The sequence below is a fragment of the Vibrio cholerae genome, assembly GCF_008369605.1.
In the GTDB taxonomy this organism is placed as follows: Bacteria; Pseudomonadota; Gammaproteobacteria; order Enterobacterales; family Vibrionaceae; genus Vibrio; species Vibrio cholerae.
Map to the genome: position 1 here is coordinate 934,217 of NZ_CP043554.1, position 57,671 is coordinate 991,887.

48 protein-coding genes, 1 tRNA gene and 1 pseudogene (2 of these 50 running past the window's edge) are annotated in these 57,671 nt (G+C 45.8%); 34 read left to right on the forward strand and 16 right to left on the reverse strand.

Translation table 11 applies throughout. The annotated features are described in order from the left end of the window. Nucleotides 1–231 carry the 5' end (the start) of an L-tyrosine/L-tryptophan isonitrile synthase family protein gene (locus F0316_RS04485; protein WP_148527238.1) on the reverse strand. 1,596 nt of this gene lie to the left of the window's left edge, so only the first 231 of its 1,827 coding nucleotides appear in the window; its start codon is at nt 229–231; the stop codon falls past the left edge of the window. A gap of 358 nt (nt 232–589) precedes the next feature. Between F0316_RS04485 and F0316_RS04495 the strand changes: the two genes are divergently transcribed. Continuing rightward, nucleotides 590–1,480, forward strand: a complete 891-nt coding sequence (locus F0316_RS04495) for a LysR family transcriptional regulator (RefSeq protein ID WP_000931266.1) — start codon at nt 590–592, stop codon at nt 1,478–1,480. Nucleotides 1,481–1,610: 130 nt separating this feature from the next. Here F0316_RS04495 and F0316_RS04500 read toward each other — a convergent pair whose 3' ends face one another. The 3 genes from F0316_RS04500 to folD form a co-directional block, all read right to left on the reverse strand. Beyond that, nucleotides 1,611–3,074 (reverse strand): FAD-binding protein, encoded by a 1,464-nt coding sequence (locus F0316_RS04500; protein ID WP_148527236.1) that lies wholly within the window; start codon nt 3,072–3,074, stop codon nt 1,611–1,613. Then, nucleotides 3,059–3,907 (reverse strand): TauD/TfdA dioxygenase family protein, encoded by an 849-nt coding sequence (locus tag F0316_RS04505; protein ID WP_001146419.1) that lies wholly within the window; start codon nt 3,905–3,907, stop codon nt 3,059–3,061. The genes F0316_RS04500 and F0316_RS04505 overlap by 16 nt, the downstream gene beginning before the upstream one ends. Nucleotides 3,908–4,215: 308 nt before the next feature. Next, complete coding sequence (gene folD, locus F0316_RS04510; RefSeq protein WP_000126770.1) at nt 4,216–5,076, reverse strand: bifunctional methylenetetrahydrofolate dehydrogenase/methenyltetrahydrofolate cyclohydrolase FolD; 861 nt, start codon at nt 5,074–5,076, stop codon at nt 4,216–4,218. A gap of 201 nt (nt 5,077–5,277) precedes the next feature. Between folD and F0316_RS04515 the strand changes: the two genes are divergently transcribed. From F0316_RS04515 to F0316_RS04530, 3 genes are all read left to right on the forward strand, one after another. Further along, nucleotides 5,278–5,354, forward strand: a tRNA-Arg gene (locus F0316_RS04515). 351 nt (nt 5,355–5,705) lie between these two features. Next, nucleotides 5,706–7,001 carry an OpgC domain-containing protein gene (locus tag F0316_RS04525; protein ID WP_001961589.1) on the forward strand — a complete coding sequence of 432 codons (1,296 nt, stop codon included), beginning with the start codon at nt 5,706–5,708 and terminating at the stop codon, nt 6,999–7,001. Nucleotides 7,002–7,313: 312 nt separating this feature from the next. Then, complete coding sequence (locus tag F0316_RS04530) at nt 7,314–7,976, forward strand: HAD-IB family hydrolase (protein WP_000042818.1); 663 nt, start codon at nt 7,314–7,316, stop codon at nt 7,974–7,976. A 46-nt stretch (nt 7,977–8,022) separates the two neighbouring features. On the opposite strand, the gene F0316_RS04535 is transcribed toward F0316_RS04530, so the two are convergent. The 7 genes from F0316_RS04535 to F0316_RS04565 all read right to left on the reverse strand — a co-directional run bounded on the left by F0316_RS04535 (nt 8,023) and on the right by F0316_RS04565 (nt 14,319). Then, the gene (locus F0316_RS04535) at nt 8,023–8,643 is read right to left on the reverse strand and encodes a LysE family translocator (protein ID WP_001090433.1); all 621 of its coding nucleotides are present in this window, start codon (nt 8,641–8,643) and stop codon (nt 8,023–8,025) included. 293 nt (nt 8,644–8,936) lie between these two features. Then, a complete protein-coding gene (locus tag F0316_RS04540) occupies nt 8,937–9,386 on the reverse strand; it encodes an acyl-CoA thioesterase (RefSeq protein ID WP_033928671.1) in 450 nt (149 codons plus the stop codon). A gap of 89 nt (nt 9,387–9,475) precedes the next feature. After that, on the reverse strand, nt 9,476–10,147 hold the full coding sequence (locus tag F0316_RS04545; protein WP_149560243.1) for a lysophospholipid acyltransferase family protein: 672 nt from the start codon (nt 10,145–10,147) through the stop codon (nt 9,476–9,478). Nucleotides 10,148–10,154: 7 nt separating this feature from the next. After that, nucleotides 10,155–11,087, reverse strand: a complete 933-nt coding sequence (locus F0316_RS04550) for a phosphatidate cytidylyltransferase (protein ID WP_000932195.1) — start codon at nt 11,085–11,087, stop codon at nt 10,155–10,157. Between the two features lie 2 nt (nt 11,088–11,089). Continuing rightward, nucleotides 11,090–11,848, reverse strand: coding sequence for a CDP-alcohol phosphatidyltransferase family protein (locus F0316_RS04555; RefSeq protein WP_001905158.1), 759 nt, complete (start codon nt 11,846–11,848; stop codon nt 11,090–11,092). 78 nt (nt 11,849–11,926) lie between these two features. Next, nucleotides 11,927–13,759 (reverse strand): putative bifunctional diguanylate cyclase/phosphodiesterase, encoded by a 1,833-nt coding sequence (locus F0316_RS04560; RefSeq protein ID WP_002053107.1) that lies wholly within the window; start codon nt 13,757–13,759, stop codon nt 11,927–11,929. 98 nt (nt 13,760–13,857) lie between these two features. Beyond that, the gene (locus tag F0316_RS04565) at nt 13,858–14,319 is read right to left on the reverse strand and encodes an oxidoreductase (RefSeq protein WP_000646483.1); all 462 of its coding nucleotides are present in this window, start codon (nt 14,317–14,319) and stop codon (nt 13,858–13,860) included. Between the two features lie 568 nt (nt 14,320–14,887). Between F0316_RS04565 and F0316_RS04575 the strand changes: the two genes are divergently transcribed. The 4 genes from F0316_RS04575 (at nt 14,888) to F0316_RS04590 (ending at nt 19,682) form a co-directional block, all read left to right on the forward strand. Beyond that, a complete protein-coding gene (locus tag F0316_RS04575; RefSeq protein WP_172625961.1) occupies nt 14,888–16,357 on the forward strand; it encodes a protein adenylyltransferase SelO in 1,470 nt (489 codons plus the stop codon). Nucleotides 16,358–16,588: 231 nt separating this feature from the next. Continuing rightward, nucleotides 16,589–17,587 (forward strand): TRAP transporter solute-binding subunit DctP, encoded by a 999-nt coding sequence (gene dctP / locus F0316_RS04580; protein ID WP_000476112.1) that lies wholly within the window; start codon nt 16,589–16,591, stop codon nt 17,585–17,587. 67 nt (nt 17,588–17,654) lie between these two features. Beyond that, nucleotides 17,655–18,317 (forward strand): TRAP transporter small permease, encoded by a 663-nt coding sequence (locus F0316_RS04585; RefSeq protein WP_000438261.1) that lies wholly within the window; start codon nt 17,655–17,657, stop codon nt 18,315–18,317. Nucleotides 18,318–18,320: 3 nt separating this feature from the next. Further along, nucleotides 18,321–19,682, forward strand: a complete 1,362-nt coding sequence (locus tag F0316_RS04590) for a TRAP transporter large permease (RefSeq protein ID WP_000257380.1) — start codon at nt 18,321–18,323, stop codon at nt 19,680–19,682. Nucleotides 19,683–19,797: 115 nt separating this feature from the next. Here the strand turns inward: F0316_RS04590 and F0316_RS04595 are convergent, their stop codons facing one another. Both F0316_RS04595 and F0316_RS04600 read right to left on the reverse strand, forming a co-directional pair. Then, the gene (locus tag F0316_RS04595) at nt 19,798–21,138 is read right to left on the reverse strand and encodes a sigma-54-dependent transcriptional regulator (RefSeq protein WP_059260453.1); all 1,341 of its coding nucleotides are present in this window, start codon (nt 21,136–21,138) and stop codon (nt 19,798–19,800) included. A gap of 2 nt (nt 21,139–21,140) precedes the next feature. Then, nucleotides 21,141–22,934, reverse strand: a complete 1,794-nt coding sequence (locus F0316_RS04600; protein WP_114794186.1) for a sensor histidine kinase — start codon at nt 22,932–22,934, stop codon at nt 21,141–21,143. On the opposite strand from F0316_RS04600, the gene F0316_RS19840 reads away from it, so the two are divergent. The 22 genes and pseudogenes from F0316_RS19840 (at nt 22,924) to F0316_RS04710 (ending at nt 49,470) form a co-directional block, all read left to right on the forward strand. Next, the gene (locus F0316_RS19840) at nt 22,924–23,142 is read left to right on the forward strand and encodes a hypothetical protein (RefSeq protein WP_001881672.1); all 219 of its coding nucleotides are present in this window, start codon (nt 22,924–22,926) and stop codon (nt 23,140–23,142) included. The genes F0316_RS04600 and F0316_RS19840 overlap by 11 nt on opposite strands. 290 nt (nt 23,143–23,432) lie before the next feature. After that, nucleotides 23,433–24,734 (forward strand): trigger factor, encoded by a 1,302-nt coding sequence (tig, locus tag F0316_RS04610; RefSeq protein ID WP_001198441.1) that lies wholly within the window; start codon nt 23,433–23,435, stop codon nt 24,732–24,734. A 105-nt stretch (nt 24,735–24,839) separates the two neighbouring features. Then, nucleotides 24,840–25,466 carry an ATP-dependent Clp endopeptidase proteolytic subunit ClpP gene (clpP, locus tag F0316_RS04615; RefSeq protein WP_000121678.1) on the forward strand — a complete coding sequence of 209 codons (627 nt, stop codon included), beginning with the start codon at nt 24,840–24,842 and terminating at the stop codon, nt 25,464–25,466. Nucleotides 25,467–25,545: 79 nt separating this feature from the next. Further along, nucleotides 25,546–26,826 carry an ATP-dependent protease ATP-binding subunit ClpX gene (clpX, locus tag F0316_RS04620; RefSeq protein WP_002044302.1) on the forward strand — a complete coding sequence of 427 codons (1,281 nt, stop codon included), beginning with the start codon at nt 25,546–25,548 and terminating at the stop codon, nt 26,824–26,826. Nucleotides 26,827–26,948: 122 nt separating this feature from the next. Continuing rightward, a complete protein-coding gene (lon, locus tag F0316_RS04625) occupies nt 26,949–29,309 on the forward strand; it encodes an endopeptidase La (RefSeq protein ID WP_001047611.1) in 2,361 nt (786 codons plus the stop codon). Nucleotides 29,310–29,492: 183 nt separating this feature from the next. Next, nucleotides 29,493–29,765 carry an HU family DNA-binding protein gene (locus F0316_RS04630; protein WP_001044516.1) on the forward strand — a complete coding sequence of 91 codons (273 nt, stop codon included), beginning with the start codon at nt 29,493–29,495 and terminating at the stop codon, nt 29,763–29,765. A 152-nt stretch (nt 29,766–29,917) separates the two neighbouring features. Beyond that, nucleotides 29,918–31,777 carry a peptidylprolyl isomerase gene (ppiD, locus tag F0316_RS04635; RefSeq protein ID WP_148520228.1) on the forward strand — a complete coding sequence of 620 codons (1,860 nt, stop codon included), beginning with the start codon at nt 29,918–29,920 and terminating at the stop codon, nt 31,775–31,777. 134 nt (nt 31,778–31,911) lie between these two features. Further along, nucleotides 31,912–32,223, forward strand: a complete 312-nt coding sequence (locus tag F0316_RS04640; RefSeq protein WP_001166105.1) for a ComEA family DNA-binding protein — start codon at nt 31,912–31,914, stop codon at nt 32,221–32,223. A 182-nt stretch (nt 32,224–32,405) separates the two neighbouring features. Continuing rightward, nucleotides 32,406–33,083, forward strand: a complete 678-nt coding sequence (cmk, locus tag F0316_RS04645) for a (d)CMP kinase (RefSeq protein ID WP_000094752.1) — start codon at nt 32,406–32,408, stop codon at nt 33,081–33,083. A 108-nt stretch (nt 33,084–33,191) separates the two neighbouring features. Beyond that, nucleotides 33,192–34,862, forward strand: a complete 1,671-nt coding sequence (gene rpsA / locus F0316_RS04650) for a 30S ribosomal protein S1 (protein ID WP_000140318.1) — start codon at nt 33,192–33,194, stop codon at nt 34,860–34,862. Nucleotides 34,863–35,028: 166 nt separating this feature from the next. Continuing rightward, complete coding sequence (tnpA, locus tag F0316_RS04655) at nt 35,029–35,466, forward strand: IS200/IS605-like element IS1004 family transposase (RefSeq protein WP_142740806.1); 438 nt, start codon at nt 35,029–35,031, stop codon at nt 35,464–35,466. Nucleotides 35,467–35,772: 306 nt separating this feature from the next. Further along, nucleotides 35,773–36,051, forward strand: coding sequence for an integration host factor subunit beta (gene ihfB, locus F0316_RS04660; RefSeq protein ID WP_000167341.1), 279 nt, complete (start codon nt 35,773–35,775; stop codon nt 36,049–36,051). A 138-nt stretch (nt 36,052–36,189) separates the two neighbouring features. Continuing rightward, nucleotides 36,190–36,471: a LapA family protein gene (locus F0316_RS04665; RefSeq protein ID WP_000691492.1), complete on the forward strand. Its 282-nt coding sequence runs from the start codon at nt 36,190–36,192 to the stop codon at nt 36,469–36,471. An 11-nt stretch (nt 36,472–36,482) separates the two neighbouring features. Beyond that, nucleotides 36,483–37,652 (forward strand): lipopolysaccharide assembly protein LapB, encoded by a 1,170-nt coding sequence (gene lapB / locus F0316_RS04670; protein ID WP_000889971.1) that lies wholly within the window; start codon nt 36,483–36,485, stop codon nt 37,650–37,652. 72 nt (nt 37,653–37,724) lie between these two features. Further along, complete coding sequence (pyrF, locus tag F0316_RS04675) at nt 37,725–38,423, forward strand: orotidine-5'-phosphate decarboxylase (RefSeq protein ID WP_000999556.1); 699 nt, start codon at nt 37,725–37,727, stop codon at nt 38,421–38,423. 424 nt (nt 38,424–38,847) lie between these two features. Beyond that, nucleotides 38,848–39,870 carry an ABC transporter permease gene (locus tag F0316_RS04680; protein ID WP_001908563.1) on the forward strand — a complete coding sequence of 341 codons (1,023 nt, stop codon included), beginning with the start codon at nt 38,848–38,850 and terminating at the stop codon, nt 39,868–39,870. Beyond that, nucleotides 39,870–40,913 carry an ABC transporter permease gene (locus F0316_RS04685; protein WP_000628718.1) on the forward strand — a complete coding sequence of 348 codons (1,044 nt, stop codon included), beginning with the start codon at nt 39,870–39,872 and terminating at the stop codon, nt 40,911–40,913. Before F0316_RS04680 ends, F0316_RS04685 begins: the two co-directional genes overlap by 1 nt. 26 nt (nt 40,914–40,939) lie before the next feature. Next, nucleotides 40,940–41,863: pseudogene (locus F0316_RS04690) on the forward strand (ABC transporter substrate-binding protein); the annotation flags it as partial. Nucleotides 41,864–43,027: 1,164 nt separating this feature from the next. Continuing rightward, nucleotides 43,028–43,885, forward strand: a complete 858-nt coding sequence (locus tag F0316_RS04695) for an ABC transporter ATP-binding protein (protein ID WP_149560246.1) — start codon at nt 43,028–43,030, stop codon at nt 43,883–43,885. 2 nt (nt 43,886–43,887) lie between these two features. Further along, entirely contained in the window at nt 43,888–44,709 is an 822-nt protein-coding gene (locus F0316_RS04700; protein ID WP_001182758.1) for an ABC transporter ATP-binding protein, read from the forward strand. A gap of 192 nt (nt 44,710–44,901) precedes the next feature. Next, nucleotides 44,902–45,762, forward strand: coding sequence for a membrane protein (locus F0316_RS04705; protein WP_001908559.1), 861 nt, complete (start codon nt 44,902–44,904; stop codon nt 45,760–45,762). 24 nt (nt 45,763–45,786) lie between these two features. Next, the gene (locus F0316_RS04710) at nt 45,787–49,470 is read left to right on the forward strand and encodes a zinc-dependent metalloprotease (protein WP_095466800.1); all 3,684 of its coding nucleotides are present in this window, start codon (nt 45,787–45,789) and stop codon (nt 49,468–49,470) included. Between the two features lie 53 nt (nt 49,471–49,523). On the opposite strand, the gene miaE is transcribed toward F0316_RS04710, so the two are convergent. After that, nucleotides 49,524–50,300: a tRNA isopentenyl-2-thiomethyl-A-37 hydroxylase MiaE gene (gene miaE / locus F0316_RS04715; protein WP_000581752.1), complete on the reverse strand. Its 777-nt coding sequence runs from the start codon at nt 50,298–50,300 to the stop codon at nt 49,524–49,526. Between the two features lie 67 nt (nt 50,301–50,367). Beyond that, nucleotides 50,368–51,132 carry a hypothetical protein gene (locus tag F0316_RS04720; RefSeq protein WP_001020612.1) on the reverse strand — a complete coding sequence of 255 codons (765 nt, stop codon included), beginning with the start codon at nt 51,130–51,132 and terminating at the stop codon, nt 50,368–50,370. Between the two features lie 288 nt (nt 51,133–51,420). Here F0316_RS04720 and cysB point away from each other — a divergent pair, with 288 nt between their 5' ends. Both cysB and F0316_RS04730 read left to right on the forward strand, forming a co-directional pair. Next, entirely contained in the window at nt 51,421–52,395 is a 975-nt protein-coding gene (cysB, locus tag F0316_RS04725) for an HTH-type transcriptional regulator CysB (RefSeq protein WP_000776223.1), read from the forward strand. Nucleotides 52,396–52,456: 61 nt separating this feature from the next. After that, complete coding sequence (locus F0316_RS04730; protein ID WP_149560247.1) at nt 52,457–53,653, forward strand: methyltransferase; 1,197 nt, start codon at nt 52,457–52,459, stop codon at nt 53,651–53,653. 42 nt (nt 53,654–53,695) lie between these two features. Here the strand turns inward: F0316_RS04730 and ald are convergent, their stop codons facing one another. Next, nucleotides 53,696–54,820, reverse strand: coding sequence for an alanine dehydrogenase (gene ald / locus F0316_RS04735; protein WP_149560248.1), 1,125 nt, complete (start codon nt 54,818–54,820; stop codon nt 53,696–53,698). Nucleotides 54,821–54,976: 156 nt separating this feature from the next. Between ald and lrp the strand changes: the two genes are divergently transcribed. Together lrp and ftsK are read left to right on the forward strand one after the other, a co-directional pair. Beyond that, nucleotides 54,977–55,471: a leucine-responsive transcriptional regulator Lrp gene (gene lrp, locus F0316_RS04740; RefSeq protein ID WP_000228497.1), complete on the forward strand. Its 495-nt coding sequence runs from the start codon at nt 54,977–54,979 to the stop codon at nt 55,469–55,471. Nucleotides 55,472–55,648: 177 nt separating this feature from the next. After that, on the forward strand, nt 55,649–57,671 hold the 5' portion of the coding sequence (gene ftsK / locus F0316_RS04745) for a DNA translocase FtsK (RefSeq protein ID WP_057562758.1). The gene runs 854 nt beyond the window's last position; the window shows 2,023 of its 2,877 coding nt (coding positions 1–2,023); its start codon is at nt 55,649–55,651; its stop codon lies beyond the right edge, outside the window.

Below are 57,671 nucleotides of genomic sequence, written 5' to 3' on the forward strand. Positions count from 1 at the left end.
GACATATTCACCGAGATCGGGTGTATGGCTAAGTACTTTATCTAAGTTATTTGTTTTACAGGGGAAAGCGGGGAGGAGTAATTTAATTTTCTCTTGGCTATTTACAAATCTACGAATTTGACTTTTTAAGTGAGCAAGCCCGTTGTAACTGGCATTGCATTGTGCAATCAGTTGATTTAGAAGAATAAATGAGATCTTCTCCACATGGGTTTCTTGTTGAGCATCGAGCATAAATTTTCCTCATTCGTTGGATTGGTTGAATGCAATTCAACATATTCAATACGGTCGTTTTCTTGTTGAGTAATTTGTGCACAAATGAGAATGACATCTTGGCTCATTATTGAACCATTCATCAATAATTGGATAACGTATCTACTCATCTCACCGTACATCTACTCTAGGTGAATTAATTCCGCACATAGGAATTGGAATTAATGCCACAAATTAAAAAAATCGTTTGGTTATATGAAATCTGCTTGAAACCAATAAAAATTACTCATCTCTAACAGGCGGAATTATTATTTCTGCTATTCCTTGTACTGACTAGATAATGAAAATAGAACCCAAAGTTACTAATAAAGGAACAGTCATGCTAAATGAGTTAAAACGCATAGTGATATTCAATAAAGTGGTTGAGTGTGGTTCTTTTACTTGTGCTGCAGAAGCATTAGGTATGACCAAATCTAAGGTCAGTGAACAGATCACCGCTTTAGAAAAAACAGTGAATGTGCGCTTGCTAAACCGAACTACCCGTAAAATCAGTTTAACCACAGAGGGGGACACATTTTATCAACGCAGCCACGGATTATTGAATATTGCGGAGGAGGCGCTTTGCTCCGTTAACCACTTAGCGTCAGAAGTGTCCGGAACGATCCGCATTGGTACCACTATTGATGTCGGCACTTTTTTGCTCAACCCGCTACTGGCTGAGTTTTATAAGCAGTACCCTAAGGTGAATTTCGATATTCAGCTCGATGATGGACTGCAAGATTTGGTGGATTCTAATCTGGATATGGTGATCCGAATTGGTGAGCTGACGTCATCCTCTTTAGTTGGCCGTGTTATAGCGCCTTTTGAGTTAGGTATTTATGCCAGTCAAACCTATTTAGAGAACGCGCCGCCGATCCATACGATTCAGGATTTAGAGCAGCACGATTGGGTCTATCTCACACGCTTAAATCTGCCTAACCAAACCCTAACTTTAACCAATCAAGAGGGCGTACAACATCAGGTCAAATTCCATAGCAAACACAGCAGTAATTCTCCGCTTGGCGTCATGACCATGGTGCAAAATGGTTTGGGTGTGGGATCGATTGCCAGTTTTTTGATTGATAAGTTGCCTGATGCATCGCTGGTGCGATTGTTTCCGGACTTCTATCAGATCAGTACTACCATGAATATTCTTTACCCCAGTCGTAAAAATTTGCCGCCAAGGGTGCGTTTATTTATCGATTATCTGGTGGGAACATTGTGTGGTTAATGGAGAGTGTTTAAACAGGTAGAGCCAACGCGCAATGAGCCGCATGGGTGTGTCGATGGCTTCTAGTGCCGGGGAAAGTCACCAAGCCCGTTTAGGGCTTGATGAAGATCGAGTGAACGCAGGTATTGAACTAGTGAGATAAGTTGAATTCTGTCAACACACCTTCTGCCAACACACTGTGAACCTGATGCAGTGGAGTGACCCATTCGATGTAAGCATCAGGGCGAACCAATACCGCTTGTCCTGGATAAGGTGCGTGACGTGTCCAGTGTTGAGCATTTTCGGATTGGGTACCGATGCGGATCACATGTACATGCGGCGGCACGTCAACCACGCATTCGTCATCACTAAACAAGAACAGTGTCCATCTTGAGTAGTCAAGCAGTGAGTACAAACGAGTGATCTCAGTACCTTGATTGAGCACGAAATCCCACATTCGAGTGCCAGCTAAGCCTTCTTCGTAGTAGCGAATGCCCATTCCCGTGATATTACCTGAACGCTTTTCAACTATTTTTACGTAGTCTTGCGCATGGGTGTTGGTGGCTGAAAACTTCGTTGAGCGTACCAGTTCACCGGAGCTGTCTATCACGCTCTGCGCCACTGGTTGACGTTCAGCGTGATAACTTTTCAATAAAGCAGGAGAGGCTTGACCTTTAATCACCATACTTAGTTTCCAGATCAGGTTAAATGCGTCAGCAACCCCAGTATTTAATCCTTGTCCACCGTTGACTGAGTGTACGTGACAGGCATCCCCTGCAAGGAAAACCCGGTCATCGACGCTGTAATGTTCTGCTACCGATTCTTTCACGGCAAATTGCGAGAACCAGACCACTTCCTTAAAACCCAATTGATGAGGTGCCATTGCCCGGTTAATTTTGGCGATAGCCTGCTCTAAGGTGAAATCGTGCGTATCCATACGGACATAGAAGCGATCGATTTCACCTTCGCGAGGGATCCATGCCACATCTGAGGTTTCTGCTTGGAACACAATAATTTCAGGGACTTTAGGAAAGTCACTGTCAATCACACCATCAATCACCGCCCAGATAATTTCGGGGCGCACAATGTGAAAAGGCACACTAAAATGACGACGCACAAAAGATTGAGACCCATCCGCACCAATCACAAAGCGCGATTGAATACGCTCACCATTGCTGAGATGAGTTAGGCAGCCTGCTTGATTGAGCTCGATATTGTCGACGCTTGTGTTGCGCCAAACGGGGGCATTCGCTTCAAGTAATTTCTTGTCCAATAGATGCTCAACAAACGATTGACCTAACATCAAAAAGTGTTTGTGCAAGCAGCCTTCCAAGGCTTCCCACCAGCTCGATTGGCGCGAGATAAAATGGCCATTAGCCCAAACCGAGCTGGTATTACACGGCTTGCCTAAAGGGTAAAGATCATCAAAAAGCTTCGCGACTTCGAGCAGTTGTAAGGTGCGGGCATTTAACGCATCGGCGCGTCCGACTTGAAGTGGTTCGGCTGACTTATCAATGATCAGCGCGTTTAAACCGCAGCGCTGTGCTAAGTAGGCACTCATTAACCCAACTGGGCCTGCGCCGATAATGACGATGTCGGTTATTTTTGTGGACATTGGTACGACTCCAAGCTTGGATTGTTATAAGGAGGATTACTTAACACTTGCACACGACGAATGTGACGCGGCGTGTGAGAGGTAAAGCCTTCACGGCCATGGAGTAAGGAGAAGTTATCGGTGATCACTATGTCACCCGTTTGCCACTCATGAGCGTAGAAGTTACGTGGGTCGTACAGTGCACGGCGTAAACTTTTGTGAAACTCGATCGCTTGCTCAGGGGTAATTCCAGACAGTGATACATCAGGTGGATTGAGCAGGTCGCCATTTTCTTCAAAATGCGGCTCGTTGTAGCGTATTACTTGATAGTCTCGGTATGGATGCTGCATCACAATCGGGGAGACGGTTTTACTGTGGTAAAACTCCATTTTACGCTGGTAGTGTCCGGTGACTTGCTGCCAAAGCTCAAGATCTGGCTGAGGGGCGTGCTGTAAAGCCAGCATGGTATGACTGAAGGTCGTACGCCCACCATGCCCCGGTAAAGGAGCCTTTACACACTGAAAGATTTGGTATTCAGGGACTTGTGGGCGATACATGCCATCCCAATGCATGGGCATGTAGCTGCTGTCAAAAATGTGATCGCCAGGATCCTCTTTTTGTACCAGATCTAATACGCGCCCAAACGGCCAAACACTCACTTCTCCCCAGCGTTCGCAGTAGTCCGCAAACTGCTCCGAATGTTCAAAGGTTTCAAAACCACGCAGTAACACAAGTTGTTCACGCAAAAAGAGTTCGCGTAACTCATCAATATCTAACTCATTGACATGAATCGGAGCATGTTTCGGTTCTACGATCACTCCAAACGGTTGCAGAGCAGTAATTTTGTACGGCATATCAATGGCCTCCAAAATGGGCTTAGGTTTTTCCTTTATCTAGTCCGATTATTTGTACAACCGCTGGAATTGACTAGATAACAAAAGAAGAACCGAGAGTTACCGATACGGGAACAGTCTCTGCGTTATTGAGAGAGAAGGGAATACCTATTTAGAAAGAGGGGGGAGTATAAAGCGCAAACAGAACGAAAGAGGTCAATCCATGCATGGTATTGACCTCTTACTGCTTCTCAGGTGTTAGCACAAGGCGTTAACACAAGGTGAGTGTGAATACCGCGACGCTTTGGCGTTGCAGATAGCCACTGTGGCTAACCTTGAGTGTGGAACTGCTCACACGCCATCATAGTGTTTTCAATCAAGCTTGCGACGGTCATAGGTCCTACACCACCGGGTACTGGAGTGATAAAACTTGCACGCGTACGGGCAACATCGTATTCCACATCGCCAACCAGCTTACCAGTATCTAAGCGGTTAATGCCAACATCGACCACAACTGCACCTTCTTTAATCCATGCTCCCGGAATAAAGTTAGGTTTACCGACCGCGACCACCAAGATATCCGCTTGGCGAATATGGCCTTCGAGATCTTGAGTAAAGCGATGGCAAGTGGTGGTGGTACAGCCTGCCAAGAGTAGCTCTAACGTCATCGGACGACCGACAATGTTGGAAGCTCCCACAATCACCGCGTGTTTGCCGCGTAGTGGAATATTGTAGCGTTCAAGCAGAGTAATAATGCCTTTGGGTGTGCAAGAGCGCAGTTTCGGAATGCGCTGCGCCAAGCGACCGACGTTGTAAGGGTGGAATCCATCCACATCTTTCTCTGGGTGAATACTCTCCAACACTTTGGTCGTATCCATACCCGCAGGTAACGGCAGTTGTACCAAAATGCCATCGATTTGCGGATCGTTATTGAGTTCTTCAACCAGTGACAGCAAGGCTTCTTCGCTAGCGGTGGCGGGTAAATCGAAAGATTTGGAGACAAAACCGACTTCTTCACAGGCACGGCGTTTACTGCCGACATACACTTGTGAAGCAGGATCTTCGCCCACCAACACAACCGCCAGTCCTGGGGCTCGTAACCCAGCTTGAACACGAGCTTTAACACGGGCTGCCACTTCTGAGCGCACCGTTTGCGAAATCAGCGTTCCATCAATATTTTGAGCAGTCATGACTTTCCTTACAGGTTTGGAGCGAAAATTTTTGCGCGCATTGTCGCAGATATTTTTGATAACATCCACGGGCAAACGTTTGCTTTGTTCTGTTTTTCGGCAGTTGAGATGAGATCGGTAAAATATTGCTCATTCGAAACAGAAAGTTAGATAAAGGCGTTGATCTAGCCCGTTTAACTCGTATAATCCTCACCCTGTAGCGCGCCCTTAGCTCAGTTGGATAGAGCACGTGCCTTCTAAGCATGTGGTCACAGGTTCGAATCCTGTAGGGCGTGCCATTATTTCAGACCCCAGCAAAGCTCATTTGCTGGGGTTTTTTATTGTTATCCTCAAATCACTGTTTTGAGCGGTGACGGTTTTAAATTTTGTTGCGTTGGGTAGTTGAGAAGTGGCGATTTTGCATCGGTATCATCGACAAGCTGTGCGACCTCTCGGTTTTTTTTATGCCCCCTATTTACAAAGCCATCAGGTGGTGCAAGGATCCGCGTGCTCAGGGAAAGGTAAGTCCAAACTAGATATCACCATCCTGCCGTATTACCCAATATATTCAACCGCTTATCCGCATTTTTAGTCGACTTGGTATTTTTGTGACTACCAATTTATTGGACTGAAAACGCAGGGAGATACCCATGAAACGCATCCCCGCATTGGACAGTATCCGAGGATTATTGTTGGTGCTGATCACCTTCAACCATCTTATCTGGTACAGCGGCGGTACAACCATACTGCAAATGATTACTCATGAACCTGTCGGCGTGTTTGGTGCCGCGGAAGGTTTCATCTTCATGTCTGGACTACTGGCTGGTATGGTCTATAGCCGCCGTGAATACACTGACCGTCAAGCGGCTGGGAAAGTGTGGAATCGTGCGTTCATTATCTACAAATACCACATTGCAGGACTCTTTATTGCCATGCTGTGGTTTTGGCTGGGCAGCCACTATTTTGCTGAACAAGTCACCGTGTTTGGTGGCAGCTTTAGTAATCTGCCTACTATGCCTTTTATGACCATGTTGATGAGCTTCCTGCTGCTCAATAAACCCGCCTATCTGGAAATTTTGCCACTCTATATCATGTATATGTTGCTGTTTCCTTTGGCTCTGTACGGGTTTCGTCGCGGTTATCTTAAATGGGTACTTGCGCTGAGCGTGCTGATTTGGGCAAGTAGTGGTTGGATTCAAGGCGCTATGCTTTTGCCACTCTTTAAGTGGCTTTCTGCAGAATACATTCCTGAGCTCGGTTACTTTGACCCTTTTGCTTGGCAACTGCTGTTTTTCTTTGGTGGTGCATTAGGTTATTGCAAGCGTCAAGGCGAGTTGGCGTGGTTCCACCCTAAATTGGTTTGGTTATGTGCGGCGATAGCTTTGGTTATCTTTATGGCTTACCGCGATCTTTTAACGCCATTGGGTATTACTAAGCAGATGGTGTATGCGGCATCCAGTAAGCCAGAGCTTGGCTGGTTGCGTGTACTGAGTTTGAGTGTATGGATCTACTTAATCTCTGTTGTGATCCGCTTTTTCCCAACGGCATTAGTGTATGAGCCGCTGAGCTATCTCGGCCGCCATTCATTACAAGTTTTTACTTGGCAAACCGTACTGATTTTTATCACTGCACCTTGGCTTCTGACCACACGCGACTCGGTTTGGCATACAGCGATCATTCTGCTGCTCTGTACAACATTGTGGATTCCCGCTTGGCTACAGACACAGCGTAAAGAAAAGCCAATCAATTTGTCATCTGCGGTGGTGGCTTGCCTTTCACTGGTTTTAGTGATGACGACGAATTTTACAAGCTTCCCTCAACCACCCAAAAGTGACATTGTGGCGAGCAGTGATGAGGTCGTCACCGATGCTTTACCTAGCAGTGAGATTTCTAATCATGAGCTGCTGAGTGAACCGATGAACAGTGATGAGACACCCGTGAACTGAGCCAGAATAAACTGTCCCGTGTATGTTATGCCGATGCCGTTTTTAGCTGCATCGGCTAACGCAGTTGTCGGTATACCTGCGTACTTTTTCTGACTACCTTCCTCGCCGGATAATTCTTTATATAGCCATCAAGACCTTACTGAGGTAGACCGTTTTGATGCCGAAGCTTAAGACCAGCTTTGGTAACTCACGAGGTATTTCAAATCGCGGCTACGTCTATTGGACAGCCTATCAACCGTCACATTCTCGCGTTACAGTGAGTTTTTATCATTCACGATTTTTTGAAGCCAGTACAACCTGTGAGAGCCTGAAATGAGCAAGCCCCTTTATGTGTTTGATTTGGATGACACCCTGATTGATGGGGACTGCGCGATGATTTGGAATGCGTTTCTTGCCGAGAAAGGCATTGCGACGGAGCGCAATTTTGTGGAAGAAGATCGAAGACGCATGGCGCTGTACGCGCAAGGCAAGATGGATATGGCGGAATACATTGCTTTTGCGATGAGACCGTTAACCCAAGTGCCAAGTACAACCGTGCAAGATTGGGTGGAAGAGTGCGTGTCACGCTGGATTGTTCCAAAACAATTTGCCCAAGCTCGTGAGTTGATTGCGCAGTTAAAGCAGCAAGGTAATACCTGCTTAATTATTTCCGCTTCTGTTTCGTTTTTAGTGAAAACCGTCGCTCAACGTTTCGGAATTGAACACGCGTTAGGGATTGATCTTGTGAGCCAAAACGGTTGCTACAGCGGTAACATCGAGGGCGTTGCTAGCTACCGAGAAGGTAAAGTGCTGCGTTTACAACAATGGTTAGCGGAGCAGAATGAAACCTATCACGACGTTCATTTTTATACCGACTCCATCAATGATCTGCCGTTATGTCAGCATGCCGATTTCGCGTATGTGGTCAATCCTTGCCCGCGCTTGAAAGCTCAGGCTGAGCAGCATGGTTGGCCCATATTATCTTGGGCGGTGTAAGTGTTTGGCCATCCATCCGTGTTACGGTGGGCGGATGGCCAATTCGCTAACTAAAGTAGAGCCAGATACCCACCCCAGCCATTAGCGAACCTGCAATCCGATTGAGTAAACGGACATGGTGAGCTTGGCTTAATAAGCGCTTTAACCCTTTTCCACCCGTGGCATACAAACTCATGCTGATAAATTCGGAAAGCAGAATAATGGCAACCAATACAGTCAGTTGTGGAGCAAGGCTTAACGATTGATCAATAAAAGGGGGCAGCAGAGATACCATAAACGCCCAGCCTTTAGGGTTAGCAATTGCGGTCACAAAACCTTGTACTAATAGACCCCAGTCACTGCCTTGGTACGTGTTTTCTTGCTCGATATTGATCGCCAGCTTGCCCCGTGAACGCCACATTTGCACACCTAAATACACCAAATAGCTTGCCCCCACGATTTTAAACAGAGTGAAAATATCTGGATAACGCAGCATGACCGCCGCAATGCCTACCACTGCGGAGACCGCGACCAAAGCCACACCCAGTAGCTCGCCTACCATCATCCATAGTGTTCTTCGATAGCCAACGCTCATGCCCAGAGTGAGGGCCAAGGTCATATTCATACCTGGGGTAATCGAAACAAAAAAGAAGGTGGGAATAAAGAGTCCCAAAAGTGCCGTATTCATCCATTCTCTCCCTAGCCTGAGGATTATCGTGTTAGTTCCATTAACAACAACTCCACAATATAGGCCGATTGGGAAATGCGCAATCTTCAATTGAATGAGGCACTTTGAAGGATGCAGAATGTAACGTAATGACTTGGGTTGGTGAGCAACTATTTGAAAATAGCGGAGGGTTGGGTACGTCGTATCGGACACTGCTGTTTTGCAGATAGTCACCAAGCGGGTTTGATCGGTTGGTGACCGTGCCCTTATCACCTGAAGTGGTAACGCGCTTTCACCTCAATCACAGGGTTTGTCTATGCATTGTTTATAGAGACTGATTCACCTTGCAGAGTGTGAATGGCTTCAAGCACTGTAGGCGGTAGCAAGGCTTTCTCACCCGTTTTAAAGTTAAACATCACAACCGTAGCGCTACCGACGGTAGTCACTTTACCAAGTTTTTGGCTCACCACTTGGTATTCCATGCTAAAGCGATCTGCTTGAACAGAGGTAATGCGTGAACCAATCAGCAGCGTATCGGGAAAAGTGACCGGAATTTTATAACGTGCTTGTGTCTCCGATAACACAGGGCCAATTTGGGTGCGTTGTAACTCTTCCATCAGCTTAAGATGAGCGAAGTAATCAATTCGCGCGGTTTCAAAGTAGCGAAAGTAGACCACATTATTGACGTGTTGCAGCGCATCCATCTCTCCCCATGCGACCACGATTTTCGTGACCACAGGGAAATCTTTTAAAAGCGATTCCATGCCTTTTTACTCGTGTTGTGATTAGAACAAATATTCTAACGGTAAATGGCAATTGTAAGCTTGAGCTTGTTAGCAAAACGTTAAATTTCTCAGCTGTCGAGGGTTTCGCTATCCAGGGTCGCTTGGGTTTGAGTGATACAGTGAGTCGCCAACTGCTGGTAATTTTTTTGCATGACCTGAACGAAATGTTCTGCATCACTAAAACCGGTTAACGGTTCACCGATCACCACATCGCAATTGAAAGGTACGAACATCGCTGTACCTTTGGGTAGCGCGCGCCCTAAACCACGCATGACCACAGGTAATACCGCACGCTCAGGGTGATTTTTAACTAAATGATAAATGCCTTTTTTCAAACCACTCATTATTTCCGGCTCACCACGACTCCCTTCTGGGAAAATAATCAGAATATCGCCTTGATCTAAAGCTTCATGGCAAGCTTGCAGTACCGCGTCACGTTCACTGCTGGAGGGGAAGCGACGGATCGGAATGATGCCAATAATATTCAGAGATAACCAAGCCACAAAGGGATTCACCAGAAAGTAATCCGCGGCAGCGACAGGGCGCACTCGGTGAATTAAATGCAGCGGAAACAGAGCCATGAGTACGAGTGTATCTAAATGACTATTGTGATTGGCGGCAATCACCATTGGACCTTGAGTAGGGAGATTTTGGCGCTGCAAAATATTGAGTCCTAACCCAATAAAAACTAAGGGTTTAACGATCAATAGGAAAAACAGCACTTTCAGAATACGCGCCATATGATCCTCAGTAATAGAGATAATAGAGGTAGTGGAAAAACAGCGGAGCAGTAAACATCAAGCTATCGACCCTGTCCAGAATGCCCCCGTGGCCCGGAATAAACTGGCTGGTGTCTTTGATACGCAAATCGCGCTTGACTGAAGAAATCACCAAATCGCCAATAAATCCACTCAAGGCAATGATGACTCCGCCGACCAACCCTTGCGCTGCGGTCAGTGGCGTTAAATAAGGCGCTGCAAAGTATGAAACGGTAACCACGGTCAATGTGCCGCCGATAAAGCCTTGCCAAGTTTTATTCGGGCTGACTTTCGGAACGATCTTATGTTTACCAAAACTTTTTCCCCACACGTATTGTGCAACATCATTGAACTGAGTCATTACCAATAAAAACAGCAACATACCCAGTGAACCTGCATCTGGGTTTAAGCTTGGTAACACCAATAGGTAGGCCATATGGCTGATACAAAATACGGTCAACATCATTGCCCAGTGAATAATGCCTGCCGAGCGAATAAAACCTTTAGTATCTCCAATCAGCACCATCACCATAGGCAGGTATAGGAATACATAGACTGGAATAAAGATAATGAACATGCCGTACCAGCCGATGGAGAGCCAGTAGTACTGAAATGGAATGGACAAATAAGCCCAGAAAATCACTCGGCGATCGGTCATTCGTGTGGGCACAATCGAGAGAAACTCTTTCAGTGCCATGAAACTGAGGAAACCTACAAAAAAGAGCGTGTAGTTGAGTGGAAGCTGCAATACGACAAACACAATCGCAACCATCCACCACCATGAACGAATACGCAGCTTTAATTCGAGATAATCGCGTTCAGGATAGCGGCGAGACAGCCACAAATAACAGAGTGTACCTACCACTAAAATGGCCAAAATCACCAACATCAAGTGCAGTGAGTGTTGAGGAATGTTGAGCATGACTAGTTACCTTGATGATCGGACGAGGATGCACGCGCCGCATGGAATTGATAAATGTGCTGTAAGCGTCGCCAAACCGTGAGTACCAGCCCAATCAGCATGACGATTAAGGTGAGATCCATGTTGTATGCGAAAAAGGTTGGGAGCTCATCGAACAGTGAAAGTGCCGCGATAAAGAGCAAACTGAGGGTAAGCAGCGCCATGCGATGCTGTTTAGCCATCGGGCCTTGAAAATCAGCTTCACCGCCCATGCTGACTCCCAATACACGAATATAGGCGGTCAGCACCGCAAGAAGCGCACAAAGCCATGCCAAGGTCATTCCCAGCGCAGAAGTCGTGACAAAACCTGCACCAAGAATCAACAAAGGGTCGGCGATCCGATCCGGTACATCATTAAACAATTCGCCAGCAGGGGTCTTCTTGCCGCCTTCTACGGCAACCATGCCATCAAACAAGTTACACAGTAAACGCGCTTGAATCGATAAGGCCGCCAGAATGAGCCAAAGCGGGGCAGGATAGTAGTGATATACGGCCAAAATGGCACAGCCAAGCAGCGCAAAGGCAATACTCATGAGTGAAATTTGGTTAGGGGTGATCTGCTTTTGGCTCAACCAAACGGCGATACGTTTGGTGAAGTTCAGATCTCTGACCGCAAGTGGGCGGCGATTTTTCTCTTCAGATTGTGTCTTGTCCATATAACCTCTTGTTGCCACATAGAAAGAGTGGCTAGCAATAGGCGATGTGGTACCACCAATCCGCACTGAAAAGAAGTCATACCAAGTAGGGTTACCTGTTTTTTGGCACGCGTCTCAATCTTGTTGCATGGTATTGCTAATGCATTACTCATTAATTTGCGCGGATAACGAGGTATTCTCTGAGGAAAAGTAGTGATCGCAAAAAGTGGCGAACTCGGTTTTAGTGATAGGACGAGAGAAATAGTAGCCTTGAAATTCATCTACCCCCAATTGTTTGAGCTGCTCTAATTGCGCCAACTGTTCGATTCCCTCGGCCACCACCTGCATCCCCAGTTGATGGGAGAGATTAACGATTGAAGCAATAAAAATCGCTTGTTGCTGGTTTTGATTCATATTGTCGACAAAGGATTTATCTATCTTCAATTTACTGAATTTAAGGTGGTTGAGTTGGTAGAGCGAAGACCATCCGGTTCCGAAATCATCGAGTGCAAAGCGAACTTTCATTTTTTCTAGTGACTCGATGATGGCGAGACTTTGCGGAAAATCATCAATGGTCATGGTTTCAGTGAGTTCTAATATGATCGCATTGAGGAAATTCTCATGATGGCCAAAAATCGTGGTAACGAGTGCTGGCAAGGTTTCATCAAACAGAGAGTTGGAAAGGTTGATCGAGACATCTAATCGGCGGTTGTAAGGTTTCCAATCATTTTGTAGTGCCAAATAGACCTGCTGCATGATCCATGCCCCGAGCTTTTTACCAAGTCCATACTCTTCGGCAATCTCGATCAGATATTGCGGATTGATATAACCAAACTCACTGTGCTGCCAACGGATCAGCGCCTCACATCCTAGTCGGTCAGGATTGCGCGACAAGATAGGTTGATAGGATAAATACAAGCTCGATTGGTTTGGGTCTAACAGCAACTGCTGTAGCTGCTCGGCGAGGATACGCTTCTTGTTGTAAGCACTTTCAATGTCGCGCGTATAGTACACCACCTGACCTTCAGGTGCTTTTTTGGCGATATTGAGCGCTAAATCCGCATTGTTTAATAAACTGCTCGCTCGTAATTTTGAGCTGCTCTCAGTGAAGTCTTGGGTTTGGCAGGTCACAACGCCCATCGCGACACTCAAACGTTTGGTCGGATCATTCTCTTGTACTAATTTGGTCAAGTCATTCCACAAGTTACGGATAAAAAAGTCGGCATTTCCGGTACAAGGATGCAGTAAAACGGCAAATTCATCAGCACCAATCCGGGCGCATTGATAAGCAAATGAGCGACAGCGTTGGGTAAGTAATTCCGCAATGTTAATCAGCAACTGGTCGCCAAAAGCGTAACCCATCGTATCATTCAACTCTTTGAATCGATTAAGATCGAACAGGATAAGCGCGATAGGTTCTTGTTGATTTCGGCGTCTTTTCTTTAGTTTTTTAACGATAAAGTTACGGTTTTTTAGCCGAGTGAGTGGGTCATGCCATGCGAGAAATTGTTGATAATCTGCAGAACGATAAGTCATATAGGAAAGCAAGATTAACATCAGCAGAATCGCTGCGAAGAAATAGAGTAACTGCTGTTTGTTCTCGTTAATCATACGGATATTGCTGTTGGCACTTTCACCCGTAAAATTGACAATCGCTAAATTGCGGATTTGGGCATTGTAGGGCTCGAGGAGCTGCAGCAATTCTTGCAGTACGGGTTGATCACCTCGACTTACTGCCAGTTCATAGCGTTTGAGTTGAGTGAACACCTCTTGAATGATGGCTTGCGCATCGTGTTGTTGTCGGAGTTCTTGGGTTTCTTTACTGGTTAGAAAGAGATCGAAACGATTCCACAAAATATCGTAATTAAGACTCATCGCTTGATGATTTTCACGGCTGCCATTTAATAAGTAAGTCTCCAATCTATGAGTAAAATTGAGCGTCTCTACTTCCAATTGCGCCAAAGACCAAGCCGCCAGTTGGGTGTACTTGGTGAGCATATTATAAGTATTAGTAAAGCGAACCATGGCCCAGATTGACAGCAAGACCATGACGAATACTAGCGTGAAAAATGCAAGTAGAGACTTCTTCATCGTCGTTAAGGAGTGATGATTTCTATACTGCTGATCTGCCAAACCATACGGCTGTGCAGTATTTCATTATCTAACTCGCCACTACTACTGAGTGGATAGATTGACCAAATTGGTCCACGGTCACGGATCTGCATCGGTTTGCCATTATTTTGAATCGCGAAAACAGGGTTGTACTTCTCAATATCAGAATAAGGGATTTCGGCCCAATATTTGTTTAGGGCAATTACTTTAAGGTCGGCTTGTTTTACTCCCATCCAAGCTAATAATGCCTGAGCAGAAATGCCTTTAAACTCCGTATTACCTTGTGTCCACGGCGTTTCGGTGACGATAGTTAAATCACTGCGGGCTAACAGTTCTTGATAAGTGGCCGAAACGGTTTGCCCTTGATGGGTTATCGTGAGGATCGGTTCTTGTGCAAACAATTTGCTGCTGATTAACGCCAACAGCGTCAATAACATGGCCTTCATTGTTCTCATTGGTTGTCCCTTTATCGTGAGTGAGGTTTATATAGGTATAGGTAGCCCATTTCACGCGTGCAAGGTCGATCTTTAGTTTGAGACTAAAGTCGATTTCGCTCATCCCTTGGAAGAACTGGCGGCATCCCACTTTTGTCACAAAAAATTAACGTCTCAATCTCTTGCTGATTTTTCAAAGTTTCACCATATTGTCATTACCGTGTCATAAACATAAAGGTGAGGAGATCGATATGGAACACGTTGAAATGGTGCAACCTAGTGCGCTAGGTGTTGTGGGTCGTACGCTGGTGTTTTCCTTATTGGCATTAGGCTTCACCTTTATGCTGTTATAGCAACACCTAAGATTCACCAAAGCCGAAGCAGATTGCTTCGGCTTTTTTATCCGCGGGTTTTTATCCACTTGAGCTGCCTTCTAACACCTTTGGTAAGCATAGGAAGAAAGGGGACGTTGAGCGAGAGGTTCGGGTTATCTTTCTCCACAACGTCAGCACAATAAAACCTAGTGAAAAGGTCAAGTATTTGCTACGGTGCGAGCAAACCATTGATCGCGAGTCTAGTTATGTCAGTGTGGAATGCTGTTCATCTTAGCCGACGTTTTGCGGCGTTACCCCAAGCTTTTTATACCTCAGTTCATCCTCAGCCTTTGCAAAATGTACGTTGGGGTATGTGGAATACTCGTTTGGCGCGACAATTTGGTTTGCCTGAAGCACCGAATGATGAGTTATTGTTATCGCTGTCAGGGCAGCAGCTACCTGCTGATTTTTCTCCCGTCGCGATGAAATACGCAGGACATCAATTTGGTGTCTATAACCCCGAACTCGGTGATGGGCGCGGATTGCTGTTGGCCGAAATGGCGACCAAGCAGGGCGAAGTGTTTGATATTCACCTCAAGGGAGCAGGGCTTACGCCTTATTCACGGATGGGTGATGGTCGTGCGGTGCTGCGCTCATCCATTCGTGAATATTTGTGCAGTGAAGCGATGGCAGGACTCGGCATTGCCACGACCCGCGCATTAGCGCTAATGAGTAGTGAAACGCCAGTTTATCGAGAGCGTGAAGAGCGCGGCGCACTCTTGGTGCGTTTAGCCCATACCCATGTGCGGTTTGGCCATTTCGAGCATTTCTTTTACACCGATCAGCATGCGAACCTGAAATTACTGGCGGATAAAGTCATCGAATGGCATTTCCCAGATTGCGTGCAAACATCGAAACCTTATGCGGCTTGGTTTTCGCAAGTGGTTGAGCGCACTGCACTGATGATTGCGCAGTGGCAAGCGTACGGCTTTAACCACGGGGTGATGAATACCGATAATATGTCGATTCTCGGGGAAACCTTTGATTATGGTCCCTTTGCCTTTTTGGATGACTACGATCCGAACTTCATCTGTAATCACTCGGATTATCAGGGACGATATGCCTTTGATCAGCAGCCACGCATTGGCCTTTGGAACCTCTCCGCATTAGCGCATGCGCTGTCACCTTTGATCGACAAAGATGATTTAGAAGCCGCACTGGGGAGTTATTCTGAACGCCTCAATCTGCATTTTAGCCGCTTGATGCGCGCGAAACTCGGTTTAGCGACTCAGCAAGAGGGGGATGGTGAGCTGTTTGCTGATTTCTTCGCGCTACTGGCCAACAATCACACCGATTACACGCGCTTTTTACGCGAGCTCTCCTGTCTGGATCGGCAAGGAAACGAGGCGGTGATCGATTTGGTGTTAGATCGCGAAGCGGCTAAGACCTGGTTAACCCGTTATCTTGAGCGCGCTGCTCGTGAGTTAGGTCAAGAGGAGCGACCCATCAGCACCCGTGAGCGCTGCCAAGCCATGCGCCAAGTGAACCCGAAATACATCTTGCGTAACTACCTTGCGCAGCAAGCAATTGAGTTTGCTGAACGAGGCGATTTTGAGGAAATGCAACGCTTAGCCACTGTGTTGGCTAGCCCTTATGCCGAGCATCCCGAGTTTGAACGTTACGCAAAGTTACCGCCAGAATGGGGGAAAAAACTGGAGATCAGTTGTTCTTCCTAAGGCCGGTTATGTATGGGTTGAAAGTGACCCATTACTGAAATTGGATGGGTGGATTTCCACCCATTTTTTATGGCAGAAACCTCGAACACAAGAGAGGAATGCCATCACTGGTTTTACAAGTTACTGATTTTAAATAAATGTTAGTTTTGTGTAATGAATGGCGCGCAAGTTGCTTTGGTATGGGTACGCAGTCCAATGATGGGCTGAAAAATCCAACCAAGGAGAATAAGAATGTTCAAGCCGCTTACCCTAATTGCCGCTTCTATCCTCGCTGTCACAAGCTTTAATGCTGCCGCTAATTGTGACCCAGGCGAAATCGTGATCAAGTTCAGCCATGTGACCAATACCGACAAGCACCCGAAAGGGATTGCGGCATCACTGCTGGAAAAACGCGTCAACGAAGAGATGAACGGTAAAGCCTGTATGCAGGTCTTCCCTAACTCAACGCTGTACGATGATGACAAAGTGTTAGAAGCCCTGCTCAACGGCGATGTACAACTGGCGGCACCTTCGCTGTCTAAATTTGAAAAATTCACCAAAAAGTACCGTATTTTTGACCTGCCTTTCCTTTTTGAAGATGTGGATGCCGTTGACCGTTTCCAAAGTTCCGCCAAGGGCGAAGAACTGAAAAATGCCATGACTCGCCGTGGTGTAAAAGGCTTGGAATTCTGGCACAACGGGATGAAGCAGATCTCTGCCAACAAGCCAATTCTGGTGCCTGCGGATGCCAAAGGGTTGAAATTCCGTGTACAAGCCTCCGATGTGTTGGTGGCTCAGTTTGAGCAGATCGGTGCTAACCCACAGAAAATGTCGTTTGCGGAAACCTACGGCGGTTTACAGACCAAAGTCATTGATGGACAAGAAAATACTTGGTCAAACATCTACGGACAAAAGTACTTTGAAGTACAAGATGGCACCACCGAAACCAACCACGGCATTCTGGATTACCTCGTGGTGACCTCAAGTAAATGGTGGGATGGTTTACCTGCAGATGTTCGTGATCAGTTTGCCAAGATCCTCAATGAAGTCACGATTGAGCGAAACGCAGAATCCAACAAAGTGGAAGAGCTCAATAAGCAGTACATCATTGAAGCGGGCGGTGTCGTACGCACTCTGACTCCAGAGCAGCGTCAGCAATGGGTCGATGCACTCAAACCGGTATGGCAGAAGTTTGAGAAAGACATCGGTGCTGATCTGATTGAAGCCGCTCTGGCAGCTAACCAGAAGTAACCTTTATTTGGCCCCATCACGGTGGGGCCGTTTGTCTGTTCGTCACACTATTAGAGCGATGTATCACATGGAACAGTCATGGTTTTCGAGAGTCGGCCAGTTTACCGACTCGATTGAAGAATTTCTGATCGCATTTTTTATGGGCGCGATGACGCTACTGACCTTTGCAAACGTCATCATGCGTTATCTATTCAACGACAACATTCTCTGGGCGCTTGAGGGAACAGTATTTATGTTCGCTTGGATGGTGCTTGTCGGGGCGTCATTTGGGGTAAAACGCCACTTTCATATTGGTGTCGATGTGCTGATCAATATCGCACCAGCACGATTGCGTAAGCTGTATGCATTGGTTGCTGTGGCCTGCTGTTTGGCATTTTCAATCCTCTTACTGATCGGTTCTTGGAACTACTGGTATCCCTTTATTACTGAACGTGCTTGGTACGAAACCGACGATATTCCTATGCCTGATATGCTGCAGTTCCTCGCTGATTGGGTTAACGAAGGCGAGCGCTATGAAAAGCTGCCGCGGTTTATCCCTTATGCCGCTCTGCCGATAGGTATGGCGCTGCTGACTTTCCGGTTTCTGCAGATCGCTTGGCAAATTCTCACTGGCAAACTGGATCGCATGATTGCCGGTCATGAAGCCGAAGAAGATTTAGAAGCACTGAAAGCGGAGCTTTCAGAAGCGGGTGAGGCAATGATGCCTAAGACTCAAGGCAAGGAGAAGTAAGCCATGGCCGTTGCACTGTTATTTATTCTGGTTATCGGCATGATGATTGTTGGCGTGCCGATTGCTATATCGCTGGGCTTATCCAGTATTTTGTTCCTATTGTGGCACTCGGATGCCTCTTTAGCTTCGGTTGCTCAAACCCTGTTTAACGCGTTTGCTGGTCACTACACTTTATTGGCGATCCCGTTTTTTATTCTCGCCTCAACGTTTATGTCTACTGGCGGAGTGGCTAAACGGATCATCCGTTTTGCGATTGCTATGGTTGGCTGGTTCCGCGGCGGTTTAGCGATTGCTTCTGTGGTCGCGTGCATGATGTTTGCGGCGCTCTCGGGCTCATCTCCGGCAACGGTGGTTGCCATCGGCAGTATCGTGATTGCGGGCATGGTCAAAAACGGCTACAGCAAAGAGTTTGCGGCGGGGGTGATTTGTAACGCAGGAACCTTGGGTATTTTGATCCCCCCTTCGATTGTGATGGTGGTGTACTCAGCGGCGACCAACGTTTCGGTTGGCCGTATGTTCTTAGGTGGTGTTGTCCCAGGCTTATTGGCAGGTTTAATGTTGATCATCGCGATTTACATTACCGCGCGGATAAAAAATCTACCCAAGCAGCCCTTTGTTGGCTGGAAAGAAGCGCTGAAAGCAGCCAAAGAAGCAAGCTGGGGCTTATTGCTGGTGGTGATTATTCTCGGTGGGATCTACGGTGGGATCTTTACCCCAACAGAAGCGGCAGCTGTGGCAGCGGTGTACTCCTTTTTTATCGCCAACTTCATCTATCGTGACATGGGGCCGTTTGCGGATAAGACCAATACCAAACCGGTACTGGTCAAAGTAGTGGAAACCTTTGTCCACAAAGACACCAAAGCGACTTTGTATGATGCAGGTAAACTGACCATCATGCTGATGTTCATCATTGCTAACGCGCTTATCTTAAAACATGTACTGACCGAAGAGCGCATCCCGCAGATGATCACCGAATCCATGCTGTCTGCTGGGCTTGGGCCAATTACCTTCTTGATTGTCGTGAACCTGATCTTGTTGGTGGGTGGTCAGTTTATGGAGCCATCGGGTCTTCTGGTTATCGTCGCTCCCTTGGTATTCCCGATTGCGATTGCACTGGGCATCGACCCTATCCATCTCGGCATCATGATGGTGGTGAACATGGAGATTGGCATGATCACGCCGCCCGTCGGCTTAAACCTGTTTGTGACCTCTGGGGTAGCCAAAATGTCGATGATGAATGTGGTTAAAGCTGCACTGCCGTGGGTGGGCGTCATGTTCCTCTTCCTGATTATTGTCACTTATGTGCCTTGGGTATCCACTTGGTTACCGACGCTCTTGATGGGGCCGGAAATCATCACTCGCTAGCGCTTAACGCTTAAGTCTGCAAATAACGACAAGCCCTTCGCATGCGAAGGGCTTGGTTTTTTTATGCCGACCTTAAATCTGAGACCTAGACTTTTAACCAGAACGCGGGATGGTTTCAGGGTTTGTAACTCTCTTTATCGAGCTGATATTTCTGCATTTTGTCATACAAGGTTTTACGTGGAAGATGGAGACGCTCCATGGTGGCTTTAATGCTGCCACCACACTCAATCAGCGTCTGCTCCAAAAGTGATTTCTCAAACTCCGCGACTTGTTCATTCAGTCCGAGTAATTTGGATTTTGGCTCATGGCTTTCAGCAAATTGCACCAACTTACCGAGTAACACATAGCGCTCTGCGGCATTACGCAATTCCCGCACGTTGCCCGGCCAATCGTGACTAAGTAAGCTTTGCACATCGGAGGCCGTCAGTGCTGTAGCCGCTTTACCATAACGTGCAGCAGCGACCAGTAAGAAATGGTGGAAGAGGGCAGGAATGTCCTCTCTGCGCTCACGCAGCGGTGGGATCGTTAAGGTGACAATGTTGAGCCGATAGTAGAGATCTTGCCGAAATTTCCCTTCGGCAGCGGCTTGTTTTAAATCGATTTTAGTGGCGGCAATCACCCTAATATCAAGGGGAATGAGTTCATTCGAGCCAATCCGTTCGATCACTCGCTCTTGCAGCACACGCAGTAGCCGGATCTGCGCTTGCATCGGCATCGATTCAATCTCATCTAAAAACAGAGTGCCACCTTGGGCATGTTCAAACTTACCAATGCGTCGGCTTTCGGCACCCGTAAAAGCGCCTTTTTCATGACCGTAAAGCTCACTTTCAATCAAGTTTTCTGGTACCGCGCCACAGTTAATCGCCACAAAGTTTTGCTCACGGCGTGAACTCTGCTCATGCAGCGAACGGGCAACCAACTCCTTGCCGGTTCCTGTTTCACCAAACAATAAAATATCCGCTTGGGTATCCGCGACTTGGGCAATGGTATCGCGCAGAGTTTGAATGGCGGCGGTTTCACCAATAATTCGCGGGCCTAGGGTTTGGCTGACTTTTAAACTGCGTTTTAGCTGACGGTTTTCCAAAGTAAGGCGACGTTTTTCGATGGCACGGTGCACCGTGTCAATCAACCTCTCAGGCGCAAAGGGCTTTTCAATAAAATCGTAAGCACCATCATGCATCGCTTTGACCGCCATCGAAATATCGCCATGTCCAGTGATAAGAATGACAGGCAGTTCACTGTCTTGATGCAATACGGAGCTCAGTAAATTCTGTCCACTTAAACCGGGTAAGCAGATATCACTGACGATCACCAATGGGAGTCCTTGCGCCTTGATTGCCAGCAGTGCCTCTTCGACACTGGCAAAAAACTGCGCGTTGAGGTCGGCCAATTCGAAACTTTGAGCGAGCGCAATGCGGATATCGCTCTCATCATCAATCAAAAATACATCACACATGGTTAGTCCATATTGAGAGGTGTGAAACGAGGCAGGGTGATGGTAAAGCGCGCTCCACCGAGTGGTGAAGTCGCCACGCTCAATGTTCCCTGCATGCTGTGCAAAATTTGTTGTGAGATAGAAAGTCCAAGCCCTAAACCATTCTTTTTCGTGGTGTGGAAGGGTTCAAACAGATGGGGCAAGGTTTCAATGCCAACACCGGGGCCATTATCATCAACGAAAAGGGCTATTTGCTGTTCAGAGGTTTGCAGACGAATTTGAACTACTCGCTCCGCTTGTCCCTCTAACGCTTGCAACGCATTTGTGAGCAGATTAATCAGCACTTGTTCTAACTGGATGGGATTGACGCGTACCCAAACGGGCGTTTCGAGGTCGCACAGCTCTAACAACGTCATCTGCGCTTTAAATTGCCCAGTCATCAACTCTTTGGCCGACAAAATCAACGGGTACAACTGCACGTCTTGCTGTTCATTGGAAGTGGATTTTCGGGCGAAAGATTTAAGCTGCTCACTGATTTTCGCCATGCGCTCCGTCAGTGCGGAAATACGCGAGAGATTTTCTTCAGCGCGTTCAGGCTTGTTGGTGGCAAGGAAACGGCGGCCGTTATCGGCAAAACTGCGGATCGCCGCCAGCGGATTGTTCAGCTCGTGGCTAATACTGGCCGACATTTGGCCGAGCACTGCCAGTTTCGCCGCTTGGATCAGCTCATCTTGTGTTTGGCGCAGCGCGTGCTCGGTTTTGATCCGTTCAGCAATTTCCGCATGCAATTTGGCGGTGCGCTCCATCACCTCAAATTCAAGCTTCTGCTTGGTCTCTTGCTGCAGCTGCTCGATTTGCCGCTGACGCAGCTGCCGGTGATGCCACAGTTGAAAGCCCAAATACACAATCGCAAACAACATGCAGAGAATAATCACTAAGCCAAACGCCGACCAAAAGAGTTCGATTTTCGGTGAAAGTACGCGAATGGTCAGAGCAAGTTCAGGAAGCGGGCGACTCGAAACAATGTAGTCATCTTGCAGCCAATGTTTTTCAGGCTTGTGCCATTCGCTTTGCTCCGCTTGCAAGTCGCCCTGCCAGCCGAGGGAAGGAATAGGGCTGTCTAAATATTGCTGGCTTTGGCGAATGTCGTTGAGCTGTGCGGGAGATAAATCTGCAACGCTATGAAACAGCCAAGCGGGTTGGCTCGACATAAATACCACTTGATGATCATCGGTCGCCACAAAATAGCTGCTCTTGCTTTGCCAGCCCTGCTCAATGGCAGACAAATCCATTTTGACCACGATAACCCCTAAGATTTCCGCCGCATAAATCACTGGATAAGCGTAATAGTAGCCGCGTTGTCCTGAGGTTGACCCCAGCGCAAAATATTGGCTTTTTTGACCCGCAATGGAGAGGTAAAAATAAGGTCGCCATGCAAAGTTGCGTCCGATAAAAGAGCGATCCAAATTCCAGTTACTGGATGCGATCGTGTTGCCAAAGCGGTCGATCAAATAGGTATCTGCGGCTTGGATGACTTCATTGACTTGCTCTAAATAGCGATTGGTGAGGTCGATTTGCGCCGAATTTTGTGCCGAGAGCAGTGCATCCACCAACTCTTTATCTTTAGAAATCAGATGGGGAATGTGGGCGTATTTATCTAAAGTCGCAACGATATGGCTTGAAAAACGATCAAGCTGCGACTGATGCTCATTGAGCAGCGCTTGATACTGGAAACGCCAGTATAAGTGCGTGCTCATGCTCACCAGCACAATAAACATGACCCACAACATCAAGCTGAGACGACGAATGGATGGCATCCTTGGCTCTTATCAACAAATCCTTTCGTTACATCATACTGAGAATGCACAGCCGAAGCGTCTAAAAAGATCGCAATCTCGGTCTGCAAAACAAGAGCAAGATCTCTTTTTACGCTTTTCAATAAAAAAAAGCCTCGATTCCATTGAAAAAGCCTATATTGTCCCCATTTCAGAGTCGCTATCGGTTTCCTTTTGGTGGAATTTTTAGCACTTGATTGGGTTTTCAGGAGATTGGCTTGACTCTGACCGGGGATTAACTCGACAGCTCCGGCTGTGGTCGTTAGAATGTCGCGTCTGAAATTTGGTCCTGAGACTAATCGGAGATACCTTTGCCAAAAGATATCGCTCATTAGTCTGGTTTTCTGGTGATTCGCTTGAAAGCCGATGCTCAATATTTACATATCAGTGTTCAATCGGGCACAACACAAGGATGCAGCCACACGTCGTGTTGGCTCATGACGCTCAGGAATCCTGAGCCAGTTTTGAGGTTTAGAAATAATGCAAGTTACTGTTGAAACGCTAGAAGGCCTACAGCGCCGTCTGAATATTACTGTTCCAGCTGCAAACATCGAAGACGCTGTAGCAGCTGAATTACGCAACATCGCGAAAAACCGTCGTTTCGATGGTTTCCGTAAAGGCAAAGTGCCAATGAAGATGGTTGCGAAAATGTACGGCAAAGCAGTACGTCAAGACGTGCTGGGTGAAGTGATGCAACGCCACTTCATCGAAGCGATCGTAAAAGAGAAAATCAATCCAGCTGGCGCACCAACGTTTGCTCCAGTTGAAATTGGCGAAGGCAAAGATCTGGTTTTCACAGCAACATTTGAAGTTTACCCAGAAGTTGAACTGAAAGGCCTAGAAAACATCGCAGTAGAGAAGCCAGCAGCAGAAGTGACTGACGCTGACGTAGCAGAAATGCTAGAAACTCTGCGCAAGCAACAAGCGACTTGGAAAGAAGTTGACGAAGCGGCAGAAAACGGCAAACGCGTTTCTATCGATTTCGTAGGTTCTATCGATGGCGTAGAGTTTGAAGGCGGTAAAGCAGAAAACTTCCCTCTGGAAATGGGCGCAGGGCGCATGATCCCGGGTTTTGAAGACGGTATCGTTGGCAAAACCAAGGGCATGGAATTCGTTATTGATGTGAACTTCCCAGAAGATTACCACGCTGAAAACCTGAAAGGTAAAGCGGCTAAGTTTGCTATCAAAGTGAACAAAGTAGAAGCGCGTGAACTGCCAGAATTGAACGATGAGTTCGTTGCACGTTTTGGCGTAGCTGAAGGCGGCGTTGACGCTCTGAAAGCAGAAGTACGTAAGAACATGGAACGCGAACTGAAGCAAGCGATCAAAGCGCGTATCAAAGAGCAAGCGATTGAAGGTCTGGTAAAAGAGAACGAAATCCAAGTTCCTTCTGCACTGATCGATCAAGAGATCAACGTTCTGCGTCAGCAAGCCGCACAACGTTTCGGTGGCAATGTTGAAGCTGCGGCTCAACTGCCTCGTGAACTGTTCGAAGAGCAAGCGAAACGTCGCGTAGTGGTAGGTCTGCTGCTGGGTGAAGTGATCCGTACTCACGAGCTGAAAGCGGACGAAGAAAAAGTGAAAGCACTGATCACTGAAATGGCGACTGCGTATGAAGATCCATCAGAAGTGGTTTCTTACTACGAGCAAAACCAACAGCTGATGAACAACATGCGTAACGTTGCTCTTGAAGAGCAAGCGGTAGACGCGATCATTGCGAAAGCAAAAGTAACTGAAAAAGCGATCAGCTTCAGCGAGCTGATGAACCCAGTTGCTGCTTAATAAGCAAACTGTAGCGTAGAAGGTTGACGAAACAAGCAATCATCTGCTAACAATGGTCCGTGTGATACCCATCATCCGGGCCATTTATTTTAGGGATATAAGACTATGAGCTACCAAGAAAAAAATGCAATGTCGCCCATTTTTGACGCACTCGTACCTATGGTGGTTGAACAAACCTCTCGTGGTGAGCGTTCATACGACATCTATTCTCGCTTACTAAAAGAACGAGTGATTTTCTTAACCGGGCAAGTAGAAGATCACATGGCAAACCTTGTCGTGGCTCAACTGCTTTTCTTAGAATCTGAAAACCCTGATAAAGATATTTTCCTTTACATCAACTCACCCGGTGGCAGTGTCACTGCAGGGATGTCGATTTACGATACTATGCAGTTCATCAAGCCAAACGTGAGCACAGTGTGTATGGGACAAGCCTGTTCAATGGGCGCTTTCTTGCTTGCTGGTGGTGCACCGGGCAAGCGTTATGTACTGCCGAATTCCCGTGTCATGATTCACCAACCACTGGGTGGATTCCAAGGCCAAGCCTCTGATATTCAAATTCATGCTCAAGAAATTCTGACCATTAAAAACAAACTGAACCGTTTGTTGGCAGAACATACAGGCCAGCCAATCGAAGTGATTGAACGCGATACTGATCGTGATAACTTCATGTCGGCAGATCAAGCAGTGGAATACGGTTTGGTGGATGCGGTGCTGAAACACCGTGGCGAGTAAGCTCGTAATTGTATAACGCAATTTTGATTGAATTGTTATACACTCAAACCAAAGTGAGTAAAGGCTAAGAGGTTAGCGAATGACAGACAAAAGCAAAGAGGGCGGTAGTAGTAAACTGCTGTACTGCTCTTTCTGTGGCAAAAGCCAGCACGAAGTTCGCAAACTGATCGCAGGTCCGTCCGTGTATATTTGTGATGAGTGCGTTGATTTATGCAACGACATCATCCGCGAAGAGATCAAAGATGTTCTGCCAAAAAAGGAATCAGCGGCGTTACCGACGCCAAGAAAGATTCGTGAACATCTCGACGATTATGTGATTGGTCAAGAACACGCCAAAAAAGTGCTAGCCGTTGCGGTATATAACCACTACAAGCGTTTACGTAATGGTGATACGACTAGCGAAGGCGTTGAGCTGGGCAAGAGTAACATTTTGCTGATTGGCCCAACGGGTAGCGGTAAAACACTACTGGCTGAAACGCTGGCGCGTTTGCTGGATGTGCCATTTACCATGGCGGATGCGACCACATTAACCGAAGCGGGTTATGTGGGCGAAGATGTAGAAAATATCATTCAAAAGCTGCTGCAAAAATGCGATTACGATGTTGCAAAAGCGGAGCGTGGTATCGTCTATATCGATGAAATTGACAAAATTTCTCGTAAGTCTGAAAACCCATCCATCACACGTGACGTGTCGGGTGAAGGGGTTCAGCAAGCGCTGTTAAAACTGATTGAAGGTACGGTTGCTTCGGTTCCACCACAAGGTGGCCGTAAACATCCTCAGCAGGAATTCCTGCAAGTCGACACCTCAAAAATCCTATTTATCTGTGGTGGCGCGTTTGCTGGCCTAGATAAAGTGATTGAACAGCGTGTTGCGACAGGGACTGGTATCGGTTTTGGCGCGGATGTGCGTTCTAAAGACAACAGCAAAACCTTGAGCGAACTGTTTACTCAGGTTGAACCTGAAGATTTGGTGAAATACGGTTTGATCCCAGAGTTCATTGGTCGTCTGCCTGTTACGGCAACGCTGACTGAACTGGATGAAGCGGCATTGATTCAAATTCTGTGTGAACCAAAGAATGCGCTGACCAAACAGTATGCGGCGTTGTTTGAACTGGAAAACGTTGATCTGGAGTTTCGTGAAGATGCGCTGAAAGCGATTGCCGCTAAAGCGATGAAGCGTAAAACCGGTGCGCGTGGTCTACGTTCAATCCTTGAAGCAGTTCTACTGGAAACCATGTATGAATTGCCTTCAATGGAAGAGGTCAGCAAGGTGGTGATTGACGAATCTGTGATCAACGGAGAGTCCACACCGCTACTGATTTACAGCGCTAATGAGAGCCAAGCCGCTGGTGCGGAGTAATCTCAAGCAACAAAAAATAACGAGGAGGTATTCAATACCTCCTTTTTTTTATTCTGTCATTGAATCCAGTTAGTTAGCCCCCATATACTGCGTAACAAATGCAAAGCGGAAGAGAGAAAAATATGAACTTGGAGCGTTCCGAGCGTATCGAGATCCCCGTACTACCCCTGCGCGACGTGGTTGTCTATCCACACATGGTCATTCCTTTGTTTGTTGGCCGAGAAAAATCGATCCAGTGCCTAGAAGCGGCGATGGATAACAACAAGCAAGTGTTATTGGTGGCGCAAAAGAAAGCGGAAACCGATGAGCCGAAAGTCGCCGACTTATTTGAAGTCGGTACCGTCGCAACCATCTTACAGTTGCTGAAATTGCCTGATGGCACAGTGAAAGTACTGGTCGAAGGTCAACAGCGTGCCAAAATCACTCAATTCTATGAAGAAGAGTATTTCTTTGCCGATGCACAATATCTGGTGACACCAGAATTGGATGAGCGTGAGCAAGAAGTGGTGGTTCGCAGTGCGATTAACCAGTTTGAAGGCTTTATCAAACTCAACAAAAAAATCCCGCCTGAGGTACTCACTTCACTGAACGGGATTGATGAGGCCGCACGTTTAGCAGACACGATTGCCGCGCACATGCCGCTGAAATTGGTCGATAAACAGAAAGTGCTTGAACTGCTGGATGTCAGTGAACGTTTAGAATTCTTAATGGGGCAGATGGAGTCTGAAATCGATCTGCTGCAGGTTGAGAAGCGCATCCGCACCCGCGTTAAAAAGCAGATGGAAAAGTCACAGCGCGAGTACTATCTGAATGAACAAATGAAAGCGATTCAAAAAGAATTAGGCGAGATGGATGACGCGCCTGACGAATTTGAAACGCTGAAAAAGAAAATCGAAGAGTCGAAGATGCCGAAAGAGGCACGCGACAAAGCAGAGCAAGAGCTGCACAAGCTGAAAATGATGTCGCCGATGTCAGCAGAAGCAACGGTAGTGCGTAGCTACATCGATTGGATGGTCAATGTTCCGTGGACTAAGCGCAGCAAGGTGAAAAAAGATCTCTCTAAAGCAGAAGAGATCCTCAATGCTGACCACTACGGCTTAGAGCGGGTCAAAGAGCGTATTTTGGAATATCTCGCCGTGCAAAGTCGTATCAATAAGCTTAAAGGTCCAATCCTATGCTTAGTGGGGCCTCCGGGTGTGGGTAAAACCTCGCTGGGTCGCTCGATTGCCGCTGCAACTGGGCGTCAGTATGTGCGTATGGCGCTGGGTGGCGTGCGTGATGAAGCGGAAATTCGTGGTCACCGCCGCACCTACATTGGCTCTATGCCGGGTAAGCTTATTCAAAAGATGGCGAAAGTCGGGGTGAAAAACCCACTTTTCTTGCTCGATGAAATCGACAAGATGTCATCGGATATGCGTGGCGATCCGGCTTCTGCACTGCTAGAGGTGCTTGACCCTGAGCAAAACAATTCGTTTAACGATCACTACCTAGAAGTGGATTATGACCTGTCGGATGTGATGTTCGTTGCAACTTCAAACTCGATGAATATTCCAGGCCCATTACTAGACCGTATGGAAGTGATTCGTTTATCGGGGTACACCGAAGATGAAAAACTCAATATTGCCAAAGACCATCTGGTCAGTAAGCAAGTTGAGCGTAACGGCCTCAAGCCAAGCGAGATCGTGATTGAAGATTCTGCGATTGTCGGCATTATTCGCTATTACACTCGTGAAGCGGGCGTGCGTGGTCTGGAGCGCGAAATCTCAAAGATCTGTCGTAAAGCCGTGAAGAAAATTCTGCTCGATAAAGGCGTGAAAACCGTTGTTGTAAACCAACAAAACTTAAAAGAGTTTTTAGGTGTACAACGCTTTGACTACGGTAAAGCGGAAGAGAGCAACCGTATTGGTCAAGTGAATGGCCTCGCGTGGACGGAAGTGGGCGGTGATTTACTGACCATCGAAACCCAATCGATGCCGGGTAAAGGTAAACTTACCCAAACCGGTTCACTGGGCGATGTGATGCAAGAGTCGATTCAAGCGGCGATGACGGTGGTGCGTTCTCGTGCAGAAAAATTGGGCATCAACCCTGATTTCTATGAGAAAAAAGATATCCATGTCCATGTCCCTGAAGGTGCGACACCTAAAGATGGCCCAAGTGCGGGTATCGCCATGTGTACAGCGCTGGTTTCTAGTTTGACCGGTAACCCAGTGAAAGCGGAAGTTGCCATGACCGGTGAAATCACTCTGCGTGGTGAAGTATTACCGATTGGTGGTTTGAAAGAGAAACTGCTGGCAGCACATCGCGGTGGCATCAAAACGGTGCTGATCCCGAAAGATAATGAGCGTGATTTGGAAGAGATCCCAGATAACGTGATCGCCGATCTGCAAGTACTTCCAGTGCAGTGGATTGACGAGGTGCTCAAAGTTGCCTTGGAGCAAGACCCGACAGGGGTTAGCTTTGAGAGCAAAAAGAGTGATGCATAGCAAAAATAAGTAAATCTTTACGCTGATAGGTCTAAAAAGGCTTGTCAGCGTTTTTTTTGAAGGCTAACGTTACTCTCAATAGCTTGTAGCCCTGATGCAACAAGGCTTTAGGCTAGTTTTAAACTTTAATGGAACGAAATCGGCACCGATAAAATAATAAAGGGTGACCAAAGGGGAATCACAGTGAATAAGACACAACTAGTAGAACAAATTGCAGCGAACGCAGATATCTCTAAAGCCTCTGCAGGTCGCGCTCTTGACGCATTCATCGAAGCAGTGAGCGGTACACTACAATCTGGTGACCAAGTGGCACTGGTTGGTTTTGGTACGTTCAGCGTGCGTACTCGTGCTGCGCGTACAGGCCGTAACCCAAAAACTGGCGAAGAGATCAAAATTGCTGAAGCAAAAGTACCATCATTCAAAGCGGGTAAAGCGCTGAAAGACGCTTGCAACTAATTTGAATGAAGATTTTGCGCTTTTCTGCAAAATAAATTCGAACCTTTTGAAATTATGCGCATCCTACTGATGCGCATTTCTTTTTCTGATATTATCGCGCCATTCATTTTGGGCTTACGTGCCTGATATCAAACCCGGAGAGTAGTAGCACTATGATGGATCGATTACGCGAAGGCGTGAACAGCATCGCGGTTAAAATTATCCTTGGATTAATCATCCTATCTTTCATTTTTGCTGGTGTAGGTAACTACCTGATCAGTGGTGGTAATAACGCAGCCGCCAAAGTGGGGAACGCGGAAATCAGCCGTGGTGACTTTGAGCAAGCATACCAAAACGAACGCAATCGCATGCAATCTCAACTTGGTGATTATTTCTCCAACTTACTGGCCGATCCGACGTATGTCGCCTCTTTCCGTAAGTCAGTATTGGATCGCATGATCAATGATTTGCTATTGGAACAGCATGCTGCTTCATTAGGTCTACGTGTTAGCGATGAACAGGTACGCCAAATGATTCTGGAAATGCCTCAATTCCAATCTCAGGGCACATTTGATCAAGAACTGTATCAAGCTGCTTTGCGTCGAGCAGGCTTTACGCCAGACATGTTTGCGGAATACTTACGTAAAGATTTAGTTCGTAATCAATTGATGAGTGCACTGCAAGGTAGTGAATTCAGTCTGCCAGGTGAAGTAAACCTACAGGATCAATTAATTTCTCAAACGCGAGATATCCGTACCATCACATTATCGTTGGCTGATTTTGCGAAAAAAGTGACGCTCAGCGATGAAGACATTGAACAGTACTACAAAGCAAATACTGAGCGTTTTACTCGTCCTGAGCAGATGAAAGTCTCCTATGTTGAGCTGTCTGCTGATGCGCTGAAAGCACAGATTGTTATTGATGATCAAGCAGCTCAAGAGTATTACCAAGAGCATCTAGATAAATATTCAAGTGCTGAGCAGCGTAAAGTAAGTCATATCCTAATTGAGGGGGATGATGAACAAAAAGCGCAAGCGATTTTGGATGAACTGAATGCTGGTGCTGATTTTGCGACTTTAGCGAAAGAAAAATCGCAAGATCTCGGCAGTGCAGCAGAGGGCGGCTCACTGGGTTGGATTGAACCTGACACTATGGACCCAGCTTTCGAAGCGGCAGCATTTGCATTAACTGAAAAGGGTCAAGTTTCGGGTCTTGTAAAGTCTGATTTCGGTTATCACATCATTCGCTTAGACGACATCAAAGCACCTGTGGTGAAGCCATACAGTGAAGTTGAGCAGGCGATCAAACAAGAACTGATTGATCAGCAAGCCCTTGATAGTTTCTATGCTAAGCAGAGTGAACTTGAAAAGATGGCATTTGAACATTCAGACTCTCTGGATGAAGCGGCCAAGGCTATCTCAGCTACGGTTGTGCACACCGATTTTATCTCTGCCGAACAAGCTCCTGAGGTGTTAACCACTCCTGCGGTACTGCAAGCGCTGAAATCACCAGAAGTGAAAGAAGATGGTCTCAACTCTGAAGTGATTGAAGTAGCTCCAGAGCATGTCGTGGTAGTGCGTGTTGAAGAGTTTCGTCCAGAAACTGTGCTGCCACTTGATGAAGTCAAATCGCAAGTGGTTGAGCAGCTATCTCGTATGAAAGGTGAACAACAAGCACTTGAACTGGGTAACCAGCTTGTGACTGCGTTGAAAGCGGGTGAAACGGATCTGCTAGCGCAAAAAGGTGTGTCTTTTGGCGAATTACAAATGATCGATCGCAGTTCACCTCTTGCCAACACGGTTTACGCCATGGTGAAACCACAAGAGGGCGAGAAGGTTTATGCCCAAGCGAAAGATTTTGACGGCAATATCGTTGTGATTGAGTTGAGCAAAGTGGAAAGTAAACTGACACCGGCTTATCACGAACAGATCGCTACACAGTTAGAACGTATCGGTTCTCAGCAAGATCTGGCGGGTGTGATCAGTGTGTTGCGTCAAAACACCGATATTGAGTATCACATTGCGACAGAATAAGCATTCTTAGTGTAATTGATATGTTTAAAGAAACGGGCTACAGCAGTAGCCCGTTCTATTTATAAACTGTCGAAATTTCCATCATTTTTCCCCTCGCTATCATAAGCCCTCAACAACCAAAATGAGGGTCTATCATGCAAATCAAAACCAAAATAGTGACACTGTTTCTTTCTCTCTGCCTGCCGACATTACCGTTACTGGCCAATGCCGAGGAAACGGCACCCGCTGCGCAGGTAGAAGAAGGTATTGTGATCACTGTCAACATTAATACCGCTTCTGCAGAAGAACTGGCGACGTTACTCAAAGGCATCGGGCTTAAGAAAGCTCAGGCCATTGTCGATTATCGAGAAGCCAACGGTCCTTTTACTCATATCGATGATCTGACGAATGTGAAAGGGATTGGTGAAGCGACAGTGCGCAACAATGCCGCAAGGATCTTGTTATAAGCTGCAATCATGTGTCTCGTAATAACTCGGCTTCGGCCGAGTTAATTTTTTAACTCAGTAGCCTTTTTATGGTTAATCAGGACTCTTACCTAGCACCAGAGAGCCTTTGCACTTATAATTCTTCGCCGAAAACGCGGGCGTGACGATTCCAATCGCCTAAAAACAAAAAAGTGGAGAAATACATGTCTTCTCATACGCCAGTGGTTACCGTTGATGGACCTAGCGGTGCAGGTAAAGGCACATTGTGCATGTTGTTGGCTAAAAAACTCGGTTTTCAGCTATTGGATTCTGGCGCGATTTATCGCGTGTTGGCCTTGGCGGCTCTTCATCATGGCGTTGATCTTGAATCGGAAGATGCTTTGGTTCCTCTTGCTACGCATCTTGATGTGCAGTTCATCGCGGAAGGCGACTTAGTGAAAGTCATCCTCGAAGGTGAAGATGTGTCTCGCGAGCTGCGTAAAGAAGAAACTGGGATGGCTGCGTCAAAAGTCGCGGCATTACCTCGGGTACGTGAAGCGCTGCTGCGCCGTCAACGCGCGTTTGCTAGTGGTATTGGATTGGTTGCAGATGGCCGTGATATGGGCACTGTGGTTTTTCCAGCGGCGGAAGCAAAAATTTTCCTTGATGCCAGTGCGGAAGAAAGAGCCCGTAGACGCTTCAAGCAGTTGCAACTGAAGGGGCTTGATGTTAAATTTGACGCCCTTTTAAGCGAAATTCAGGAAAGAGACGACCGCGACAGAAATCGTGCTGTTGCTCCATTACGTCCTGCTGAAGACGCATTAGTGCTTGATTCAACCACATTGACTATCGATGAAGTGGTGGAACAAGCGCTACAATATATCGAATCTAAGCTAGTGTGAATGGTTCACGCTAGGTAAGAACGTCGGTCGCAAGGATGATGATTGGCGAATTTAATAACCCCACGTGGTAGGACACCCGTGGCCGTTTAATTATTGAAGATTAAATAAATGACTGAATCTTTTGCTCAACTCTTTGAAGAGTTTCTGAACGAGACCCAATTCCAACAAGGTACTATCGTTAAAGGTACTGTAGTAGCAATCGAGAACGGCTACGTTCTGGTTGATGCTGGCCTGAAGTCTGAGTCTGCTATCCCTGCTGAACAATTCAAGAACGCTGCTGGCGAACTAGAAGTTCAAGTTGGTTCTCAAGTAGACGTAGCTCTGGACGCGGTTGAAGATGGTTTCGGCGAAACTCAACTTTCTCGTGAGAAAGCGAAGCGCCATGAAGCTTGGATCGTACTTGAAAAAGCTTACGAAGAAGCTGCAACTGTTATCGGTATCATTAACGGTAAAGTTAAAGGTGGTTTCACTGTTGAACTGAACGGTATCCGTGCGTTCCTGCCAGGTTCTCTGGTTGACGTACGTCCAATCCGTGACACTGCTCACCTAGAAAACAAAGAGCTAGAGTTCAAAGTTATCAAGCTAGACCAGAAGCGTAACAACGTTGTTGTTTCTCGTCGTGCAGTTATCGAATCTGAAAGCAGCGTAGAGCGTGATGAACTGCTTGAAACTCTGCAAGAAGGTACTGAAGTTAAAGGTATCGTTAAGAACCTGACTGACTACGGTGCGTTCGTTGATCTGGGCGGCGTTGACGGTCTGCTACACATCACTGACATGGCTTGGAAGCGCGTTAAGCATCCATCAGAAATCGTTAACGTTGGTGACGAGATCCTAGTTAAAGTACTGAAGTTCGATCGTGATCGTACTCGCGTATCTCTAGGTCTGAAACAGCTAGGCGAAGATCCATGGGTAGCAATCGCTAAGCGTTACCCAGAAGGTCACAAACTGTCTGGCCGTGTAACTAACCTGACTGACTACGGCTGCTTCGTTGAAATCGAAGAAGGCGTTGAAGGTCTAGTACACGTTTCTGAAATGGACTGGACGAACAAGAACATCCACCCATCTAAAGTTGTTAATGTTGGCGACGAAGTTGAGGTTATGGTTCTGGATATCGACGAAGAGCGTCGTCGTATCTCTCTAGGCCTGAAACAGTGTAAAGCTAACCCATGGCAATCATTCGCTGAAGCGCAAGCTAAAGGCGACAAAGTAACTGGTAAGATCAAGTCTATCACTGACTTTGGTATCTTCATCGGTCTAGAAGGCGGTATCGACGGTCTGGTTCACCTGTCTGACATCTCTTGGAACGTACCAGGAGAAGAAGCTGTTCGTGAATTCAAGAAAGGCGACGAAATCTCTGCAGTTGTTCTAGCAGTAGACGCTGAGCGTGAGCGTATTTCTCTGGGCATCAAGCAAATGGAAAACGATCCATTCAACGCTTATGTTTCAGACAACAAGAAAGGTGCTCTGGTTAACGGTACTGTAACTGCAGTTGACGCGAAAGGCGCAACCATCGAGCTAGAAGACGGCGTTGAAGGTTACATCCGCGCTTCTGAAGTATCACGTGACCGTATCGAAGATGCATCACTGATCCTGAACGTTGGTGACAAAGTTGAAGCGAAATTTACTGGTGTTGACCGTAAAAACCGCGTAATCAACCTGTCTATCAAAGCGAAAGATGAAGCTGAAGAGCAAGAAGTAATGGCAACTCTGAACAAGCAAGATGAAGCTGCGTTCGGTAATGCTATGGCTGACGCTTTCAAAGCAGCGAAAGGCGAATAATAGCCAAACGCTAATAGACAAAAGGAGCCGCAAGGCTCCTTTTTTGTTGTCATCCCTAAACCACCGCTTTTAGCGGTGGTTATTGTCCCTAGGGGCTTTTGCCCGAAAATGCGCCCATGTTAGAAGACAAACTCTTATTCACCATAAGTAAGAGGATTCAAATAACATGGGCGACTACAGAAGTTCATCACACGTCTATTGGCGTTGCAAATATCATATCGTTTGGACACCAAAATTTCGTTTTAAGATCTTAAAAGGTAATGTAGCCAAAGAGCTAAATCGTTCGATCTACATTCTTTGTAATATGAAAGATTGTGAAGTTTTGGAACTCAATGTTCAGCCAGAGCATGTCCACTTAGTTGCGATAATTCCGCCCAAAGTATCGATTTCGACGTTGATGGGAGTTTTAAAGGGTAGGAGTGCAATTAGGCTATTCAACAAGTTTCCACATATCAGGAAAAAGTTATGGGGAAATCATTTTTGGGCGCGAGGCTATTTTGTGGATACGGTAGGTGTAAATGAAGAAATCATTAGACGGTATGTACGGCATCAAGACAAAAAAGAGCTTGAGCAAGAGCAGCAGTTAGAGTTATTGAGAGACTAACAGCGTCGTGGCCCCCTTTTAGGGGGCTTATATTAAAACCGCCTTCTAAGAAGGCGGATTTTTATTGGCATCCCTAAACCACCGCTTTTAGCGGTGGTGCTTGTTGTAATCTTATGATCGCCACCTAAGATTAAACATGAGCAGTTGCCAAAAAGCCGCATAACGTTCACTCTTAGAAATAAAACAGTAAACCTAATGTAAGATCTCGCCCAACGTCGAGTTCTTTTTCTACAATGTAAATCAAGTGTTTGTTGGAATTGATATTACTGACTATAATTGAGCAGTAACAACTCGAAGAGGGAAACTATGACTAAGTCCGAACTGATAGAAAGACTCTGTGCCGAACAAACGCACTTGTCTGCGAAAGAGATCGAAGATGCGGTAAAAAATATCCTTGAGCATATGGCCTCTACGTTAGAAGCGGGGGAGCGCATCGAGATTCGTGGTTTCGGTAGCTTTTCCTTACACTATCGTGAGCCGCGTGTTGGGCGTAATCCTAAGACTGGCGATAAGGTTGAGTTGGAAGGTAAGTACGTTCCGCATTTCAAACCAGGCAAGGAACTACGCGAACGCGTTAACTTGTAATCTGAGTAAAGTTTGTTCACACGAGCGGCATGCTAATCCAGCGTGCCGCTTTTTTATATCAGCATGACTATTAGCCGTGGTTTGTCGCGCCGTTTTCCTGCATAATCGGTGTGCCAATTTGTGAAAAGGTAATGACTTATGAAAATTATAAAGATAGTCGCCGTACTCGCTCTTTTCTTAATCGCATTAGCATTAGGCTCGCAAAACCAATCGGTTGTGGTATTTAACTACTTGCTAGCGCAAGGTGAGTTTCATTTATCGACCTTACTGGGTACGGTTTTTATTGTCGGCTTTGCTTGTGCAGCGATTCTTTTCGGTGGCATGCATTTCAAGTCGCAACTGAGAATTCGCAAACTTACCAAACAGTTAAAATTGGCCAATCAGCAATCCGCACCTGAAACGAAAGTACATAGCGGATAAGGCTGTTTTCGATGTTAGAAATACTGTTCCTGTTATTGCCCATCGCTGCCGCCTACGGCTGGTACATGGGGCATCGTAGCGCCCAGCAAGATAAACAGAAACAATCACACCAAATTTCGCGTCAATACGTGACCGGTTTGAACCTCTTACTCTCCGATCAATCGGATAAAGCGGTTGATCACTTTATCGAATTACTGCAAGTCGATAATGAAACCATTGATACCCATCTAGCACTCGGTAACCTTTTCCGGTCTCGTGGCGAAGTGGATCGCGCTATTCGTATTCACCAAAACCTTATCTCTCGCTCTGGGTTGACCATAGACCAGAAAAACTTGGCGCTGCAGCAGTTAGCTAAGGACTATATGGTGTCCGGTTTTCTTGATCGTGCTGAGAAAATATTTGAACAACTGATTGATGAGCCTGAGCATCGTGAATCCGCTCTCCAGCAGCTCACGGCAATTTATCAACAGACTCGTGAGTGGCACAAAGCGATTGAGTGCGCCACCGCTTTGGTTAAGCTTGGGCGCAAACGTATGAAGGTGAACATTGCGCATTTCTACTGCGAGCTGGCCATGCTTGAAAAGGCGGACAGTAACGATAACAAAGCCATCCAACTGTTTAAAAAAGCATTACAAGAAGATCCGAAATGTGTACGTGCAACCATTTCACTCGGTAAACTCTACCTACAAAACGAAGACTATCAGAAGACTATTGACCATCTAGAGATGGTTCTTGAGCAAGATATCGATTTTATCGGTGAAGTGCTCAATACGTTGGCTGAGTGTTACCACCATTTGGGGCGAGAGCAAGATTTGATCACCTTCTTACGTCGCTGTATCGCCAATAAAGCGGGGGTATCGGCCGAATTAATGCTCGCTCAGCTGGTTGCACAGCATGAAGGTATTGCCGCTGCACAAGAGATTTTAACTCGTCAGTTGGTTAAAAATCCTACTATGAAAGGCTTTTACCGGTTGATTGATTACCATATTGCCGAAGCGGAAGAGGGCAGAGCCAAAGCCAGTCTCTCTACGTTACAACGCTTAGTGGGTGAACAGCTTAAAGTAAAACCCCATTACCGTTGCCGTAAATGTGGCTTTTCGACCCATTCACTTTATTGGCATTGCCCATCATGTAAAAACTGGGGTTCAATCAAGCCAATCAGAGGCTTAGATGGTGAGTAATTAAAAATCAACAGTATGACGCAGCTATTTATGGCTGCTTTTTTTTAACTCGATATACAGATAGGAGAAACGATGAACGACCCAAAAGTGATTGTTGCACTGGACTATGACAATCTGGCGGATGCGCTCGCGTTTGTGGACAAAATTGATCCAAGCACATGTCGACTCAAAGTGGGTAAAGAGATGTTTACTCTATTTGGTCCTGATTTTGTCCGTGAGCTGCATAAACGAGGTTTTTCTGTGTTTCTGGATCTGAAATTTCACGATATTCCGAATACCTGTTCAAAAGCGGTGAAAGCTGCCGCTGAGCTTGGGGTTTGGATGGTGAATGTGCACGCGAGTGGTGGCGAGCGAATGATGGCAGCATCGCGTGAGATTCTGGAGCCGTATGGTAAAGATCGCCCACTGCTGATTGGTGTCACTGTATTGACCAGTATGGAATCTGCCGATTTACAAGGTATTGGCATCTTGAGTGCGCCACAAGATCATGTGCTGCGATTAGCAACGCTCACCAAAAATGCTGGTCTTGATGGTGTAGTATGCTCCGCACAAGAGGCATCACTATTGAAGCAACATTTAGGGCGTGAATTCAAACTGGTGACGCCAGGAATTCGTCCAGCGGGTTCAGAGCAAGGCGATCAACGCCGTATTATGACTCCAGCCCAAGCCATTGCCTCTGGTTCAGATTATCTCGTGATCGGTCGCCCTATCACTCAAGCCGCACATCCTGAAGTGGTTCTGGAAGAGATCAACCAAACATTATCTAAGTGACATAAAAATTAAATAATGCGACTAATGTTTTGATATTAGTCGCATTTTTATTAACTGTATAAAAGCTTAATAAATCATACTTATGCATTTTTTATGAATGATGCCCATTTCATTTATTCTGGAAATAATTATAACAATAGTGAATAAATCTTTGTTAAACGTTTACCTAGCTTATCTTGTCATCTGATTGCTGAAATTATAGTCTATTTTTCGAGTAAATATGCAGTTTTATAGATGTTGATTCGGCAAGTTTGTTGCAAATTAGTGTTTGATCTTACCAAGAAATCTTGTATTAAATATGCAGCTAAGGAATGAACTCTCAATCTCCTTAAGCTTGCAGTGAGAACTGTCTACACATTAAGGACCTAACTGGATGTTTATGGTCTTGATAACTTATGTATTACAGCATGGAGTACGCTTGTAAGTGTTATCATATATTTTACGTAGATTGGCTTTAATATTGCCAACCTTCTTAGGCATTACGATCCTAATATTTACCATTACACGTTTTGTACCGGGGGGACCGGTAGAACGAATGTTGGCTAGTATGCAATCCATGTCGGATAGCGCTAATTATTCGACTGTGAATGAAAGTAATGCTTTATCTGATGCTCAAATTGCTCAGCTCAATGCATTTTATGGGCTAGATAAGCCTATTCTTGAGGCCTATTTTGATTGGTTAAGCAAAATAATCGTATTAGATTTTGGTGAGTCAACGCGTTATTACGAACCAGTCAGTGAAATGATTGCAGAGCGTCTACCCATTTCATTGTTTTATGGTGGAATGACTTTCTTTATTAGCTATTTCATTTCTATTCCCCTTGGATATTACAAAGCGATCAAGCATGGCTCAGTATTTGACTCAGCCTCTTCGATTATGATCTTTGTAGGCTATGCATTACCAGGCTATGTCGTGGGGGTTTTTCTTATCACAGTATTCTCGTATCACTTAGAATGGTTTCCGATGGGGGGCTTTGTTGGTGATGAATTCGAAGACTATGAGACTTTCTCTGAGCGATTAAAGGATGTTATGTGGCACGCTATATTGCCGCTTATTTGTTATTTGATTGGTGACTTCGCTACGTTGACCATGACAATGAAAAACAGCCTTATGGAAAACTTATCTGCAGATTATATCCGTACTGCTATCGCTAAAGGTTTACCATTTCATAAAGCGGTAAGAAAGCATGCTTTACAAAATAGTCTAATTCCCGTTGCAAGTCATTTTGGAAACTCCTTGTTGTTTTTTATGACAGGATCATTCCTTATTGAAGTGATATTTAATATTGATGGAATTGGCCTGCTTGGTTATGAATCGATTATGGAGCGTGATTATCCAGTTGTAATGGGAATTGTCGCAATTAACGCTGTGATGTTGATGATTGGAAATATTTTATCTGACTTGTGTGTAGCAGCAACCGATCCACGAGTAAGGTTTGGTGAGTAATGATAACAATCAGCCCATTAACCAGAAAAAAGATTAAAGCATTTAAAGAAATTAAACGTGGCTATTGGTCATTTAGCATTCTTTCTATTTTGCTAGTGCTTTCATTATTTTCAGAATTCTTTATTAACAGCCGTGCTTTAGTGGTGAAATATCAAGGAGAGTGGTATTTCCCTGTTGTGAGTGGTGTGTACTCTGGAACAGAATTCGGCTTGGACTATGCGAGTGAAGCGGACTATCGACAGTTGAAAACGCTGTTTGAAGAAGAGAATAAAGATAATTTTGTTATCTTACCCTTAGTACCGTGGAACCCTTATGAGCAGGATTTTAGTGGTGAGTTTCCGCCGTTAGCTCCTGATATTGAAAAACAGCATTATCTCGGTACTGACGTGATTGGACGTGACGTTTTGGCTCGCTTAGTGTACGGCTTTCGTACAGCAATGGGTTTTGCTTTGTTAACGATGGCCATCTCATATGCGATTGGCACTGTGATCGGCTGTGCGATGGGATTTTTTGGTGGCCGCTTTGATCTATTGACTCAACGAGTGATCGAAGTTTGGTCAATGGTGCCATTTCTCTACGTCATTATGATTTTGGTCTCCATTACTCAGCCTACTTTTGTTTTGTTTGTCGCGATTAACGTCTTGTTTGGCTGGATTGGTATCACTTGGTATATGCGAACCATGACGTACAAAGAAGCGGCTCGTGAGTATGTGACGGCAGCACGAGCGCTCGGTGCATCTACGGCAAGAATTTTATTCCATCATATTTTACCCAATACGATGGTGATGATAGTGACGTTGGCACCGTTTACGATTGCAGCCAACATCACAGCTCTTACCGCACTAGATTATTTAGGGCTAGGACTTATGCCTCCTACCCCAAGTTGGGGCGAATTACTCCAGCAAGGAAAATCGAATCTTGATGCGCCTTGGATTGTAACTTCAGTCGTTACCGCAATTGTCTCTGTACTGGTAATGGTGACGTTTATTGGTGAAGCGATTCGAGCGGCATTTGATCCGAAGAAGTACACACGTTACGTGTGATGGAAAGGAAAATAGGGATATTTAGGATGAAAAAACTCTTTATTGCATCAGCTATTGCTGCCACGAGTACCAGCCTGTATGCGGCTTCGTTGCCGAGTAACTTGCAATGGCAAACTAATTGGGATGAGCCAGTCTTCGCATCAGCAGAGGCGAAACGAGGTGGCACTTACCGCACGCATTTATTGAGTTTCCCACAAACTCTGCGCAGTGTTGGCCCAGACTCAAACTCAGGGCTGAGAGGCTATTTCCTTGATGATGTTCCTGCGTTAGTGGCGAAACATCCGGATACGTTACAGTGGATCCCACAGCTGGCTAATGAATGGGCATTTGCAGGTGACAATAAGACGGTTTATTTCAAACTTAATGCCCAAGCCAAGTGGTCTGATGGTGAGCCAGTTACTGCTGACGACTTTGTTTTTATGCTCAAATTTTATCGTTCACCAGATATTGTTGCGCCTTGGTATAACGAGTATTACACCACTGTGATTGATGATGTGATCAAAATTGATGAGCACACATTCGCAGCAGTGAGTAAGGTCGAGAAAAACCAAGAAGACCTGCTTTATACCTTGGGTTCTTTGGTCCCTCGTCCTGAGCATTTTTATGCCAATCCAAAGAAAGATGAGAACAAAGACGGCATTGATGATGATTTTGTGCGCCGTTATAACTTTGAAGGTGAACCCACCACCAACGCCTATTACCTCGACGAGGTGAAAAAGGGCAAAAGCATCACTTTTAAGCATGTGGGAGATGATTGGTGGGGTTATAGCAACCGCTATTATCAGCACCGTTTTAACGTGGATAAAATTAGGTTGACGATTATTCGTGATGAAGACATTGCACTAAAGCATTTTGAAAAAGGTTCGTTGGACGCTTTCAACATGATTTTGCCTGCGCTTTGGCATGAAAAGGCGAATGGTGAGCTCTACGAGAAAGGCTACATTCGACGCAGATGTTTGGGGCAATACCAGCTGGTCACACAGCGTGCCGAGGTCACTTGCAGAATGTAAACCCAATCCTCATGCAATGGGTGTGCACACCAGATCTCGGAAGTGATGTTAAAACGGTATCGACTTATATTTCGTGGCAATTGCCCCATCGACTGCGTCCCCCAAGCCCGCTTATCTCCACAACCCGCAAGCCCAACCACTGGCGAAGGGAATTGGTACATTTAGGCCTCTATCAAAAACCGCACCACCCCCACCCCCTTCTCAAATGCGCCCTCCCCCTGCCCAACCGAATAAAATCTGCTTCAGTTTTAACCCCCGCCGGCCTGGCACCCATGAATTACTTCGATTCAATTCCCCCGGATACCTCCATTGCTAATTTGCCGCAAGCCAGAGTGGTGGCTGATTACGGTGTGTCCCCCCCGTATTAGGCAGAAGTCAATGCACGCTGCGCCGCCGCGTCTCCCGCCGTTCACGCTAAAGCCCAAGACCAATTACGAAGTCACAACGTTCATAAACCCCACCCATTACACGTGGGTAGTCCCCTCCCCATCTAAGAATTTCAAACTGATCGTCACGATTGACCTTAGCCTTATCATAAACCAGTCAACAATGTTCCAGGCGATAACCCCAGCGGTTTAACACTCCACACACCGTGCGGCTCCCGCCTCTTCCAACAACGGCCAGCCTCCAACCCCTCCCCGGGTCTATCCAGGATTCACCATAATTCGTAATCGTCCGCGCATGCACCTCACCATCCATATCCACAATCTTCGACCTCGCCCGAGAGCTAGAAAAGCTACGCAGCCCCAACCTGCCCAACCAACGCAGTCATGGCTCCTACCATGATGCCCGCACAGCATGATCCGGCCCACATCCCGATGCCTCACACGCTGCTCGAGTCAATCTCCGAAACCTCCCTAGGAGACCGTCTTGCCCACGGCTCACGGGCCAATGCGTATGTAATGCCGTTATGGTAGACACGGAGAAATTTCAAGCGGACGAATTTTGGGAATCTGCGTCACCAGCCAGAGTCGCGCCGGACGCCATCTCCCTCTCAGCCCCGTATTACCCTCAAACTCGGACCAGTTAACGGCTTGTTAACCCAATCCCACCCTACCCCGTCATACCTAACGTGGCATCACGGTTCCCATCCATGCGGTCCGAATCGGCATACCATGGCAGAACCCCTCAATCCCCTGTCAAAAAGCTGATAACGGAGCGGTAAAAATTCTGCATGGAGTGAGCTTTGACGTCAAAAAAGGTCGAACACTTGGTTTAGTGGGTGAATCGGGTTGTGGGAAAAGCGTCACCGCAATGTCAATCATGGGATTATTGCCGAAACCCTATGGCCGAGTGACTGGTGGAGAGATCCTATATCGCGGAAAAGATTTGGTGAAACTACCACCCAAAGAGATGTATGCGATGCGTGGTGATCGTATCTCAATCATTTTTCAGGATCCGATGACAGCGCTTAATCCTGTTCATACCGTGGGTAAACAACTGATGGAAGTTCTGGCCTTACATAGGCCAGAGCTTGGTCGTTCTACTTTGCGTCAACACGCATCAGAGATGCTCGAAAAAGTGCGAATTCCGATGGCAGACAAGCGTTTGGATGAGTATCCGCATAACCTTTCTGGAGGGATGCGACAACGAGTGATGATCGCGATGGCATTAGCATGTAAACCGGAAATATTGATCTGTGATGAACCCACTACGGCATTAGACGTCACGGTACAAGCCTCCATTTTGGATTTGATCCAAGATTTGCAACAAGAAACAGGCATGGCAGTGATCTTTATTACCCATGATTTAGGCGTAGTGGCTGAAGTGTGTGATGAAGTCGTGGTGATGTATGCAGGTAAAGTGGTTGAGCATGCAGACGTTTTTGATCTGTTTGATCGCCCGCAGCACCCATATACCGAAAGATTAATGAGTTTAATGCCCAGTTTAGAGCACACGCCTAAACAGTTGATCCCTATTAAACCGATTGATCCACAGTCATTTCCTGAGTTTAAGGGGTAAGCATGCAGCCGCTACTCAAAATTGAAAATCTGAAACAACACTTTGTTTCTGGTAAGAAGCTTTTTCGGCGTGGGTATATTATCAAAGCGGTCGATGGTGTTTCATTTGCCCTCCAGCCGGGAGAAACACTAGGATTGGTCGGAGAATCTGGGTGTGGGAAAAGTACGTTAGGGCGCACCATACTCAAGCTGTTTGAACCAACAGAAGGACGAATTTTCTTTGAAGGGCAAGATATTACCCAATTCTCAGCGAAAGCTATGCGCTCACTGCGTAAAGAAATGCAAATTGTTTTCCAAGATCCTCTAGAGTCGCTTAACCAACGGCATACCATAGGAATGATTTTGGAAGAGCCGTTTATTATCCATGGGGTCGGTAATGCTCAAGAGCGTAAAAAATGGGTTTTAGAACTGCTTGAAAAGGTAGGGTTGCCAGCCAATTCTATTGAGCGGTATCCCCATGAATTTTCTGGCGGCCAGCGTCAACGAATTGGAATTGCACGAGCGATTGCATTAAAACCCAAACTGTTGATCTGCGATGAATCAGTTTCTGCGCTTGATGTGTCTGTCCAAGCACAAATTATTAATTTGCTATTGACATTACAGCAGGAAATGAATTTGGCGATTATTTTTATATCGCATGATCTATCTGTTGTTAAACAGGTTTCAGATAATATTGCCGTCATGTATTTCGGAAAAATTGTTGAGTATGGCAATGTACTAGAGGTTTATAACAATCCTATGCATGACTATACCAAAAAATTACTTTCAGCTATTCCGATAACACATCCTAGATATAGGAAGAAAAGTGATCTTACTCGGAAATAACATTTAATTGATGTGTAATCAATCTACATTTATTCTCTGCTTGCTACATATGTATAATCTATAAAGATAATAACATTTAAATTTCAAGTATGGGTATTTACCCATGCTTGGGGTGATGTTCAGTATTTAATCTTATTTACTGAGCATCGAAGTTTGTTCAGTTTAAGGCTGAATGTTTTTTGGAAGTAAAATATGCACAACATAAAAAGGTGTAGAGTCAATCCTATTTCATTTTTAGTTGTTAGTCTTTTTTCTGCAACCACAGTGTTTGCAGAAGGAGAAACAACAAATCCAAATAGTGATCTGACTTTAAATGAAGACCAGCCGTGTCTTATTTGTCAGTTGTCTGGTTCTGCCTCTTTGGCTTACGACAGCAACCTTTACGATAAAGATGACTACCGATCCGTCCGTAACTTATCATGGAATGGTACTCTAAATTATCCTGTGTCGGAACAGCTGCGAGCCTTTATTACAGGTGGTGGCTACCGAGTCTTTCAGGATAAAACAGGGACTTATGTGACAGACACTGTAGTTGGTTTAAATTACTCTAATCTCTTCACTTTCGGTGAAACAGGGCGTTTGGGGCTTGGTGGGCAATTGACCATTCCTACCTCAGAAGCTTCTCGTGATACTGAGCTTTATACCGCTTTTCGGCTTTCTGTGCCGGTGAGTTTTAAAATGCTTGGTGGCAATTATTCCGTATCGCCAAGACTTCGGAAAAACTTCTATAAATACCAAACCATGAATGGGCGTGTATTAACAGAATGGGTTTATTCAGTTTCTGCTGATGGTCATTATCAATTTGATAAATTGACATTAGGTGCCTCTTTACTGGGGGGTAATGGTACGAGTTATAAAGGGAATCGTAGCCGAGAATTTAACTATGCGGCTTCAGTTTATAGCAACTATCAAATTTCTGATTCGTGGTTGGCATCATTTACTGTATCTAGCGCAGGTTTTTATAGTGATGCAGAGCGCGGAACATTGGGAAATTTAGACTTATTTGATACAGACAAAGCGAGTTATATCGCACAACTAACCTATTCTTTTTAGGAATTTAATATAAGGACGTAGACAATGCAATTTAAGCGTATTGCGTTGGCATCTGCTATTACCAGTATTCTGGCTGGTTGTGGTGCTGATGATCAACCCTATGAATATTTATCTAAACCAAGTAACACCTATACCAGAGATCAAATCAAAACGGATCAAGTGTATCTTTATATGCCTTCGATGGCTCATGCCCCTCGCTATGCGGGTTCAATGGCTCCATTCATGCAAGGGCAGGAGAAGTTAGTGACGGTTGCTTTTGAGGCCAATAACGATAGTGCGAAATCGGGTGAGCTAAAGGTGCGCATGATTAGCCCTGATGTGATTAGCCAAGGAGAGATTGACCAAAAAGCACTAGGGAGATGGATCGAAAGAGCCGATGATCAAAGCCTAGTACTTTCAATTCCAGTGGATTACGTTGATTATCAGTGTAAAGAAAACGATTACAACGAATGTACCAATAAAGAAGAGAAAGTTGATAACAACGAAATACCTTGGTATCAGCGTACGTATTTTGAGCCAGATTTCCCTAAAACGACCATTGCAGAAGCATCGTGGAATGACCTATTGACCTTTGCTGAAGGTTGTTACACTAAAGTGGGGACGCCACGACTCGCTAACGATCCGAAAACAGGTTGGAAAGGCTATGAGATCACAGCAGATGGTGTGCTCAACTTTGAGCTAATGCAGGACTATCGAGTTACGAATAACTGGTATTGCATGATCAACTCGCTCATCAGTAATGATATGGATATGGATAAGTTGTCATTCAGCGTTTCCCAATTCTATTCATTGGTACCGTTAGACCTTGTTCGCTCTCCATCTCAGAATACTAAGACTGCTCGTAGTGTTTCACATGGTATTTATGAGCCGGTTATTTATTTAAAAGGCGATGAAGATACGTTTGGCTTCTTTGCAAATGAAGTCGGTAGACCCGATCCTTCTTATGTTGGCGGACAATTTGATCAAACGTTCCAATATTTGCATCGTTTTAATCCAAAGCTACCTTATATCGATTATCACTTGTCAGATAGCTTCAATCAGAATGCGGAAACGCTGTTCTTCAAACAAGTGACTAAGGAAGTGATTGAGCGCATTAACCCACAACTGGCCAAAGTCGGTGTGCCACAAATTCGTCTACATGAGCCGAGTGGAAAACAGTCGGGTGATTTACGCTACAACGTAATCAATCTGATTGATGAACCATTGGATAACGGTTTGGCGGGTTATGGTCCTTCTGCAGTTAACCCTTTAACGGGTGAAATCGTGCATGCGCACGTGAACCAATATTCAGGTGTTCTGCGCTCTATTTCGGATATTTTGTGGGATCGCATAGCAAACGACTATAACCGTGGTCGAGTGACACCAGTTGAGGTTTCTTCTGCCATCAATGAGTCTACCTCACCAACTCATACATCGGTGACTAATGGTTCAGGGGTTATCCATTATGACGCTCATCAAAATGTCGACGCGACTGAAGCGATTAATCTAGAAGAAGCACAGTCTATTCCTGCGGCTTATCAGTCATTGGCCGATGTTGTTAAAGCGGTACAAGAAGAACTGACTTATGGTGAAGAAGACGTTTCATTTGAAGAAATGTCCGCATTACGTGAGTTAGAGCGTCGCTTGTGGGCTGAAAATAACATGTATCCTGTTTCCGAATTGCGTGCTGGTGCGACATTAAAATCGCTGCCGACAACGATAGGCGGAATAACCTTTAACTTCCAAGATAAAAGTTTATGGAAGGATGGGGAAGTAGGTGTTGTTGGCAAATTGAAAGAGTGGAATGACCTAAGTGAAAAGCAGCAAGCGGATCTTGGTTTGTTTATTACAGGCGTTTTCTACGCGAAGACGCTGGTTCATGAACTCGGTCATAACTTCGGTCTACGTCACAACTTTAAAGGTAGCAACGATGCGAAAAACTACTTTACGCAAAGTGAACTTGCTGAGCATGGATTAAGAACCGTACCCGGTTACTCATCAATTATGGATTACAACCCTTCGATGCTTAATGCATTAGCAGTGTTTGGTCCTTATGATTTGGCTGCACTGCGCTTTGGTTATAAACGTCAAGTGGAAGCTCAAAAAACAGTAACCAATGGCGACAATACTCAATCAATCACGCAAGTTTATCTCCATGCTGGGGATTATGATGATCAGCTACGTCAGGAAGCATTGGATCCTTTTAGTACACCATCATCATTAACCTATGATGGTACGATCAAGGCCTTAGAATCAGCGCATCCAGATAAACCGTTACGTGAGTTCCTCTATTGTACCGATGGTAACGTCAGTCTGAATGATGATTGTAACCGCCATGACGAAGGTCGTAACCGTGCTGAAATTATGGCATTTAAGCTCGAGAGTTATGAGGACAACTACTATAAACGCACTCTGCGAGGTATGAGTGACCGATTCTCAGAATCGACCGCGATGAGTTACGCTCAGCGCCGTGTGAGTGAATTTATGGATTGGAGAAACTCATTACATATTTTTGAACGCTATCAGGACATGGTGTTTAGTCGACCATTGTCGAATATCCAGATGTTGGGTCTACCAATCAGTAATTTGGCTTACTGTAACGACGAGGCTAACGCCACTGTATGGCCATTTGAAGTTTTTTGTGGCTCACCTAAGTCAGTGGATATGGCGCGTGATAAGTTGATCAACATAGTTTTAACGCCTGACCATACTTGTGAGCTCAAGGCCGCAGATGGTGCGATAAGCTATCGTCCTTTAGCTGAGATTATTAGCGTTTATTCACAGCGTAATAACTTCCCTATTAACTATGTGCCAACATCGTGTTTTGATGAAACGGTAAAACAGAGTTTAGCTGCGGATCTCACGGTAGTGGGTGAAATTGGTAAATACTTAAATAGTGGGAAGGCTCCACGTCCTGCCCCCGTGAACAACTACAGCAATTATATTGACTATATTGGTCACTGGCCTGATATCTTGGCTGCGTCAGCCACTTTGGTTGATCGAGTGGGAAGACGAGACTCTACAGATCGCTCTACTAAGTCATTAATCGAGTTGCCAGATGTATATGGATTGAAAGACGGTTATTTCCAATTTTCAGACAAAGGGCAAATGCTGTTGAGCACTCTTATCCTAGGAGAAAACTTACTTTGGCTAAACTTTAAAGACTCACAAGGTAACTATCATAAGGCTCAAGGCGAATTCACAGCTTTCTCATGGAATAACAAGATTGATCGTATGCCATACTTCGGTAGCTACTCAGTACGTAAGTCATTCGGTTTACCGCTGTATGAAGAAGTTCCTCTTAACAAGGCAATTCTTACTGCAATGGTCTTGCACTCGGCTGGTAAGATGGTTGACCAGCGTGATGAAGTGTTTGCTCGTTCGATTACGATGCGCAGTGAATCAGTAGGCTCAGGTGATGGAGTAAGAACTTTTGTACGCAGTAATGGAGCAACGTACTATGCAACGAAAGAAAACAGCTATGCATGGTACATGCTTGGATTTACGCAAGACTATAAAGCGCTGCTCGCTCGTGAAGCGGAAATAGTATTAGATCCTGCGAAAACGTACGATGATGTTGTGTTAACAACCATTAAGCTAGCGGATTTCCAAGATGCGGCGAAACGTAAAAATCTGGAAAAGCAGTATCGCTACCAATTGCAGTCACTGCAGTATTTACCGATTTACAACCGTACATCGTATTTACGTGATGACTTAGCGGCTCACTAAGACCTTGAAGAGACACAAGCCCTGCCACATGGTAGGGCTTTATTCTATGAGCGTTAATTAACAGTAGGGATACCACTGTGAAACTTGAAATCGCTATCGGGAGTGGAAATTAACTCCGCTTCGACTCGGCCAAAATACGCAACACGTTCAGAGATATCGTAGCCCGCAATTTGTTCAGCCAGTTGCAAGTAGTCTTGATAATGGCGAGCTTCAGAGCGAAGCAGAGAAACATAAAATTTTGCTATCTCGTCATCTAAGTAGGGGGCGAGTTTGGCAAAGCGCTCACAAGAGCGAGCCTCAATGTAAGCGCCTACTATCAGCTTATCAATCAATGTCTGTGGTTCATGAGTCTTCATATGGGCTAGAAGGCTTTTGGCATAACGGCTAGCCGGAATTGACTCATACTCCACATTGCGCGCTTGCATAATTTCCAACACTTGATAGAAATGGTGTAGCTCTTCTTTGATCAGCAATACCATTTTATCGATCAAATCTTGGCTATAAGGAGAATCCGATTTGGCAATGATCGCTTTGGAGATTTGGCTTTTGCCTTTGAGCGATTGGATATCTCCCATTTTGCGATACGCAAAGTCTTCATAAGGTTTAAACCAATCCAATAGCGAAAGTTCACTCTCTTTATCAACCGCATACTTACGGATCAGAAACATGGCGGATTGACCAGCTTTCAGCTCACATAGTAAATGGTCTAACAACAAAACACGTAGGTTTTCAGGTTTGCGCGCTTCTTCAACCCATTCGTCGGGTGTAGGACATTGCAGGAAATGGTTAATCGGTTCTAAAAGTTGTTGGATAGCAGATGGATGAATCATGGGCACTATTTAAGAAAAAGGCCGCATAAGCGGCCTGAAGTTAATCAAGTCATTATCGTGCGGTATCTTACCACTTTTTCTTCTCGCCAAAGAGCACATCCATGTCACTTTTGCGTTCATTTTCTTCAATTTGTTGGAGGTCAGAAGCACTTTTGTTTTGACGTTTCTGCTCAAGTTCATCATACATAGTCTGTAACTTTTCACGGGCTTGATTTGAGTAGCTGTCATTTTTTGAGGACAAAACATCAATCCCTTTACGTAGTAGCTGGATTGCAGTGCCGGGTTGCCCACGCAAAATCGAGTCGTTGGCGCGCTTAATCACGTTTTCGATGTTGATTCGAATCTGAATGGTCTCTAAGCGAGCATTTTCTGCCACATAGGCTTGGGTTTCAAAACGTCCTTTATTGTGCTCACTGCGAATGGTGTCACGCAGACGTTTAACCAGCTTTAGCATGATGATGGCTTGTTTATCGCTGCTAGGAACCTTGAATGAAGTACTTTCACCACCCGGATGGTTATTTTGCAGGTGGTTGATCTGTCCCTTCATATTTTCGATACGTTGAGCGAGTTGCTTATTTTTAGGATCAAGGTCATACATACTTTGTAGTGCATCAAGAATACGGTTATTCAAGCAGACTAAAAGCTCTTTACTGAATGGCAGATGGTGAGCATTGCCGATTAAATCTTCAGTTGCATCAATAATGGCCACATAGCGCGAGGATTCCTGTTTCTTGGCGCTTTCGACTTTCACCCGATATTGCAACATGATGTTGTAGCCAAGAACCAAAATGAGCAAAATGGCCACCAGAGCAATGATTAAACCTATATTCATAAAATCCGTATCTTCAGTTTTCAATGGCTAACGATTAAGGATACACGCTCGTTGTGATCCCGACAATTTACTCTGTTGATTATTCCCGTTTTATCATGCAAAAACCGCTTTCCCACGATGAGTTTGAGCGTTGCGTGGCAATTTTTTCACCGAATAAGCAAGGCGCTGAATATTCATTTCACGCTTCTCTCGATAAAGGCTAGGAATTGTCGCGCTGAAGCGTTATAACTAATAATTATAAAATATGTGTGTCTGTGGAAAAACACCGCAAGGGATTATGGGAAAAAGATGAAACTGCAGCAGTTAAAGTACATTGTGGAAGTGGTCAATCATAATTTGAATGTGTCTGCGACCGCGGAAAACCTATATACCTCTCAGCCTGGGATCAGTAAACAGGTCAGGCTGTTAGAAGATGAGCTTGGAATTCAAATTTTTGAGCGAAGCGGCAAACATTTAACGCAAGTAACGCCTGCGGGCGAGCACATAGTGCGTATTGCGACGGAAATTTTATCGCGCGTCGAAAGCATCAAGGCGGTTGCCGCCGAGCATACGCATCCAGAAATGGGCACGCTGAATATTTCCACTACCCATACCCAAGCCCGCTATGCTCTGCCAGAGGTGATTAAAGGTTTTACTAAGCGTTATCCAAGAGTTTCTTTGCACATGCATCAAGGCACGCCAACTCAAATGTCGGAAGCGATTGCCAAAGGCACTGCAAATTTTGCGATTGCCACAGAAGCTTTGCATTTGTACCAAGATGCAATCATGTTGCCTTGTTATCACTGGAATCGTTCGATAGTGGTGCCTAAAGATCACCCGCTGACCAAGAAAGAGCAGGTGACCATAGAAGATCTAGCCGCTTATCCATTAGTGACCTATGTTTTCGGCTTTACTGGACGTTCAGAGCTTGATAGTGCATTCAATCGAGTTGGCATGACACCGAAAGTGGTCTTTACCGCCACCGATGCGGATGTGATCAAAACGTATGTACGCATGGGCATCGGGGTTGGTGTGATTGCTAGCATGGCGGTAGACAAAAAGCAGGACACGGATCTGGTGGCGATTGATGCAAGCCATATCTTCAGTGCGAGTACCACCAGTATTGGTTTTCGCCGTGGTACTTTCCTTCGCTCTTATATGTTTGATTTTATGGAGCGCTTTGCTCCACATCTTACCCGTCCCGTAGTAGAGCAAGCCATCTCTTTGAAATCGAATATTGAAATAGCAGAAATGTTTAAGGACATTGATCTGCCTGTGCGTTAACGCGCTTTTACTTTCACTTCATTGTGCTTCCTCCTAGAATGGCTCACCGATAGGAGGAAGCATGCAAGCTCTATTCATACAACTCGATTCATTCTTAACTCAAACCCAATCTTTTTGGCGTTATGAGGCTTTTCATGCTTGCCGTTTATCGGCGTTGCCATGGGGGGATGCGTATCCCGAGTTAACCGCTTGGCTCTATGCTCTTAGTCAGGATGAGGTCGTGGAGTTCAAAACCGATCCAGAGAAACTCTCTTCCGTCTTATCTGGTTTTTTTCCCGGGTTAGAGGAGATGAAACTCCCAGTCGACATTTCAGACTCTTCCTTGCTTTCACTCCGATTACCAAAGTTTTTTGACAAAGGGATCCCCGGACGTAAATGGCAACAAATAGAAGCGATCAGTAAAGTGCTTGTTGCGCACCATCAAGGCACTCAGTGGTTAGAGTGGTGTGCTGGGAAAGGTTACTTGGGGCGCATTTTGGCGGGTGTGACTCAGCAACCAGTCGTCAGTTTTGAGTATCAAGCCGAGCTTTGCTGCTCTGGACAACAAGAAGCCGATGCGTTGCAACTCCCTGTGCAGTTTGTGCAGGGGGATGCGTTTGATGAGCGTTCTGCTGCCCTGTTTAATTCCAGTACTCATGCTGTTGCCCTACATGCGTGTGGTGACTTACACGTAAAGATGCTTCATTACGCCACTTCTTCGCATGCCGCGGCGATTAGCTTTTCTCCCTGCTGCTACCATTTGATTCGAGATAACGAATATCATGCGATGTCGAAAGTGGCGGCTCAGTCAGATTTGCAATTGACCCGCCGAGAACTGCGACTGCCACTGCAAGAAACCGTGACCGGAGGGGAAAGGGTTAGACGGCAGCGACAGCAAGAGATGGTTTATCGGTTAGGATTTGATGCTCTGGTGAGTCAAGTCGGCCATCAAGCGGGTTATATACCTATCCCTAGTATTCAGAAATCAAAACTCAACCAAGGGTTTGCCGAGTTTTGCCAGTGGGCGGCTCAAGAGAAAAATATCGCTATGGATTTCACTCACGTCGATTTGGCTCATTTTGAAAGTTTAGGCTATCAGCGATTCTGGCAGATGGAACGGATAAGTTTAGTTCAAGACGGGTTTCGGCGGCTGCTAGAGCTATGGTTGGTGTTGGATAAAGCGCTCTATTTGCAGGAGCAGGGCTATCAAGTCAGGATGAGTGAGTTTTGCGATCGTAAAGCAACACCGCGCAATTTAGTGGTCAATGCTTGGCGCTGAATTAATGATTCAGAGAGCCGATAATATCGGCTCTCTGAATCATTAATTAAACATCGCAATCGCTTTAGCGGGGTCGACATAATCGAGGCCAAAGTTTTCTGCAACCTCTTTGTAAGTCACTTTTCCGTGAATTACGTTGAGGCCTTTTAAAAATCCTGCATCTTCTAGTAGGGCTTTTTGGTAGCCTTTATTGGCGAGTTTAACGATATATGGTAGCGTGGCGTTATTAAGAGCAAAGGTAGAAGTGCGCGCCACAGCGCCGGGCATATTGGCTACACAGTAGTGCACCACATCATCAACAATATAAGTGGGCTCTGCGTGAGTGGTAGGGTGAGAGGTTTCGAAGCAACCCCCTTGGTCGATCGCGACATCAACTACGGCTGAACCGGATTTCATGCGTTTGATGTGTTGCTGAGTGACCAGTTTAGGCGCAGCAGCACCAGGGATAAGAACGGCACCGATCACTAAGTCTGCTTCTAATACGTATTTTTCGATGGCATCTGCGGTGGAATATACGACGTTAGCTCGGCCTTGAAACTCTTCATCGAGTTTACGTAGAGTATCGATGTTGCGATCTAGAATAGTGACATCGGCACGTAGGCCAATAGCCATACGGGCTGCGTTAGCGCCGACTACACCGCCGCCGAGTACTACGACTTTTGCAGGAGCAACACCGGGAACGCCACCGAGTAATAAGCCACTGCCGCCACGTGATTTTTCTAAGGTTTGAGCGCCAGCCTGAATGGACATACGGCCTGCGACTTCAGACATCGGTGCCAGTAGTGGTAAGCGACCCATATTATCTGTTACAGTCTCATAGGCTATGCAGACAGCTTTGCTCTTGATTAGCTCTTCAGTTTGTGGAAAATCTGGAGCTAGGTGCAAATAAGTAAATAAAATTTGCCCCTCTTTGAGCATGGCTCGCTCAATAGCTTGAGGTTCTTTAACCTTTACAATCATCTCTGCTTTCGCGAAGACGTCTGCAGCGGTAGGAAGAATGGATGCGCCTACAGCGATGTAATCATCGTCTGAAAAGCCGATGCCGGAACCGGCATTTGTTTCTACGTAAACTTGGTGTCCGTGTGAGACAAGCTCCCGCACGCTAGCTGGAATCATGCCCACACGATATTCGTGGTTCTTGATTTCTTTAGGAACGCCAATGATCATCCTAACTCCTTAGATTAATTTGGTTGTATTGACTATATGTAGGGTTGTTCTATCGAATTTGTGGCTAGTATAGTGACTAGTGTGAAAAATTTGATGCTAAATATTAAGAAGTTGTAGTATATTTTTTTGCAAGGAAGTAATAAGGTGGAATAAAAAATGGTGGATAGTTATAAGAAGCCGTCTAAGGACTTAGACCGTATAGATCGCAATATATTGAATGAATTGCAAAAAGACGGTCGAATTTCAAACGTAGAGTTATCAAAGCGTGTAGGGCTTTCACCTACACCCTGTCTTGAGCGTGTTCGTCGTCTAGAACGTCAAGGGTTTATTACTGGTTATACTGCATTATTGAACCCTCAGTATTTGGACGCCTCGCTGTTGGTGTTTGTTGAAATTACGTTAAATCGTGGCGCGCCCGATGTATTTGAGCAGTTTAATGCCGCGGTACAAAAGTTGGATGATATTCAAGAGTGTCACCTAGTTTCTGGTGATTTTGACTATCTGCTGAAAACCCGTGTATCGGATATGGGTGCTTATCGCCGTTTGTTAGGTGATACCTTGCTCCGTTTGCCGGGAGTCAATGACACTCGTACTTACGTGGTCATGGAAGAAGTGAAGCAAACCAACCAATTAGTGATTAAAACTCGCTAACTTAAAGCGAATGTTGGAGATCTTTCCACATTCTGACTTTCGCGAATTGGGTTTTTGCCCTTGATATGGTTAAATCTCCAAACAAACCGAGCGGCATTGGCCGCTCGGACTGTTTCACCGCCATGAAACTGCGTATAGTGTTGCGCATTATGGCCTTAATCATAGTCAAGTTGGTTTATGTTCAAAGAGAACAAAAATAAAGTCGAAACCATTATTAAAACGAGTGAAGAGGCTCCTTCTTCTCGACTCAATGGCTCACAACGTCTTAAAGAAAGCGGATTGATCTTAGCTTTCTTGTTTTCGATATTTCTTGCCGTTGCTCTGTTTAGTTTTAACCCCGCTGATCCATCTTGGTCACAAACAGCTTGGGGGACAGACATTCACAATGCGGGTGGTTTAGTTGGCGCTTGGTTAGCTGACACCCTGTTCTTCGTTTTTGGCTCTTTAGCCTATCCATTGCCTTTTATTATTGCATTTGCAGCATGGGTGCTGTTGCGCAAACGTGATGAAGGTGACGAAATCGATTTCACTCTTTGGGGAACTCGACTCCTTGGTCTAACCATAGTGCTATTGACCAGTTGTGGTCTTGCCGACATCAACTTTGATGACATTTGGTATTTTTCATCAGGTGGAGTGATTGGCGATGTGTTGACCAGCTTAGCACTGCCGACCTTGAACATTCTTGGAACAACGCTTGTGTTGCTCTTTTTGTGGGGGGCTGGCATTACCTTGTTGACGGGGATCTCTTGGCTGCGGATTGTGGAATGGATTGGTGAGCGTAGCATTGCGGCATTTGTCGGGCTGTTTAACCGTTTACGCGGTGAAAAAGCGGAGCGTGTGAAACCGGCATTGGTAAAGCCTGAGCTGCCAGTTGAAGAGCTAGAACCGACATTTTCTGCGCCAATGGATACTGAGATTGACGAGCCTGCCCCGAGTTTACGTCGCTTCAATATTCATATGCCAGAAGAGCGCGACGTACCTGACATTCATTTTGAGCCCCAAGTGGAGCCTAAAGTCGAGTTGAAACCTGAGTCGCCAAGGCAGCGCGAACCTGCTCCCCATTTCTCACGGGTAGCCGCTCAAAATACACAGGTAGAGCCTGTCAGCTCTGCGCGCACTCAGCAATGGGATGCCACGATAGAAGAACTGGAGCAACAAGCTCGTCTAGTCGATGACTATGCTGTCGAGGATGATGCAGTGCCAAGCGTTCTTACCTCCAGCACTCTTTCGGATGTTGAAGATTCCATTTTGACCACTGCCATCACAGTGGATGAAGAAGAGGAGAGCCTCTCTGAAAACTTTAACCACTCGTTCAATATTGAGGTAGAAGATGAAGAAGTTGAGCCCAGCATTGCTAACTTGAATTGGTCAGATGATGAAGATGAGCTTGAAGAAACGCCTTCGGTTATGGTATCGCCCGCAATAGAATCTGATTGGGAAGACGAGCCTGACGATCGCGATGTGGCGGCATTTCAAAACATCGTTTCGCAAGCACAAGCGAATGCGGCTGCGCAGCAAAACCCGTTTTTAGTGCAGAAGGCAGTAAACTTGCCGAAACCAACAGAGCCTATGCCAACGCTAGAGCTGCTGTACCATCCAGAAAAGCGTGAAAATTTTATCGATCGTGAAGCTTTAGAAGAGATCGCGCGTCTGGTTGAGTCCAAACTGGCTGATTACAAAATCCAAGCGCAAGTCGTGGATATTTTCCCGGGGCCTGTGATCACCCGTTTTGAGCTAGATTTAGCGCCGGGTGTGAAAGTGAGCCGAATTTCTAGTCTGTCGATGGACTTAGCCCGTTCACTCTCGGCGATGGCTGTGCGTGTCGTGGAAGTTATTCCCGGTAAACCTTATGTCGGGCTTGAGCTGCCAAACATGTCACGTCAAACTGTGTACCTATCCGATGTGATTGCCAGTCCTCAATTTAAAGAGTCGAAGTCACCGACGACAGTCGTGCTTGGTCAAGATATCGCCGGCGATGCCGTGGTAGCGGATCTGTCTAAGATGCCTCATGTGTTGGTGGCGGGTACCACTGGTTCGGGTAAGTCGGTTGGGGTCAACGTGATGATCCTGAGCATGTTGTATAAGGCTTCCCCAGAAGATGTTCGCTTCATCATGATTGACCCGAAAATGTTAGAGCTTTCCGTGTATGAAGGCATTCCTCATCTGTTGGCGGAAGTGGTGACCGACATGAAAGATGCCT

Bases quoted from the DNA above. Each gene is read 5' to 3' on its own strand.
- F0316_RS04730 (WP_149560247.1), top strand. From the start codon at position 52,457: ATGCAAGCTCTATTCATACAACTCGATTCATTCTTAACTCAAACCCAA.
- F0316_RS04535 (WP_001090433.1), bottom strand. From the start codon at position 8,643: ATGAATACGGCACTTTTGGGACTCTTTATTCCCACCTTCTTTTTTGTT.
- folD (WP_000126770.1), bottom strand. From the start codon at position 5,076: ATGACTGCTCAAAATATTGATGGAACGCTGATTTCGCAAACGGTGCGC.
- lapB (WP_000889971.1), top strand. From the start codon at position 36,483: ATGTTAGAAATACTGTTCCTGTTATTGCCCATCGCTGCCGCCTACGGC.
- F0316_RS04640 (WP_001166105.1), top strand. From the start codon at position 31,912: ATGCAAATCAAAACCAAAATAGTGACACTGTTTCTTTCTCTCTGCCTG.
- tig (WP_001198441.1), top strand. From the start codon at position 23,433: ATGCAAGTTACTGTTGAAACGCTAGAAGGCCTACAGCGCCGTCTGAAT.
- F0316_RS04505 (WP_001146419.1), bottom strand. From the start codon at position 3,907: ATGCCGTACAAAATTACTGCTCTGCAACCGTTTGGAGTGATCGTAGAA.
- F0316_RS04525 (WP_001961589.1), top strand. From the start codon at position 5,706: ATGAAACGCATCCCCGCATTGGACAGTATCCGAGGATTATTGTTGGTG.
- F0316_RS04540 (WP_033928671.1), bottom strand. From the start codon at position 9,386: ATGGAATCGCTTTTAAAAGATTTCCCTGTGGTCACGAAAATCGTGGTC.
- F0316_RS04530 (WP_000042818.1), top strand. From the start codon at position 7,314: ATGAGCAAGCCCCTTTATGTGTTTGATTTGGATGACACCCTGATTGAT.
- F0316_RS04500 (WP_148527236.1), bottom strand. From the start codon at position 3,074: ATGTCCACAAAAATAACCGACATCGTCATTATCGGCGCAGGCCCAGTT.
- F0316_RS04585 (WP_000438261.1), top strand. From the start codon at position 17,655: ATGGAACAGTCATGGTTTTCGAGAGTCGGCCAGTTTACCGACTCGATT.
- ppiD (WP_148520228.1), top strand. From the start codon at position 29,918: ATGATGGATCGATTACGCGAAGGCGTGAACAGCATCGCGGTTAAAATT.
- lrp (WP_000228497.1), top strand. From the start codon at position 54,977: ATGGTGGATAGTTATAAGAAGCCGTCTAAGGACTTAGACCGTATAGAT.
- F0316_RS04550 (WP_000932195.1), bottom strand. From the start codon at position 11,087: ATGCTCAACATTCCTCAACACTCACTGCACTTGATGTTGGTGATTTTG.
- pyrF (WP_000999556.1), top strand. From the start codon at position 37,725: ATGAACGACCCAAAAGTGATTGTTGCACTGGACTATGACAATCTGGCG.
- F0316_RS04495 (WP_000931266.1), top strand. From the start codon at position 590: ATGCTAAATGAGTTAAAACGCATAGTGATATTCAATAAAGTGGTTGAG.
- F0316_RS04545 (WP_149560243.1), bottom strand. From the start codon at position 10,147: ATGGCGCGTATTCTGAAAGTGCTGTTTTTCCTATTGATCGTTAAACCC.
- F0316_RS04710 (WP_095466800.1), top strand. From the start codon at position 45,787: ATGCAATTTAAGCGTATTGCGTTGGCATCTGCTATTACCAGTATTCTG.
- dctP (WP_000476112.1), top strand. From the start codon at position 16,589: ATGTTCAAGCCGCTTACCCTAATTGCCGCTTCTATCCTCGCTGTCACA.
- clpP (WP_000121678.1), top strand. From the start codon at position 24,840: ATGAGCTACCAAGAAAAAAATGCAATGTCGCCCATTTTTGACGCACTC.
- tnpA (WP_142740806.1), top strand. From the start codon at position 35,029: ATGGGCGACTACAGAAGTTCATCACACGTCTATTGGCGTTGCAAATAT.
- F0316_RS04565 (WP_000646483.1), bottom strand. From the start codon at position 14,319: ATGAAGGCCATGTTATTGACGCTGTTGGCGTTAATCAGCAGCAAATTG.
- F0316_RS04590 (WP_000257380.1), top strand. From the start codon at position 18,321: ATGGCCGTTGCACTGTTATTTATTCTGGTTATCGGCATGATGATTGTT.
- F0316_RS04575 (WP_172625961.1), top strand. From the start codon at position 14,888: ATGTCAGTGTGGAATGCTGTTCATCTTAGCCGACGTTTTGCGGCGTTA.
- cmk (WP_000094752.1), top strand. From the start codon at position 32,406: ATGTCTTCTCATACGCCAGTGGTTACCGTTGATGGACCTAGCGGTGCA.
- lon (WP_001047611.1), top strand. From the start codon at position 26,949: ATGAACTTGGAGCGTTCCGAGCGTATCGAGATCCCCGTACTACCCCTG.
- cysB (WP_000776223.1), top strand. From the start codon at position 51,421: ATGAAACTGCAGCAGTTAAAGTACATTGTGGAAGTGGTCAATCATAAT.
- rpsA (WP_000140318.1), top strand. From the start codon at position 33,192: ATGACTGAATCTTTTGCTCAACTCTTTGAAGAGTTTCTGAACGAGACC.
- F0316_RS04595 (WP_059260453.1), bottom strand. From the start codon at position 21,138: ATGTGTGATGTATTTTTGATTGATGATGAGAGCGATATCCGCATTGCG.
- F0316_RS19840 (WP_001881672.1), top strand. From the start codon at position 22,924: ATGGATGGCATCCTTGGCTCTTATCAACAAATCCTTTCGTTACATCAT.
- F0316_RS04705 (WP_001908559.1), top strand. From the start codon at position 44,902: ATGCACAACATAAAAAGGTGTAGAGTCAATCCTATTTCATTTTTAGTT.
- ihfB (WP_000167341.1), top strand. From the start codon at position 35,773: ATGACTAAGTCCGAACTGATAGAAAGACTCTGTGCCGAACAAACGCAC.
- F0316_RS04700 (WP_001182758.1), top strand. From the start codon at position 43,888: ATGCAGCCGCTACTCAAAATTGAAAATCTGAAACAACACTTTGTTTCT.
- F0316_RS04600 (WP_114794186.1), bottom strand. From the start codon at position 22,934: ATGCCATCCATTCGTCGTCTCAGCTTGATGTTGTGGGTCATGTTTATT.
- clpX (WP_002044302.1), top strand. From the start codon at position 25,546: ATGACAGACAAAAGCAAAGAGGGCGGTAGTAGTAAACTGCTGTACTGC.
- F0316_RS04685 (WP_000628718.1), top strand. From the start codon at position 39,870: ATGATAACAATCAGCCCATTAACCAGAAAAAAGATTAAAGCATTTAAA.
- miaE (WP_000581752.1), bottom strand. From the start codon at position 50,300: ATGATTCATCCATCTGCTATCCAACAACTTTTAGAACCGATTAACCAT.
- F0316_RS04560 (WP_002053107.1), bottom strand. From the start codon at position 13,759: ATGCTCACCAAGTACACCCAACTGGCGGCTTGGTCTTTGGCGCAATTG.
- ald (WP_149560248.1), bottom strand. From the start codon at position 54,820: ATGATCATTGGCGTTCCTAAAGAAATCAAGAACCACGAATATCGTGTG.
- F0316_RS04665 (WP_000691492.1), top strand. From the start codon at position 36,190: ATGAAAATTATAAAGATAGTCGCCGTACTCGCTCTTTTCTTAATCGCA.
- F0316_RS04720 (WP_001020612.1), bottom strand. From the start codon at position 51,132: ATGAATATAGGTTTAATCATTGCTCTGGTGGCCATTTTGCTCATTTTG.